This window comes from Chelatococcus sp. XZ-Ab1 (assembly GCF_029309855.1).
In the GTDB taxonomy this organism is placed as follows: Bacteria; Pseudomonadota; Alphaproteobacteria; order Rhizobiales; family Beijerinckiaceae; genus Chelatococcus_A; species Chelatococcus_A sambhunathii.
The window spans coordinates 1-52485 of sequence record NZ_JARKII010000013.1 but is presented as its reverse complement, the minus strand read 5'-3'; the positions used below and the strand labels follow the sequence as shown (position 1 = coordinate 52485).

Genomic DNA, 52485 nt, shown 5'->3' with positions numbered 1-52485 from the left:
GCAACGAGATTGGCGCGCAACTCGGCCGGGCCGATGCCGTCATAGGCGGAGAGCAGCTTGCGCATGCCCGCGCGGTCGTGAGTAAAATCCGAGCCCGGCAGGCCGGCGATGATGTTGCGCTCGAGCGCGTCCTTGTCGGCCTCGCTCATGGCGGCGACGCGGGCGCGGGCCGCCGAGAGGATGGCCTCGGGATAGCTCGCCTCGGCGCCCTGACGCTCCAGGATGAAGACGTCGTAAGCGGCGAAATCCACCATGTCGAAGCGCAGGGCAAAGCTGCCGTCGGCGACCTGCCACATCAGGTTGGTGCGCGTCCAGTCCACCACTGGCATGAAGTTGTAGCAGATGGTGGTGACGCCGCCGGCGGCGCAAGCGCGCAGCGAGGCGATCCAGTTGTCGATGTAGCGCCGGAAGTTGCCCGAGCGGGTCTTGATGTCGTCGTGGACCGGGATGCTCTCGACGACGGACCAGGTGAGTCCCGCCTGCTCGATCAAGGCGCGCCGCTCCGCGACGGCCTCGACGGTCCAGGACTCGCCGCTGGTGATCTGGTGCAACGCGCTGACGATCCCGGTGGCACCGGTCTGGCGCACATCGGCCAAGGTTACCGGATCCTGTGGGCCGAACCACCGCCAAGTCTGTTCCATCACAGCCCCTCGCTCATCGGGCGCAGCGCGCCCATCGCATTCTCACTGCGGCGTCTTATATCGATTTAGCTGGCTGCGCGAAGCCCCCTACAGCCACTGTCCACTTTGCGGCCCGCGATGCCGCGCGCTATAGCGAAGCCGAAATGGCAGGAGAAGGGTTGCACGGACGGTGAAGGAGCGCTCCCAGGCACCGCTGACATTGCTGGCGCTGCTCGCAGGCATCCTCTTCCTTGCCTTGCAGGGCGGGCGGCCGCTTGTGCCGCCGTCTCCCGACATCGTCGTCACGGCACAGGCCGTCGCCACCGGCGGCAATCTCTCGCCGGCCGCCCTCCACGATGTTCTTACCCCGCGCGGCGGAAGCAGCCAGCCGTTCGCCGGTCCCTCCGACCCGCCGGCACCGCTGACGCTCCATGCGACTGCCGCGGCCGCGCCCGAAGCCGCTCCGCGATGCACATTCGGCCAGCCGGCAGCCTGGCCGGCGCGCTCCCATGCTCCCTGCGCCCGTCCGCAGACGGGCCCGCCCGCGGCGTGAACCGGCGGCGCGGTTCGCCGCGCCGGTTTCACGCAGTCGGCCATGCCGGCTGGAGCTTGCCTCGCCGCCTGTCGGGCGGCTGACGAGGTCACATCCATGTATTCTTCGACCCATTCTGCGGCCGCTGCCGGCTGCTTGCGCGCGGCTGCGTGCGTGCCCCACCCCGCCACCGTTCTGCCATTGCCGCGGAGGTGAGCGATGTCCGTCCAGTTTGCCAGGAAGGGCCTCGCCCGCGCGACCGCCGTGAGCGCGGTCATTCTCGTCGGCACCGAGATCCTCGGTGTCGCGGTCGCCACCGGCTGGGCCATCGGTGGCCTCATGGAACTTGGCGACGTCGCAACCCTGATGCTGACGTTCCTGCTCGCCGCCGGCGGGGTTGCCGTCCTCGCGAAGTTCACCCGCCGGGTGATCGACGTCGAGCTGAAAGGCCATTCCGTCGAGATCCTCGACCGGCAACCGGCCGAGGACCGGAGCCCCTGAGGCTCGGGACGCTCACCGCGCCGGCGCGTCCTCGACGAGCCGGCGGCCGGCGCTGAACAGCACCGCGAGCGTCATCACCGCCTCGAGCATGAACCACGGTCCCGCCAGCCTGTCGAAGCCGACGGAGGCGACCTCGCTGGTGCGCAGCCACCACAGCTGCGCGCCGCAGGGGCAGACACCCTGGAAGGTGGCGAGCACTGTCATGCGCGCCGCCCAGATGACCTGCACCAGCATCAGCGCGCCGAGACCGAGGAGCAGCCGCCTGTGCCGGCGCTCGACCTCCGCCTGCGCCAGCGCGAACCAGCCGACCACGAAGAAAGGCATGGACACGAAGGCGCCGACGCTCAGCGCCTCTGTCCAGCATTGGCTGCAGGCCGTGATGATGGTCGAGAGGATGCCGCTCGCCGCACCCACAACGAAGGCTGCCGCGGCGACGAAAACGCCCCTGCGCCCGAGAATGAAGGAAATCGCGAAGGCAACCGCAAGGGCGGCAGCGATCAGCAACACGAGGCGCAACATGCTCTTCCCCCCAAAGGCCGTCGGGCGGACCGCCCGGCCCGCCCGATGGTTTTCATACGCTGTTGCACTGTCAATGAGGATGCAAGGCGACACGAGTGATGCCTGCGCCCGTCACGCCGGCTCGTTGCAGGGCATGCACGCCTCGAAACGCCTGCAAGGTCAAAGGCGTGGGCGGCCGGGACGGACCCGGCCATGACGCGGCAAACGTAGCGAGTCGCTCCGCAGGTCCCCGCACTCCGTCAGCCGGCAGCCCGGGAAGCGGCCCGGCCGGCAGGCTCTCAAGGGCCCGTCCTCAGTGCAGGATCTGGCTGAGGAAGAGCTTGGTGCGCTCGTGCTGCGGATTCTTGAAGAACTCGTTGGGCGTGTTCATCTCGACGATCTGTCCCGCATCCATGAAGATGACGCGGTTCGCCACCTGCCGCGCAAAGCCCATCTCGTGGGTGACGACGAGCATGGTCATGCCCTCTTCCGCGAGCGTGACCATGGTATCGAGCACCTCCTTGACCATCTCCGGGTCGAGCGCCGAGGTCGGCTCGTCGAACAGCATGATCTTCGGGCTCATGCACAGCGAGCGCGCGATGGCGACGCGCTGCTGCTGCCCGCCCGAGAGCTGGCCCGGATATTTGTTGGCCTGCTCGGGGATCTTGACGCGGGTGAGATAGTGCATCGCGATCTCTTCCGCGTCCTTCTTCGGCATCTTGCGCACCCAGATCGGCGCCAGCGTGCAATTCTCGAGGATGGTGAGGTGCGGGAACAGGTTGAAGTGCTGGAACACCATGCCGACGTCGCGCCGGATCTCGTCGATCCGCTTCAGGTCGTTGGTCAGTTCCACGCCATCGACGATGATCTTGCCCTGCTGGTGCTCCTCAAGCCGATTGATGCAGCGGATCATGGTCGACTTGCCCGAACCCGATGGACCGCACACGACGATGCGCTCGCCGCGCGTCACCTTGAGATTGATGTCGCGCAGCACATGGAACTCGCCGTACCACTTGTGCACGCCAATCATCTCGACCGCGGTCTCGGTCTTCAGCGAAACGGGCTTGAGCTGGGCCGGACGGTCCGTTGCGGTTGCCATTGCCATCGTTTCTTACCTCTTTTGTCCAGCCGCGAGCCGGCGTTCCACCGCCAGCGAATAGCGCGACATGCCGTAGCAGCAGATGAAATAGAAAAGCCCCGCGAAGGCGTAACCGGTGAGCCGTGTCACGGGCGTCGCCCAGGTCGGGTCGACGAGCGTCACCTCGACGGTCTTGATGAGGTCGAAGATGCCGACGATGGACACCAGCGTCGTATCCTTGAACAGGCCGATGAAGGTGTTGACGATGCCGGGGATGACGATGCGCAGCGCCTGCGGCAGGATGATGAGGCGCATCATCCGCCAGTAGCCGAGCCCGAGCGACATCGCCCCCTCGTACTGGCCCTTGGGGATCGCCTGCAGCCCGCCGCGCACCACCTCGGCCATGTAGGCGGAGGCGAAGAGCGCGACGCCCACCAGCGGCCGCAGCAGCCTGTCGGGCGACATGTTGCCCGGCAGGAAGAGCGGCAGCATCGTGTTGGCCATGAACAGCACGGTGATCAGCGGTACGCCGCGCACGACCTCGATGAAGATGACGCTGGCGAGCCTGACGAGCGGCAGGCGCGAGCGCCGGCCGAGAGCGAGCAGCACGCCGAGCGGCAGCGACACGACGATGCCGACGATGGAGACGACGAGCGTCACGAGGATGCCGCCCCACAGCGAGGTATCGACCCGCTCGAGGCCGACGGCCGTCGAGCCGCGCAGCAGGATGAAGGCGACCACAGGGAAGATGACGAAGAAGTAGAGAGCCCCGAGGTTGCGCTTCGGCGCATCGAGCCACAGCAACCAAGCGATGCCGATGGCGCCGAGCACGAAGACGATGTCGACGCGCCAGCGCTCGTCCCACGGATAGGATCCGTAGACGAAATAGCTGAACTTGGCGTCCACATAGGCCCAGCAGGCCCCCACCTCTCGGCCGACGCTGGCCGCGAGGCACGCCTCGCGGTCGCTGCCCGTCCATACCGCATCGAGGAAGAAGAAGCGGATCGCCGGGGGCACGACGAGATAGATGATGTAAAGCGCGATCAGCGTCAGGATGGTGTTGCCGACGGACGAGAACAGGTTCTCGCGCACCCAGGCGACCCAGCCACGCGCCATCAGCGGCGGCGGCTGTTCAGCGATGGGAGTGCCACGGACGTAGGCGACGGGTTCGGTCGTGATGGCCATCGTCACCTCCTCATCGTTCGACGATCGCCGCACGGCGGTTGTAGATGTTCATCACCAGCGAGGTGATGAGGCTGATGGCGAGATAGACCGCCATGGTGATCGCGATCACCTCGACCGCCTGCCCCGTCTGGTTGAGCACGGTGCCCATGAAGACCTGCGCGAGGTCCGGATAGCCGATGGCCACTGCCAGGGACGAGTTCTTGGTGAGGTTGAGATACTGGCTGGTCAGCGGCGGCACGATGACGCGCATCGCCTGCGGGATGACGACGAGCCTGAGCGTCGGCCCCTCGCGCAGGCCGAGCGCGTGCGCCGCCTCGGTCTGCCCGCGCGATACGGCAAGGATGCCAGCACGCACGATCTCGGCGATGAACGCAGCCGTATAGGTCGACAAGCCGACGAGCAGCGCCACGAACTCGGGAAAGATCTGCACCCCGCCCGCAAAATTGAAGCCGCGCAGTTCGGGATAGCTGAGGGCGATAGGCCGCCCGGCGAGCAGGAACACGAGGAGCGGCAGGCCCACGATGAGCGCCAGCGCCACGGTGCCGACGGGCGCCTGCTGTCCCGTCATCTCTTGGCGTCGCCTTGCCCAGCGCCGAAAGATGAAGGCGCCGACGATGCCCGCGACGGCTGCGCCGATGACGAGGCCGGCCCCGGGCTCGAGCAGCGGCTGCGGCGCGAAGAGGCCGCGGTTGTTGAGGAAAATGCCGCTCCCCACCTCGTAAGACTGGCGCGGATTGGGCAGCGCCTTCAGCACCGCGTTGTACCAGATGAACAGCTGCAGCAGCAGCGGCACGTTGCGGATCGCCTCGACATAGACCTTGGCGAGTTTCGCGACGATCCAGTTGGACGACAGGCGCGCGACGCCCACGATGAAGCCAAGGATCGTGGCCAGCACGATGCCGATGGCGGCGACCAGCAGCGTGTTGAGCAGGCCGACGATGAAGGCGTCGCCATAGGTCGAACCGCCCGAGCTGCTGAAGGGAATGAGCGTCTGATTGACGTCGAAACCCGCCGTCGTCGACAGGAAGTCGAACCCCGAGGCGATCCTCGCCCTGCGCAGGTTCTCGATGGCATTGGTCGTCGCCTCGTAGATAAGCAGGGCGAGAATGGCGACGAGGATCACTTGATAGGCAATGCCGCGCACCCTGGGGTCGTTGATCAGACTCGTGCGCGGACTTGTGCTTTGGGTAACGTCGGTCACTGACATGCCTCCCGACACGGGAACGTGCGGAACGCTCCCGTCTTGGCAACTACATTGCGGCCGACATGAAAGATGTCGGCCGGCGTTCGCTTGTCGGTCAGGCTAACAGCCGAAGCACCCCACTCCCGTCATCTTGCGTTCTTTTTTCATTTTCATTCCCCTTGTAACGGCAGGCGTCTGGCGGCCCACCTTGGACGTTTGTTATTATAGCACCCGCCCGCCGGTCTGCTTAACCTGTTTACAGGCAGTTGCTTGCTTGTGACCGTCACCGGTGCCCCGGGCCGTCCTCCCCGGCCCGGGGCACCGCTCTTCTCAGCGGATCGGCGGCGCGTACTGCAGACCGCCCTTGGTCCACAGCGCGTTGAGGCCACGCTTGATCTTCAGGAGCGATCCCTCGCCCACGTTCTTCTCGAAGATTTCGCCGTAGTTCCCCACGTGCTTGATGACCCGGTAGGCCCAATCATTGGTGAGGCCGATGGCCTCTCCGAACTTGCCTTCGGCGCCGAGCAGGCGCTTGATCTCGGGATTGTCAGACTTCAGCTGCTCGTCGACATTGGCCTTGGTGACGCCGAGCTCCTCGGCATTGAGCATGGCGTAATGCACCCATTTCACCACATCGAACCACTGGTCGTCGCCATGGCGGACGGACGGGCCGAGCGGCTCCTTGGAGATGATCTCCGGCAGGACGATGTGATCATCTGGGTTCGTCAGCTTCAGGCGCTCGGCATAAAGGCCCGAAGCGTCGGTGGTGAAGGCGTCGCAGCGGCCCGAATCATAGGCCTTGACGGTTTCGTCCGACGTCGCGAAGGCCACCACCTCGTACTTCATGTTGTTGGCGCGGAAATAGTCCGCGAGGTTGAGCTCCGTCGTCGTGCCCTGCTGAGTGCACACCGAGGCGCCGTCGAGCTCGAGCGCCGAGGAGATGCCGAGGCTCTTGCGGACCATGAAGCCCTGGCCGTCGTAGTAGTTGACGCCCGTGAAGTTGAGGCCGAGCGAGGTATCACGCGACATCGTCCAGGTGGTGTTGCGGATGAGGACGTCCGCCTCGCCCGACTGAAGGGCCGTAAAGCGGTCCTTCGCCGACAGCGGGATGAACTTGACCTTGTTCGGATCGTCGAAGACGGCCGCGGCCAGCGCACGGCACAGGTCGACGTCGAGGCCGGTCCAGTTGCCCTTGTCGTCCGGCACGCCGAAACCGGCAAGGCCGGTGTTGGCGCCGCACTGGATGAAGCCTTTCTGCTTGATCTGGTCGAGCGTCGCAGCCGAAACGGCCGTTGCCGCGAAGCCGGCCGCCAGCCCGACTACGACCGAAGCGATCATACGTTTCATTGATTGAATCTCCCACTCTGAAGGTCCGTCGGAACCGGAAAAGGCCTGTTCATCGGACCTCCCCTCGCTCCGGGCAGGCCCATCGCGACCGGCCACCATACCCGACCAGGCGGGGGACGGCATCTCCGGCGCAGGCTCCATGCATCACGGACTGTTATGCATCACATTCGACTTTGTTGAGCCGGTCAAGCACAACCGTGACAAACTCATGGCACAAAAGGGGCAGAACGACGGTCAGTCGCCGTCCTCCCCAGGGAACATCCGGGTTCCCCCTTGGCCGCACGGCTTGACGACGACGCGACGGCCAGTCCAAACATCCGGACATTGACGCTCACGACCCCAGGTTTTCCACAGGCATGTCTTCCAGCACCGACAGACCGCGCGGCATCCGCACCCGCCTCGTCACCGCCGGGCGCAACCCCGACGAGCAATTCGGCTTCATCAACACCCCGGTCTACCGCGGTTCGACGGTGCTCTATCCGACGATGGACGCGCTGGTCCATCGCAAGGCGCGCTATACCTATGGCACCAAGGGCACGCCGACGATCTCGGCCCTCGAGAGCGCCTGGACGGACCTGACCGGCGCCGCCGGCACCATCGTCGTCCCCTCCGGCCTCGCGGCCGTCACGATCGCGCTACTCGCCTCGGTCAAGGCGGGCGACCACGTGCTCGTGACCGACAGCGTCTACCAGCCGACGCGCCATTTCTGCGACACCGTGCTGAAGCGCATGGGCGTCGCGGTCGACTATTTCGACCCGCTCGTCGGCGCCGGCATCGCCGCCCTGATGAGGGACAACACGTCGGTCGTCTTCACCGAGACGCCGGGCTCACAGACCTTCGAGGTGCAGGACGTGCCGGCCATCGCCGAGGTAGCCCATCAGCGCGGCGCCCTCGTGCTGCTCGACAACACTTGGGCGACCCCCCTGTTCTATCCGCCGCACGAGCGCGGCGCCGACATCGCCATCGAGGCCGGCACCAAGTATCTCGGCGGCCACTCCGACCTGCTCATCGGCCTCGTCTCCGCCACAGACCGCTGCTGGCCTGCCCTGCGCGCCACCTTCGATGCCTTCGGCGCCTGCGCCGGCCCGGAAGACACGTTCCTCGCCCTGCGCGGCATGCGCACGATGCAGCTGCGCCTCAAGGAGGCCGAGAAGCAGGCGCTCGACCTCGCGGCCTGGCTCGAGGCGCGCCCGGAGGTGAAGCAGGTGCTGCACCCGGCGCTCACCTCCTGCCCCGGCCACGAGACATGGAAGCGCGACTTCCTCGGCTCGACCGGCGTCTTCTCCATCGTTCTTCATCCGGCATCGCAGAAGGCCGTCGCCGCCCTCCTCGACGGGCTCGAACTCTTCGGCATGGGCTTTTCGTGGGGCGGCTTCGAGAGCCTGATCATCCCCTTCGACTGCCGCAGCTATCGCACGGCAAGCGCCTGGAACCCGGGCGGCCCGTGCCTGCGCCTGCAGGTCGGTCTCGAGGATCTCGACGACCTGAAGGCCGATCTCGATGCCGGTTTCGCGCGGCTGAAGGCTGCCGGCTAAGCGGATTCACTTTCCGAGCAACGGGGCATAACGCATTGCTCCCGCTTGCGTTTCCCGCCCGACAACCAGCGCGGCGCCTTCAGCCCTTGGCGGCCGAGCGCGCGGCGCGCCGCTCGCGGGTGATGAAGACGAGGTTGCGCAGGTAGATGAAGATGCTGAATGCTTGGCCCAGGATGATCACCGGCTCGCGCTTGTAGAGCCCGTAGACGAGCGTGATGAGCCCGCCGCCGATGGAGAAGAACCAGAAGGCGACCGGGATGACGCTGCGCTGCTCGCGCTCGCTCGCCACCCACTGCACGACGAAGCGCATGGCGAAGAGCAGCTGGCCGATGAGGCCAAGCGCCAGCCAGAAGTCGAAGTTGGCGATGAAGACCTCGTAGAGGTAGCCGCCGATTTCGCGCGACAACGAGATGACGAGCATTACTTCAACTCCTCGGCGGGCGCCGCCCGCCGGCAGCGGCGGATGAGCCACCAAACGCCGCAGAGATCGAGGATCCCGACCCACAGACGGTCGAACAGCCCGTAGTTGGACTGCCCGGTCAGGCGCGGCCGGTCGACCACGTCGACGAGCACCACGTCGTAGCCCTCGCGCTTGACGAGGGCCGGCATGAAGCGATGGATGGCGTCGAAGTAGGGCAGGCTCAGGAAGATGTCCCGTCGCACCGCCTTGAGGCCGCATCCCGTATCGCGGGTGCCGTCGCCGAGGATGGCGCGGCGGACCTTGTTGGCGATGCGTGACTGCATGCGCTTGAAGCCCGTGTCCTTGCGTCCGAGACGCTGGCCGGCCGCAAGCCCGACGCCCGGCCCGCCCGCTTCGAGCGCGGCGACGAGCTTGGGGATGAAGGCGGGGTCGTTCTGGCCGTCGCCGTCGATGGTCACGATGATCGGCGCCCGCGCCACGCGCGCGCCCGCCCGGACGGCGGCGCTCTGCCCGGCCGAGCGCTCGCGCCGCAACCGCCTCAGCCACGGCCGCTCGGCCGCCAGCCGCGCCAGCTCCATGCCGGTGCCGTCGCTCGACCCGTCATCGACGTAGATCACCTCGAAGGGGGCAAGGCCGGCGCAGGCGCGCTCGATCTCGGCCACCAGCGGCGCGATGTTGCCAGCCTCGTTCTTCACCGGCACGACGATGCTCACGCGCGGTGCCGGGGCATCGATCTGCGATTGATCGTTCATCTCAAACCTTGCAGGCAACCGGACAGCCGGCGGGGCTCACAAGCAATGGTCCTCATTCGCCCGTGACGTAAACGCCGACATCGAGCTTGCGCCCTCCGTTGATATTGAATCCCGGCACCCGTGTGACGAGACGTGGTGTTTTTCCCATCTCGCCGAGCGACGCAAGGAATTCCTGTTCCGCCCGCGCCTCAACGAGCGCGATGCGGCACCCGGGGCCGTCGAGGAAGGCGGCCGCCGCCTGCCCGTCCGAGGCCATCGCCAGATCGGTGCCGACGAGGAAGACCAGGCTCGGCTCGCGATAGCCGACCGTCACGACCTGCGGCGACGGACAGCCGATCGATGTGACCGCCTCCGCGAGCCGCGGCGACAGCTTCAGCGCGCGCAGCAGCGGCTGCGTGAGCCCCCACACGGAGGCCGACAGCACAAGCGATGCGGCGATGGCGAGCACAGCCGTCTTGATGACCGCCCCGCGCCGGAAGGCAAGCCAGGCCCAGACGGCGACGAGGGCGGCGACGAGCATCCCCGGCATGCCCGCATAGGGCGGCACCCCGTCGAGCTGATGGCCGGCGATGCCGAGGCCAATCAGCAAGCCGAGCGGAATGAAGGGAATGAGCAGCGCCGCCGGTACGGCCGCGGGGCGATGCGGCCCGACCTCGCCGAGCTCCATGACCTTGACCGTGAAGATGGCAAGGGCCGGATAGAGGGGCAGCACGTAATGCGGCAGCTTGGTCGGCACGGCCTCGAAGATGATCCAGGACGGCAGCACCCAGGCGAGGCACACCGCGACCCAGGGCTCCGCCCGCCATCGCCAGGCGAGCGGCAGGGCGATGGCCGTGAGCACGGCCGCCGGCCAGAACGTGCCGAAGAAGGCGAGGAGATAGAAGCCGGGCGGAGCCCAGTGCTTCTCCTGGCCCGAGCCGACCTTGGCCAGCATGTCCTTGCCGACCGATTCATCGAAGAAGGCGCCGCCTGTCTTCATGGCGATAGCGATGAACCACGGCGCGACGATGAGCGCCGTCAGCAGCAGTCCCCAGCCGGGCCTGAGGCCCTTCAGCCAGCCGACCGCGCGGGCGCGGACCGACAGGGCCGCCGCGGCGAGGCCGACCACCATGGGGCCGATGGGTCCCTTGACAAGGATGGAGAGGGCGAAGGCAGCCCAGAAGGCGGCTATGGTGCCAGCCGGAATGATCCTGTCGCGCCAGAGATAGAGCCGCGCCAGGGAGCCGAACATCACCACGGTCGTGGCTGTCAGCACCGCATCCGTCTTGGCGAGCCGCGCCTCGACGCCGAGGAGGATGGAAGCGGCCATGAAGGCGCCGGCAAGCAGCGCCCCACCCGGCGACACGAAGGCGAGCGCCGCCCAGTAGGTGACGAGCACCGTCGCCACCGCGCCGAGGAAGGAGGGGATGCGATAATAGGCGATGGTGGCGCGCGCGTTGTCGACGCCGAGCGCCTCCGCCCCGGCGACGACCGCGCTCTGCAGCCAGTAGATGCCGACGGGCTTCTTGTGACGCGCCTCGTCCTGGAAGCGGATGTCGACGAAATCGCCGGTCTCGAGCATCTGCTTGCTCGCCTGGGCGAAGCGGGGCTCGTCCCGGTCCATCGGCTGGAGGGAAGCGAAACCCGGCGCGAAGACCGCGCAGGACAGGAGGAAGAGGACGACGAGCGCCCTCGCATGGCTCGCACTCAGGGCCGCGACGAGCCGCTGCGCCCAGTCGCCGCCCTGCACCGCGCCCTTTTTGCGCACACCGGCTGGCGCCGTGCTTTCACCGATCAAGGCCATTCTCTCGCCCGTTCCGGAAATCCCGCCCGGCGCCGCCATCGGCGCCCGTGCTTCCGCGCTCGCCCCGGCGCTCTCGCATGTCGAACGAGCGCCGTTTTAGCGGCGGCTTGCGCAGCCGGCAATGGCTCGCCCCGACGCTCTCCGCCCCTTGGGGCATCCCTGCCGACGCGTCCGGCCAACCGCCTTGCATCGACCACAATTGGGCCCTATCGTCACCTTATCGGGATTTGGCCGGAATATTGGTCTGTCACGCCTCGCAGTCAGGCGCACCTACCTACTTCTTCCCCAAAATCTGCGACGACAATGGCGCTCGCCCGCTTGGCGTGCGCGCGCCCGCGTGCAACCTGAAGACGAAGGATACGACAAATGAGCACCGGCACCGTGAAGTGGTTCAACGAGCAGAAGGGTTATGGCTTCATTCAGCCGGATGACGGCGGCAAGGACGTGTTCGTCCACATCAGCGCCGTCGAGCGCGCCGGTCTGCGCAGCCTGAACGAAGGCCAGAAGATCTCCTACGAGCTCGAGACGGACCGCCGCACCGGCAAGACCTCAGCCGGCAACCTCCAGGCCGCCTGAGGCCTTCTCCGGCGGGAGGGCGCATGCGCCCTCCCGCAAGTGTCGTGCGGTTTCCGGGTCTTTTCTTCGATCCTTTGCCGCTTGCGCCGATCCCGGCCCTTGCGCCGGCAGCGTCATCGCGACCGCGCCCTTCCCGTCGGCCGCATCGCCGCATGATTAAGACATGGCCGCAGGTCTGGCCGCCGCAGATGTCCTGCCCGCCGGCCATGCGAAGCTGCCCCGCGCAGCCGCGAACGCGATGCCACCCGCCAGCCGTCTCGGCGCCAAGCTGTGCGCCGCTGTGCATCTCGGCTCCCTTTCGCTCCGATTGTGCACGCGATGCCCTTGCCTTCGCCCGCCGAAAACACTAGGAAAACCTTGGACATGAACGGTACGGGGCATAGCGCAGTCTGGTAGCGCATCTGCTTTGGGAGCAGAGGGTCGCAGGTTCAAATCCTGCTGCCCCGACCATCATGTCTGAGGCTGCTCCGGCAGGTGCCTTCCGGCGTCTGTCAGGTGTGGCTGAAGCCCGTTTCCACAGGAAGCCGCGACCGAGCAATGATCGCACGCATCTACAAGCCGACGAAGACGGCCATGCAATCCGGCACCGCCAAGACGAAGCGCTGGCTGCTCGAATACGAGGCGGAGAAGCCGCGCGAGGTCGAGCCGTTGATGGGCTGGACGAGTTCGTCGGACATGCGCCAGCAACTCAGGCTCTCCTTCGACAGCCAGGAAGAGGCCGAAGCCTATGCGCGCCGCAACGGCATCGCCTATCGCGTCGAGCAGCCGCTTGCCCCGAAGCGCCGCATCATCTCCTATTCGGACAATTTCAAGTTCAACCGCGTGACACCCTGGACGCACTGACGCGGCCGGCGAACCACGCGACGGCCCCTTAGCTCAGCTGGATAGAGCAAGTGCCTTCTAAGCACTAGGTCGCAGGTTCGAGCCCTGCAGGGGTCGCCACGTCAAACATCCGGATCGGCTTTCGCGGCGGCCGCGGCATCGCTCAGGTGCGCAAAGGCCATTTGCTTTCCGGCTCCGGCCACGTATGAGGAAGGATGCCGGGCGTGGTGCGCCCGGATTCGCTTGTTCCTTTCGAGGGGCCCGTTCATGAAAAAGATCGTTCTTCTGGGCGCACTGGCCTTCGGTCTCGCCGCCTGCAACACCAGCAACCCGGGCGACCGCGCGGTCGGCGGCGCCCTCATCGGCGGCGGCGCCGGCGCCCTCGTGGGCGGCCTCGCCACCGGTACGGCGGGCGGCGCGCTGGTCGGTGGCGCCATCGGCGCGGCCGGTGGTGCCATGATCGGTGCGGCGACGGCGCCCCAGTGCCAGACCTACTACTACCGTGGCCGTCGCTATCGCGACTGCTGAGGCCGCTGCGCGCGATGCCGAAGGCCGGCGGATCTCCGCCGGCCTTTTTTGGCTGGATGTTCCGGCGTGACCCTTCCGCCTCAGGCGAAGGTGTCCAGCTTTCCGAAATGTTCGGCCAACAGGTAATAGAAGGTCAGACGCGACTTCGTGCGGTCGTCCTTCATCGTCTGACAGACCGCCTTGATGGCGCCGTCGAGATCGCCGCTCGTCAGTCCCAGCTTTTTCTTCAGGAAGTTCTCGCGGATGCGGGCGCATTCGTCCGGATCGGAGCAGGCGACATAACGGCTGTCGGCCCTGCCGAGCACCAGCTGGTACGTCTTGGCGAGACCTGCCAACGCGGCTTCGTTGACAGGTTTCTTCGCATATTTCTGAACATCGGCGAGTTGTTCCGACATCGTCCCTCTCCGGGCTTGGGTTGCTGGATGGAATTACGCAACACGAGCTGTAAAGATCAGGATGAGAAGCGCCGGCCTGTTGCCTCCTCGAATCGCCGGGCATCAGAGGCGGCGGAAGCGCCCCGGCGCCATTCAAAGCTTTGCTGCCCGGTTTGGCAATCACCGGACCGCTGGTCCCGCGCTGCCCCGCCACGCATCCGACACAGAAACCCGCTGAGATGGCGCTGGTGCCGCCGGCCCGGACGCGCTACAGCCCCAACCGGAACGGCGCAGAGGCTTTCGCGCCGCTTCCCGAGATGAAGGACCTCACATGTATACACTGGAAATCGGCCGCAAGGCTGTCGCCGTGATCGACGCCGACGAGGAACAGGCCCGCGCCGTCTTCGATCAGGAGGCCTTCAGGAACGACCTCAGACAGATGACGAGCGATGGCGAGCCTCTGTGGGACGGCATCATGCCGCTCAGCCTGCGCCCGGCAAGCGAGGAGGAAGCCGAGACCTTCGACCTCATGATGGAGGAGGACGCGGAGGCATTCGACGAGGACGAACCCCTCGACGGCGAGGAGGAGGGCCTTGATGTGCTCTTCCTCGTGCCGATTGACGACGGGGAAGACGGCGTCTGACGCCACAACAGAGCGAATTGACCACGGGAGCAACATCATCGGGGGCGAGAGCGCCCCGAACGCTTCGCACGGCACAGGCGGCCCGCATCCGCCGAGAGCCCGCCGCAACACCGCTGCGCCGAGCCCGATGATCGTGTTCGACCTCGACTGCAGCCGGTTTCAATCCGCGCCCCCGCGTAGGGAGCGACGCGACGGGTCCACCCAGGTGATGTGCAGCCCGGCGTTTCAATCCGCGCCCCCGCGTAGGGAGCGACCATGGCCAGACGCGGCTTCCGCATCGAGGCGGCGAAGTTTCAATCCGCGCCCCCGCGTAGGGAGCGACCGTCAAGGGCCGCCTCGACGTTCCCGGCGCTCGGGTTTCAATCCGCGCCCCCGCGTAGGGAGCGACCCTCGCCTTGACGCCCCACATGAGAACGATACAAGTTTCAATCCGCGCCCCCGCGTAGGGAGCGACCGGCGTCCACCGGCCATCGACGTAGCTGCCGGGCATGTTTCAATCCGCGCCCCCGCGTAGGGAGCGACCCGCGGCAGAGGCCGTGTTGATCGTGTCTGTCTCGTTTCAATCCGCGCCCCCGCGTAGGGAGCGACCCAGCTCGACGGCCATGCGCTCAAGTGCCGGTATGTTTCAATCCGCGCCCCCGCGTAGGGAGCGACGCTCTTCTTCAAGCGCCACGCCATTCCCAAGGCCGTTTCAATCCGCGCCCCCGCGTAGGGAGCGACTCGCGCTCGTGCGGCGCGCCAACCTCCGACGCCGTGTTTCAATCCGCGCCCCCGCGTAGGGAGCGACCTCGCCCCGCGGGCGCCGCCGACGATGCGCCTTGGTTTCAATCCGCGCCCCCGCGTAGGGAGCGACTCCCTCATTGTTATCCAATTGCGATAGCACGCGAAAGCGAACGTTGATCGCGTATCCCATTCCGGTCCGGGCAGATCGACCCGCAACCTTTCTTCCGCCGGAACAGAAGATCAACGATGTCAGAGAATTGACGCCTGCGCGAACGGGACGGGTTTTGCCGGCACGCTTGCGGTTCGCACCGCACAGGCGGCGCCGCTGCACGCGGCTGCGAATAAGCCCGCTCGGCTAGACGATCAGGGGCCCATCGAGGTCGGGGGTCGGCTTCGCCCCCACATGCTCGACACGTCGGCGCCAATGGGCTCCGAGATAGTAAAAGCGCAGGCTGTCGCGTTCGGGCTCGATGAGTTTCTCAAGGCGCGCCTTCAGCAACGTCCACTGCGCCGGGTCGACCTGGATCTCGAAGACGGAATATTGGACCCGCTGGCCGAAATCCCGACAAGCGCGTGCCACGCGCCGGAGCCGCCCTGCCCCGCCCGCTTCGGAGGTGTTTACGTCATAGGTCACCAGCACCATCATCGACCTGCCTCATTTCCATAGCCACGGCGGATAGGCGTCAAGGTCACCGCGCAGGTGCCGGGCCAGAAGCTGGGCCTGCAGATAGGGCACCAGGCCGAGCGGTGCCATCTCCTCCAGAAAAGGATGGCGCCGCTCCTCCTTCTTGCGCTCCTGCCAGGCAGTGAGGACGGTTCTGCGCCCCTCTTCCGTCAGCCAAACTCCTCCGCCGTCGCGTATCTCGAAATCCCGCGCGCGCAGCTGGCGACGGTTGACGAGCGACAACGCCAGACGGTCGGCCAAGACCGGACGCAATTCCTCCATGAGGTCCAGGGCGAGGCTCGGTCGTCCGGGGCGGTCGCGGTGCAGAAAACCCACGGCCGGATCGAGGCCCACCGATTCCGCAGCGCTGCGGCAGTCGTGGGTCAGCAAGGTGTAGAGAAAGGACAGCAGGGCATTGACGGGGTCGAGCGGCGGCCGGCGCGAACGGCCATGAAAGCGCATCTGCGCGTCCGGCGAGCGGATGAGGACATCGAAGACACCGAAGTAAAGGCTCGCGGCTTCCCCCTCCGCCCCGCGCAGCGTCTCGACATCGCATTCCGACTGGCTCATCCTGCGCAGGATGGACGCAAGGCGATCCGTCGCCGCGGCCATGCGCTGCTTTTGCTCGGGCGCAAGTTCCTCGCCATAGTCACGCACGGCCCGCATCAGGACGGATCTCTGGTTCGCAGTCTTGCCGAGCACCAGGCTGCGAACGATGTCGAGCGGCGTATCGCAGACGCGATACTGCGCCCGCCGCAGCAGCACATTGCCGGCGACAGGCCCTTCGACGCAGGCCTGGAAACGCCCGCTACGATTCCGCTGCCGCGCAAGCTCCGATCAGCGCCGGCGAGATGTAGACGGCGCCGAAGGTCACAACCGAAGCCAGCATATGCAGTGGCACGCGTGCACGCTCGGTGCCCTCGATCTCCGCCACGAGATTCTCGCCGTCCTTCCTAAGGCTCGCGCCCTCCGTCGTGACGTAGAACGTGTTCAGGAGCTTCTTCAACCGGCACCCCCTTGTCCGTCGAGAAGCGACGCCACCATGCCTTCTCGCCAAGTGCGAGCCGAGCGGCTGCCGGCCTTGGGCCGGCACAGTTCGATGAGCGAGCAGGCGCGACAACGTTCCGCCCGCCAGACCGCTTTCGGTGTCGCAAGGCTGCGGAAGATCCGGCGCAGGTCGGCGATCGTCTCCTCGGTCAGGCGGCGCAGGTCAGCGTCGAAGGGCACCGCGATGCGCCGCTTCGTCTCTCCGTAGAAGAGGGCCCCTTCGGGCACCGGCCGTCCGGTCATCTCCTCGAGGCACAGGCCCTGCGCGCAGAGCTGCACCTCGTCGGCGCGATGCAACTTCGGCCTGCCGCGCTCGAACTCGACCGGATAAGGAATCTCCCCGTCGGGGCCGCGATGGAACTCGACGAGATCAGCAACTCCCGCGATGCCGAGCCGGCGCGAGGCGATGGCGAGCGCCGTCTCGCGACGCACACCCCGCGCCCTGCGGCTGTCCGGTCGGCCAGAAGCGACGTGCATTACATGCCCCTCCGCCGTAAAGCGGTTCTCTGCCCACAGACGTTCGAGATGGATGAGCGCTGCCTGCCGCAGGCAATAGACGGCATGCTGGAGCGCCGAGAGCGGAATGGGCTCGGCGTCCCGTTCGTCGGGCTGCAGCAGGCCGTCATCAGCCATGAGGCATCACAGCCATTCGATGACCTCGACGCCCTCCGGCAGGTTGGCGCGGTTGATTGTCACGACATAGTCCGAAAAGGCCCGAGCCGGCGGATAGTTGTCGATCTGCCGGTCGATTTTGCGGAGCTCGCCGGCGATGTTGCGGCCAATCTCGACGCGATCGAACAAGGCATGGGCCGGCGCATTGCCAAGGGCACTGGCGTGCTTGAAGGCGATGACCTTGCGCGACGCCATCTCCCCGCGAGCGGCCGAGCGGTCATGCTCGAACATCGAGACGAGGGCCTCGCGCAGGAGGTCGAGATCGGCTTCGCCGAAGCCGGTGCGCTCGGCGAGCTTGGCGGAAATGAAGCCATGGGCGCGATAGAGGCCGTAGGGCACGATATGCTTGCGGCCCATCGTGCGGTTGTCGGTGCGCCCGTTGTCCTCTTCGCTGCCTTCCGCCCGCTGCTTCTTCTCTGCCTCGTTGGTCGCGGCCATGCGCGTGATGGAGATTTCCTGCGGCACGATGGGTTCGATGGATTGGGCGAAGGTCATCTGCACGGGGCCACGCACCTGGCCGCAGTTGATGCCCGTGGACATGACGGCGCCGAAGGTGCGCACGTCGAAGAAGTTCCGGCACATGAAATCGCGCAGCCGCTGCGCTTCCTCGTCATTCTTCGGGTTGAGCTTGCCCTCCTTCTTCGCCTTCTCGTCGTCCGGGCGCAGCGCCACATAGGCCTTGCGATGCTGCTCATTGAGGATGGCGCCTTCCTGCACATAGATATGGCAACCGGGCGCGCCATCACGTGCGAGCTCGACATAGTTGCGGATCTTGCGCTTCAGGCTCACGTCCGAGACGAGCCCATGGTTCGTCTCGGGATCGAGGCGCGGCAGGTTGCCGGCGTCGGGATCACCGTTGGGATTGCCCTTGGAGACATCGAACAGGAGAACGAAATCGTAGCGATTGGCGAGCGCGGTCATTGGGCGGCCTCCTCGGTGACGGTATCGGTCTTGCGGAAGAATTCGTTGCGCTGGTGGTAGTAGCCGAGGCCGAACAGGGCCTGCTCGGCGGCCGAAAGCGACGGCGGGAACGGGTCATTGGATGGATCCATCACCTCGAGGATGTCGCCAATGATGCGCTCCAGATAGATGCGCTGGCCCGGCCGCTGCTTGCCGAGCTTGGACAGATGATTGGCCGATCCCTTTTCCAAGAGCGCAAAGACCTTCCGCGGCTGTGCGGAGGCCGCGCCGTAAAACTTGTCCTTGATCGTGGCGTTGACGTTGCGGCCGAGTGCGGCCATCTGCGCATGCTCGTAGGCGGCGAAGAGCCGCCCGAGCAGATAGCCCTTGTTCCTGTTGTGCGGGTCGAGCGCCACGGGTGCCTCCTTCGTCTTGTCCGATGCCCCGGTCCGTGCGGGATCCATGTCGAAATTGCGCACGAGGAGCGCGCGCAGCATGCCGGCCCTCAGCGCATTGATCTCCCCGTCCGCGCGGATGCGCATCAGCACGGTCGCGAGCAGCGTCAGCGGATAGGGCGTGCCGGTGAGGATGGCGCGCATCCACTCGCCGGCAAGATTGGGCGGCACGTTCTCGCGCTTGCCGAGCACCGCCGTCTCGGCGAGATAGCGCCAGAGCGGGGGATAGCCGTCGCGCGGCGGCGGCTCGATCGCCATGTCCGAGACGAAGCGCGCGTAATTGCCGGCGAGCCGGCCGAAATCGTCCTCCAGCCAGAAGCGGATGGACAGGCGCGCCGCATTGGGGGCAAGACCGAGCACATAGAAACGGACGCCTTCGGCGAGCTTGGGCTCGATGTCCTTCAACGGGATGCCACGGCGCATGCGCCCGAGAGCATCGCCGACCTTTCCGGCCTCGATCCCCTCGTCCGGCTGCGATGCGAACCAGGCGCTGAAGAAGCTTTCGGCCGCCTCCGCCACCTGCGCATCCGAAGCATCCGCCCAGAATACCGTGGACGCATCGCCGATCTGGATGCGATGCCTGTCGTCGGCGAGGAAGGTGTTGAGCGCCGTCGCATATTTGAAAGCGGCCGCCTCGGACACGGGCGCGTTCTCCCCCTGCTCGTGGCCGTAGGAGGTGAAGGCATCGAGGTTGAAGGAAACGATGGAGGCGCCGGACGATTGCGCGCCCCACACCCCCTTGATCGCCGGGTGCAGCCGCGCAATCGGGCCCATCGTGCCCGTGACGAGGCACACCGCCTCGGTGTCGCCGTTTCGCGCACCGACGTCCACCCACAGCGCCCGGGCGGCGGGCCGGTCGTGCAGGTAGATATTCTGCAGCCGCTCACTCTCGAGCGCGAAGATGACATTCTGATCCTTCATCTCCTCCGGCCACAGCGGCTGAGTGAACCGCTCGGGCGACCACTGGTCGAGAAAGCGGAGAAGAGCCAGGAGACCGGGATCGGCGGTGCCGGCCAGGGCGCCGCGATGCATCTCGCAAAAAGCCCTGTGCTCGTCCGCCGTCCGCTTGCCTTCGCCAGCCGTGACGCCGAGCAGGTAGGAGGTCTTGTCCCACAGGAAATTCGGCGCGATGGCGACGGTGCGCTTCACCGGTTGCGGCACCTGCATCAGCCGCGGCACCTTCTTCTTCCCCGTCCCGTCGCGCAGATCGCTGACGGAAGCGACGCTGCCGTCCTCGTTCAGCGAGATGACGAAGCCGATCTTCTCGGTCGAGAAACCGAAGGGCGGCACGTTCGGAAGCCGGTCGTAGGCTTTGGCGAGGGATGCCAGAATGCTCATGGGGACCTTCGCAATCCTTGCGCCCACGCCCTGTCACGGGCGGCGGGCCACGAAAGGTTCAGCGCAGAATGTCCGGCGAGCCGGGACGGGGCACGCGCATCACGCCGTTGTCGAGCCGGGCGCGGAAGAACAGCGACGGCCGCCCCGCCGCCTGATGGTCGATGTCCCACAGCATCAGGCCGAGATCGCGCGGCCGGCCGAAACCCAGGTCGTCTGTCCGGTGTTCCGGCTCGGGCGCCGGCATCGGCGCATCCGGCGCGATGAGGGAGAAGGCGGCGGCGAACTCGCGCGTGCCGAGGCAAGGCTGGTGGAAGCACTGGCCACGCTCGGCCCGGCGGTTGAAGATGTCGAGATGCTTGCCCTCGCTCTCGTCGCCGTCGGCCTTGTCCGTCAGCACGAAATGAGCCTCGATGACATAGGCGACGTCGACGAGGACGGTGGCGGCACGCTGCTGGCGGCTGTCCTCCACCTTGAGGGCAAGGCCCGCCAGGCTGCCCCGGTTCATGGCCGCCCTCACCGTGCCGGCAGGGATCTTGCTGCCCACCTCGTTGCGACGGATGGACCGGAACCGGACCGGCTTCAGCACATGGATCGCGTCGATGACCCAGCGGATCGCCGGCTTCCAGTGGATCGATTCCAGAATGCCGCGCGCCGCCGACGGGGTCATCACGTCATAGGAAACGCGCTCAACCTTGGTCTCCGGCCTAGTGAAACAGGCGTAATTGCCCGAGACGTGCAGACGAATTCCATAAGCCACGATTGCCCCCCAACCCACTATAGACTTACGTGAACTGAACACCCCCGCAGATTACGCATGGACGGACGAATTTTGACTCAGTACTGACTTCCTTTAAAACTTTTTTATTTTATCATATATCTCTATTCAGGCATTTCATTCCAATAAATACCTTGAATCGCCCCATATCAATAGAACCGCGAAACGATGAAGAAAGAAAGCGCTTGCTGCACAAAGTAAACCGCGCCGTGGCGGCCCATGCAAGCATTTCCGATATCCTAGCGGCGTCGGCTCGAGTTCCCTGATGGGCGTTTGTCCGATGCTGAAGGGATTGGCAGCTCTCTCTAACCGGAATGCGGACTGTCGCACATGGAGCGCACCTGTCCTCATACCATCCACTGCTCCGGCCGGAGATAGTCCGCATCGTCCCACAAAAGGCCGACATCGGGCCGATACAGGCTGTCCGCTACCAGCACGGCGAATTGGTCGGCGCGAAGCTTCTCGGCGTGGAAGGCAACGTGACCGGCTGCCATCAGCGCGATCCGCGCCTGAGGCGGCACCTGCACGACATAGGGCTGCACCTGTCGCGCCAATGTCCCGGACGGAATGGTCTCGACGCCGAGCCTGTCCACGATCGACCACGCCTCCGGCGTATTCGCCACAATCACCGGCTTCATGCCGCTTTCGATCATGCGGAATTTCTCGGCCACCGTGCGATAGGCAAAGTCCGTCTCGATGCCGCCACGGCCCGGGCCCATGCGGAAGCGCGACAGGATCTTCTCCTTGTCGAGCCCCTCCGGGCCGACGCGCCAGTAGACCTCGCCGAAGAAATCCTCCATGGCCTGTGGCGACAGGAGATCCTCGTGCTTGTCCGCCATGCGCCCGAGATCGCCGCTCAGACTCTTGATCTCGGACGGCGGAGGATGGTCGGGCGCGGTGAAGATCGTGACGATGCTCTCCTCCAGAGGCCGCCGCCCTTCCCGGTTGCAGCGGCCGGCCGCCTGCGCCACCTGATCCAGCCCTGCCTCGGCCCGCCAGACCTTCGGGAAATCGAGGTCGACACCCGCTTCCACCAACGAGGTGGCGATGACACGGCAAGGACGCCCCTCCATCAGCATCCGCCGGATTTCAGCGAGAATGGCGCGCCTGTCGACGGCGTGCTGCCGGGTCGAAAGATGCACAGCTCCGTCGAGCCCCGCGGCCTGCGCAGACCGATAGAGTGCAAGGGCATGCTTGCGACTATTGACGACGACGAGGCCCTGGCTCTGGTCCATGAGGGCGGCGACGAGCGCCGCATCGTCCATCTCGCCGGCGAAGCGAAGCGTCACGCGCCGAAGCTTGCGGGCCAGGTCCTGCGGCTCGGGCGCCAGTTCCCGGCCGGCGAGCGGCAGGCCGACGGGATGGCCGGCCGGGAACCTGTCGGCATCGAGCGCCGGCTGCGTCGCCGTGCACAGCACGATGCTGCAGCGGTAATTGGCGGCGAGCTCCCGAAGCGCGGCCACGGCCGGCGCCAGCAACGGACGCGGCAAGGTCTGCGCCTCGTCGAGGATGATGATGCTGCCGGCGACGTTGTGCAGCTTGCGGCAGCGCGACGGCCGGGCGGCAAACAGGCTCTCGAACAGCTGCACATTCGTGGTGACGACGACGGGTGCGGCCCAGTCCTCCATCGCCAGCTTCAGCTTGTCCCGGCTCGCGGCATCACTGTCCGCCATGCGCGCCTCTTCGCGCCGCAGCCGACCGGAGTCGATGGCCGAATGATGCTCGAGCACCACCGCCGCGCCCAGGATATCCCGGAAAATTTCCGCCGTCTGGTCGATGATGGAGGTGAAGGGAATGGCGTAGATGATGCGGCGATGCCCGTGGATCCGGGCGTGATCGAGCGCGAAGCCGAGCGAAGCGAGTGTCTTGCCGCCCCCGGTCGGCACGGTGAGCGTGAACAGGCCGGGCGCCTCGCCGGCACGGCTGCGCACGTGGTCGAGCACCGCGCTGCGGACGCTGTTCACTTCCGAATTGCTGTTGCGCAGGTCCCCCATCCGTCGCTCGTAGGCGGCCAGCAGGCCCGGAAGGACCGTCTGCAACGCTGGCCATTCACGCTCGAGTTGTCGCCCCTCGACGCGACCGTAGAAGGCCTCGGTGTCCTTGAAGTCGGCATCGACGAGACAGGAGAAGAGCATGCGGCCGAGAAAGGCGAACTGGAAGGCGAGGCGCGCTCGGGAAGCCTCCACTTCGCGATGTGTCGCCTCGCGCGCCGGTGGCGGCTCCCAAGAGAAGGCCGGCAGGAGGCCGCTCGCGTCGGGCGCCAGTTCCTCGCGCCAGACAGGGTCGAGCCTGGCGTGCGAAAAACCCGTCAGCCGGTCACTCAAGGCAGCGAGACTTTCCCCCCGCTTGTCGGGCAGGCCGGCATGATGACCGGCGATGGCGTATGAGATGATCTCCGCAATGAGACGGTCGTTGCCCGTGGCGAGTTCCAGGACGAGGGCAGCCCCCGCCGTCGAGTGGTCCACCCTCGTCTTGCCGCCCTCGAGCCGGGCCGCAAAGTCAGGCGAATACTTGCCGACATCATGCAGGAGCGCGGCGAGCCCTGCCGCCTTGCCTGCTCCGAAGGCTGCGCCATGGGCCGCTGCACGGGCCGCCGTTTCTGTGAAGTGCAAGAACAGGTGCTAGCCGGGAGTATCCGGAATTAGGCGGGATCGAACGGGCGCAACCGCAATTGGCCCTTGGTGTTTTGAGCCTTAGCGGAGGCGCCAGCCGACAGGATGAATGTGCAAGAACGGATGCGACCCGAATTGCTGGCGGAGTGGTCGCGCAACATCACACGCGAGTCGACGCGACGCGCCTCACTCCTCCAAAGTCACATAAAGTCGAACGTGGCGACCGTCGTTGCCAAGCAAGGCGTAACTCACCGCATCGAACTTGACCGTACCGCGGCGATCTGGGCCAGCAGCTCCATCCGCGAGACTGGCAAGCGCCTTGCCCATCGCGGACTGATCCAGTTGAGGCGAGAACGCCCGCAGAAACATAGCCACAACATTCGCAACATCGGCTGGAAGTTGCTTCGTTGTCGGCAGATACACCGCAATGCTTTGGAGTTGGCGCGTCCCCTCATCGCCTAGGGCTGAGATCATGCCCGGCCTGCTCCAAGTATACAGGCATTCAAATTGGCCTTCGACTCTCGCGCACCGCAATGGCAATAAGCGGTCGCCCAAGCCGAGGTCAGCAGCCACCTTATTTACCGGAATATATATTTGATCGACGCGGTTGGTCTCGTCGGCATTGGCCGGCAATGTCTTTGGAATTGCTGCGGCGGCCAGCAGGGCCAGCCAGCGAGCTGCCTTTGGAATGACATCTGACCGTTTCATGATCCATTCTCGATAATGTCGTTGCCGACCAAAATAAACACTGAGCTGCTGTGAATTCCGCCTGAAACATTAAGTGTAATTGGGCGGGGGGATTTCTTACGTTTCGCCCTCCCAGAGCTAGCTACTCGGTCGCTCTGACCAAGTAAGTCGCCCCGCAGTTGCCTTATAACTTCCCTTTCGTCATCAGAAACACGTGCGCTCATGATTGCCCCGAAACGATCGCCTCAGGCGACGAGGCGCAATATCTGATGCGCTCGGCGCCTATCAATTGGCGTATGCCCCTCGGAAATGTCCTCCATGATAAGTTGATAAATCTTTGCGGCGGCATCCGCTTTTTTCTCCGGCGTCATGACGCGGTTGTTCTCTTCAAGCCATTCTTCGACAAGCGAAATCGCGCTCGCCAGCACCGAAAGCCGCGGTGCACTGCCCAGGATGGGCGGCTCAACCGTAAGCCGCATTGGCCCTCTGCCAGCGGCGAGCCAGTCGAGAGAGACTCCGGCAGCCCGCGCAATCGCAATGAGTGTCGGTCTCGTGGGCTCCGATACGCCGTTGACGATCTTGTTAAAGGTCGTCGTCGGGACGCCGGCGAGCTGGGCGAACGCTCGCGCGGAGCGCCCGTCCAGCAAAGTGCGCAGCCTCTCAGTGAACGCTTTATGGTTCAGCTCCTGATCCGTAAAGCGTTCGTCGCCGTCGGCGCCTGACTTTACAGACATCTCAAACCCCAATTCCGCCAACCGATACCGTGCTGGTCGTCCTCGGATCGGGAACGATGAACCGTAAAGTGGTCGATCAAGTTGACGATGATCCTTAAAGGGTTCATATTCTGATTCGCTGTGAACACGAACGGGAGCACGAACGTGCACCCGAAAGACCGAAAAAACCGGCCCCTGCCAGGGCCGGACGATCCGGAGAATGAGATGGCCCGCAAACGCTGGGACAGGTTCACCATCAAGGCCGAGGTGCACCGGCGCAAGAGCACGCTGACGAAGATCGCGACCGATGCAAAGCTCGATCCTTCCGCGTGTCGCTCGGCCCTCATCCGCCGGCATTTCGCCGGTGAGAAGGCACTCGCCGCCTTTCTCGGCCTCGAACCGGCGGACCTTTGGCCCGATCGCTACGAGACACCATCATCCGGCACGCAGGATAGCGCGTGCCGCACAGGCGCCACCAGCCAAAACGTGCATGGGCGTCCTGACATGGGAGCGGCAGCATGACGCGTTCCCCGTCTGAAAATCGCCATCGGCCAGACAGGCATTTTCTGCCCACCACCCGTGCCTTTGCCCGCGACGCCTTCGAGCTGGTGTGCCTCGCGCTGTTCGTTGGCGCCGTGTGGGTTTGGGCCAACGAGGCCGAGAGGCTCGTGCGGCTGGTGCGAGGGGCGCTGTGATGCGCGGTCGCGACCGATTCCTGGCATTCCGAAAGGCGGCACAGAGCCTTGCGATGGCCGATGCCTTTGGCGGCATTCGTGCTACGGCCGACGAAGTCATTCGGATCCGCGCCGAGGACGCCCTCGTGGCTTCAGGGTCGCTATCAGCGCCTCTACACGAATTAGTGTTCGGAGTTCCTGGAGTACCCGACCGGGTTCCAGATCCGCCCCCGACACCAACTCTTCCACCTGCTGGAGAACGAGCACGGCGTCTTCGCCGCGTCCTGGCTCTGCCCAAGCGGCGGCGAGATCACGGAGAGCCTCGATGAATTCGAGCAGTCTCGCCTTCTCGATCATGCCTTCGTCGATCAAGGCAAACGCCACCGCCAGGGCAGGCCAGAAGCCGTTGAACGCCGCATCCTGCACAGCAAGGAGTTCGGTATCCAATTCGTCCAAGCGAGCCTCCACGCGACTTCGCCAGTCTTCACTCATCCCCATTTCTCCCGACTCGTTTGGTGACGCGTCGAGTGTAGGGGGAGCGCGCGACCTGCGTCAGTGGTCGGTGGCGGGGCTAACCCGTGCCCTCTATGGGCGTTTCCTCCCTAGCCTTGGCCGGGCGGGTTCCGCCCGCCCGGCCCCTTTTGGGCGAGGGTGACCATGGCCCGGCAGCGCGACACCAACACCCTCGACCTCTTCCGCGATTTCCAGCCGGCGCCCGTCGTGGCCCGGTTCGGCGAGGAGGTCGTGCGGGCCGGCACGCTTGCCGCCCGCCTGTCGCGCGCCGTGTCGCAGTGCCTGCGCGACTGCGGCCTCTCCCGAGAGGTCGTTGCGCGGCGCATGTCGGAATTTCTCGGTGAGGATGTCCCGGTGTCGATGCTGGAAGCCTATGCCAGCCAAGCCAAGGCCGGCACGCATCAGATCTCGGCCACGCGCCTCATTGCTCTCGTGTCCGTCACCGGCGACGAGCGGCCTCTTAATGCCCTGCTCGATGCAGCTGCTCTCATTGCTGTGCCCAGCCGCTACGAGGCTCTGCTCAAACGGGAGCGCGCTAAGGAGCTGAAGGACGAACTCGAGCGCCAAATCGCTGCCGCCGATGCGGAGTGGAGGGCCCGCCGGTGAACGCTCCTATCTCCCCGGTGAAACAATGGCTGACGGCGCGCGAAATCGCGGAGGCCGGCCTTCCTGGCCTTCCCTTTACCAAGGCGGGATTGATCCTGCGCGCTAAGCAGGAAAAATGGCCCTTCCGCGACCGCATCGGCCGCGGCGGCGGGCGTGAGTACCCGCTCGAAGCACTCCCGGCCGAGGCCCGCGCCGCCTATCTCGGCCGCCACCTTCAGGCCGTCGAGGTGCCTGTTGTCCTGCAGGCCTCGCAGTCACCGGCAGAGTCCGAGACTTCGGACCTGTGCGGCCGGGCAGCGGAGGCACGGGACGCGCGCCTAGCGCTTCTGCAGATCCTCGATCGCTACATTGCCGAGTCGGGCGTCACCAAGCGCCTCGCGGATCAGCACTTCTGCGACCTCTACAATTCCGACCGCATCGAAGTCGCCGACTGGATCCGGCGCCATGTCCGCTCGATCACGCCCTCGACGCTGTTTCGGTGGCGGGCAGCCCGCCGCGACGGGCGCACCAAGCGCCTCGGCGTCGACAAGGCAGCAGCGCGGAAGGGCTGCGGCGTCCTCGATCAGGCCAACGGCGGCGAGGTGAAGACCTTCCTGCTGGCGCTCCTGGTCAAGCAGCCGCACCTCACCGCGAAGCACCTCCGGCGCGCGCTTGAAGCGCAGTTTGAAGGCGGGCTGGACCTCGTTTCACGGCACGGCGAGATCCGCCGCGTTCCCGTGCCGCCTCTGCGCACTATCCAGTGGGCGATCGGCCGATGGAAGGAAGAGCTGAAGGTCGAGCTGACAGCCCTCACCAACCCGGACGCCTTCAAGTCGAAGTATCGCGCATCGGGCCGCAACTCCTACCGGCACGTCACGCGCCTCAACCAGCTCTGGATGATCGACGCCTCGCCGGCCGACGTGCTGTGCTCGGACGGGCGGCACTCGATCTATGCCGCGATCGACGTCTATTCGCGTCGCCTGCTGATCTCGGTCAGCCGGACGCCACGCGCCGCCGCCGTCTGTGCCCTGATGCGGCGCACCGTCCTCGCCTGGGGCGCGCCTGATCGGGTGAAGACCGACAACGGCAGCGATTTCACGGCCCGGCAGACGACGATGCTGATGGCGAACCTCGGCATCGACGTGTCCTATTCCCAGCCGTTCACGCCCGAGGAAAAGGCCTTCGTCGAGCGCGCCATCGGCACCCTGCAGCGCGGCCTCATGCCGCTGCTGGAAGGCTTCATCGGCCATGACGTGGCCGACCGGAAGCAGATCGAGCAGCGCAAGGCCTTCGCGGCCCGCCTGGGCGAGGATCCGGCCGAGACGTTCTGCGTAGCGCTGACCGGCGCCGACCTGCAGCGCGAATGCGACCGCTGGGTCGAGGCCATGTACATGCACGAGCCGCACGCCGGCCTCGGCAAGCGCACGCCCTTCGAGCTGGTCAGCGCGTCGCGCGAGGCCATCCGCACCGTCGACGAGCGCGCCCTCGACATCCTGCTCATGCCGATCGCCGGCCGCGACGGCATCCGCACCGTCAGCAAGTCGGGCATCCGCATCGATCACAACTGGTATCTCGTGCCGCATCTCATGCCCGAGACCCGCGTGCTCGTGCGCATGGATCCCGCCGACCTCGGCCGCGCCTATCTGTTCACGCCCGAGGGCGACGAATTCCTCGGCGAGGCGACCTGTCCCGTCCTCGCCGGCATCGATCCGGCGGCCGCCGTCCGCGCGGTTAAGGCCGAGCAGAAGCGCATCATCGACGAGCGCATGGCGCCCGTGAAGGCCGAGGTGAAGAAGCTCGCCAAGGGGCCGCGCCTTGCCGATCTCGTCATGCGGCAGGCCGCCCGCGATGCCGGCAAGCTGGTCGAGCTGCCGAAGCCGCGCGTCGAGCACACCACGCCGCAGATCGAGGCTGCGATCGAGGCGATGACGCCGCGTCACGCGCGCCCGGTCGAGCTGCGGCCGGACGATGCCGCCATCCATGCCGAACTGGTTGCCGCAGCCGAGGCCGACGCTCCGGTGCCGGCCCCTGAGAGCACCGTGAAAGCCTTCCCCGAGCAGCCGAAGCACCGCTTCCGCCGCGCGGTGGAACTGGAGCGCCGGATTGCCGCCGGCCAGGGCGTCTCGACCGACGAGGCGCTGTGGCTCGGCCGCTACCAGACGAGTGCCGAGTACCTCGCCCACCAGGATCTCCACCGGGACTTCGGGGACGAGTGGTTGTTTGCGTGAGCCCAAGAAGAAGGCCCGGCGCGAAGGCCGGGCCGAAAGTCGAACCGAGGAAAGCATGACAGTCGACGCACAAACGGTCAAGAAGCCGGCTCCCCTCAAGAACGTCGCCGCGTTCAACGGCCTGATCAAGCGCGTGATCAACCGCGCGCCGGACCTGCCGGGCATGGCCTGCTTCTTCGGGCGCTCCGGCCTCGGCAAGACCAAGGCGGCCACCTACGGGGCCAACGTCACCCGCGCCACCTATGTCGAGGTGGGGCAGTTCACGACCGCCAAGAGCCTCCTGCGCTCCATCCTGGTCGAGCTGGGGCAGCGCCCGCGCGGCGCCATCGCCGACATGGTCGAGCAGGCCATCATGGTGCTCGCGGCCGATCCGATGCGCCCGCTCATCGTCGACGAGGCGCACTTCATCGCGCAGAAGCGCTTCGTCGACCTGCTGCGCGAGCTGCACGACAAGAGCCTCGCCCCGGTCATCCTGATCGGCGAGGAGACGCTGCCGGGCCAGCTGGAGGCCTTCGAGCGGGTCCACAACCGCATGCTCGAGTTCGTCCAGGCCGTGCCCTGCGACGTCGAGGACGCCCGCCTGCTCGCCCGCAGCTACTGCCCCGAGCTGGACATCGACGACGCCCGCCTCGCGCAGATCGTCGATGCCGAGCGCGGCAACACGCGGCGCATTGTCGTGCGCTTCGCCCGCGAGCTGGAGGAGAGCCGCCGCCTGGGGAGGGCCGCATAATGCGCCGTCCTCTCGTCGAACACGTCGCCATGCACCTTCGCGTGCCGCGCGGCCATGCGGGCTTCTGGCAGCTCATCCAGCGCGCCGCCGAGCAAGGCACCTTCACCCTGGCCGACATCGTCGGTGCGACCAACGTCCATGAGGCGACCGTCGCCGACTATGTGAAGCGCCTGGCCAAAGCCGGCTATCTCGCGGTCGACCATGTTGAGGCGGTGCGCGGCATCCGCCACGGCCGCTACCACTACCGGCTCGCCCGCACCTCGCGCGATGCGCCCCGGCTCGCCCGCGACGGCAGCGCCTTTCCCGAGACGGCCACCGAGACGCTCTGGCGCACCATGAAGATGCTCAAGCGCTTCACGGTGTCGGCGTTGCAGGAAGCCGCCAGCACCGAGCTACGGGCCATCCCGCGGCCGACCGTTCAGCGGTACGTCCGCCACCTTGCCGAGGTGGGCGTGCTCGCGCGCCTCAAGGCGGGCGGCGGCCGCGGGCATGAGGCCGAGTTCCACTTCGTGCGCAATCTCGGCGCCGAGCCGCCGCGCATCCTGCGCACGCACCTCGTCTTCGATCCGAACAGCAACACCGTGCTCGGCCAGCCCGAGGCGAAGGAGGTGACGCCGTGAACCGCGGACCTCTGCCCGGCATGGCCGCGGGCATCGACTACGTCGCCAAGGCGCGCGCCACCTGGGGCGAAGAACTGCCGGATTGGGTGCTCGTGCTCGCCCAGGAGATGACGCGCACATCGGGCGCCGTGACGGCCAAGCGCATCAACTACAGCCCGGCCGTCCTCAGCAACATCATCTCCGGCACCTATCGCGGCAACGTCGCCCGTGTCGAGGAGGTGGTCCGCGGCGCGCTCATGGGCGCGACCGTCGTGTGCCCCGTGCTCGGCGATATCGGCCGTGACCGCTGTCTCGACGAGCAGAAGCAGCCCTTCCGCGCAACGTCGTCACTGCGCGCGCGCCTCTTTCACGCCTGCCGGAAATGCCCTCACGCGTCGGCCGACAACGCCCGCGCCCTTCCCAACGGAGATCACAATGTCTGAGCCTGCGGTCCTTGAGCCCGGCACCGTCGAGGTGCACGGCAAGATCTACATGCCCGACGCCAAGGGCAATCTCGTGCCGGTCGACACCATAAAGCCGGCCGACAAGCTGGAGGACGAGACCGTCCGCAAGGTGATGGGCTATGCCAAGGCCCTGTCGGCGCAGATCAGCCGCTTCAAGCAGCACACCTTCGACGATCTCGGCGCCTTCGAAGCCATCCTCGCGCAGGAGTACGGCACCAGCAAAGGTGGCGCGAAGGGCAACAAAACCTTCACCACCTTCGACGGCCTGATGAAGGTGCAGGTCCAGGTTCAGGACAACATCGACTTCGGGCCGCAGCTCCAGCACGCCAAGGAGCTGATCGACGAGTGCCTGATGGAGTGGTCGGCCGACAGCCGCCCCGAGATCCGCGCCATCGTCACCCGCGCCTTCAACACGGACAAGGCGGGCCAGATCAACCGCGCCGAGATCTTCATGCTCCTGCGCCTCGACATCGAGGACGAGCGTTGGCAGCGGGCCATGGAGGCGATCCGCGACGCCATGCGGGTCATCGGCTCCAAGACCTATGTGCGCTGCTACGAGCGCGACCGGCACGACGCGGAATGGCGGCCGGTGACCATCGACCTCGCGAGAGCATGACGGAGGCTGCGATGCAGAAGGTCTTCGTCATCCAGGCCATGGGCATCCGGCAGGCCGGGCTCATGGCGCGCCTCGACTATCGCGGCGGCACGCGCTGCAAGGTGCGCATCCAGGGTGCCCGCATGCCGCGCCTCGTCGATCCCGCGCTCGTCTTCGACGACGCCGAGGCGGCGCGCGAGGCGTGGCGCGATGCCCGGCGCCATCGCCAGTCGCTGGAGAAAGCCGGCCGGCACCTGACCGTGACGGAAGCCGCGCTCGATCTCGCCCGCCAGCTTGCCGCGTGAAGGAGGCTTCAATGTCGATTTTCAGCGACATCTCAGACGCCGATTTCGTCGACGTCTTGCCGGCGCGGCCTGCAGGGCCGGCGCCGCTCGTCATCTCCGTCAAGCTGTTCGGCCGCAAGAACCGCCAGTCGCCACGCCTGCAGCTCAACATGTCGTCGGATCTGGAGAGCGAGATCGGCGGTGGCCGCTTCGCGATCCAGTTCGCGGCAGCGAAGGGACTGCTACGGGTCAAGGCGGACGATCGCGGGGCATATGAGGCGGTCCCGTCCGGCAGGGGCGACAGGCGCCTAATTCGCTGCCCGTTGCCACCGGGGGTGTTTGCCGGCAGCGAGCCTGCGGAGCCGGAGTTCTACGTCGATGCGATAGGCAGGCAGATCCTCGTGGAGATGCCGCAAGCGTTCCTGCGGTCCGCCCCTGTCCCGGCGACGCCGAAGCCGCTGGCGCCGGCGGAACTGCCGCGTCTGCCCCGGCCCCCGGTGCGGCGCCCGGCCGAGACGGTGACGGCCGAGCTGATGGGCGATCCGCCGCCGGAGCGCTCCGCCCTCGCCGGCCGGGGCGAAGAGGACACGCACATGCGCGCCCTTCTCGGGCTGACCCCGACCTTTCCGCGACGGATCGGGGGCCAGTCGTTCGCCCCGGCCGAGGCCGCCATCTTGGAGGTGCTGCTCCGGCGCGAACAGGTCAATCGCTACGGCCTCCTCGTCGCCACGCATGACCCTGCCAAGGGCGAGGACGAGCGGGACGAGAAGATCATCGACGTCTTCATCTCAAGGATGCGGGCGCGCGTGCAGGCACTCGGCTTCGACATCCTCAACCGGCGCGGCGGCGAGTTCTACCTGTCCGGCGATGCCAAAGCCCGGCTCAAGCAACTCATCAGCGAACAGGAGGCACCGGAGTGACCAGCGACGTTGCAGACAGCGGCGTGGCCGCTGAGGAGCTGAAGCAGTTGATCGAGCGCATCGAGCGGTTGGAGGAAGAGCGGGCCGCCATCGCCGGCGACATCAAGGAGATCTACGGCGAGGCCAAGGGCCGCGGCTTCGATGCTGCCGCCATCCGAAAGCTGATCGCCATGCGCAAGCGCTCGCCCGAGGAACGGCAGGAAGAGGAAGCCATCCTCGAACTCTACATGCAGGCATTGGGGATGTGAGTCATGAAGGAACGTCTCGACAAGCGCCGCTGTCTCTATGGCGAGCCGCGCCTCTCCGATGCTCAGGTCATTGCGCTGCGCGCGCTTGCCAGACGCAGGCTCCTTCGCAACCGCATCGGCTATGAGGCCGATGGCGCGGTGATCCGCAACAGGACGATCGAGGCGCTGGAGAACCAGTGGCTCGCGAAGAGGGACGATGGCGGATGCTGCGGCGCCGCTTCCATCACCGAAAGAGGGCTCAAAGCCGTCCGGCTGATCGATGAAGCCGCCGGAGGTGGGGCATGAAAGCCGATCTCGTGAAAATCCGCGCCCGCCTTCAGGCCTTGCGCAATATGACCACCGCGAATGGGTGCACTGAAGCCGAGGCGCTCGCCGCGGCCGAGAAAGCGGCTGAGCTGCTCGCCGCCAATAATCTCGCCGAGGTCGATCTGGATGCGCCGACCTTTGAGGAACTGTCAGTGGCGTTGGGAGCGCGCCGTACGCCTCTCGACAAGGTGTGGCAAGCGGTGGCGCTATTCGCGGATTGCAAGGGCTACCTGAAGCGGAGCGGAAACCGTTGGCAGTTTTGCTACTTCGGCCGCTCATCCGACGTCTTAGTCGCCGAATACGTGCATGAGGTGATCCGCCGCGCCTGCGAGACAGCGATTGCCGAGTTCCGGCGTTCCGAAGCGTATCGCAAGCGCCGGAAGCCGAAGACTCGCGCTGACGCGGTGCGCGCCTTCAGCGAAGGCTTGGGGGAAGCCATCACGAGAAAGGTGGTTGAGGGGCTCTGGCGCCGGATCACCCCCTCGGGCGAAGCGCGAAGCTGGGCATTGGTCGAAGCGCGCCGCGCGCCCCTCGACGAGGCCCTGCGGGCGCAGGGCGCGCGACTGCGTGACGTGAAGCCAATCGGTAAGGCACGGGGTCGCAGTCGGCACGAGGCGATAGCCGCGGGCTATCGGGCGGGCCGCACGGTCGATGTTGCCGCCGGGCTCGACGGCACTGCTCGATCCGATATTGCGGGGCTGCTGACATGATCATGTCGACCGTCACCCTCGCCGACCTCGACCAGGAGGAGCGAAGCATCCTTTTCGACATGCTGGTCGAGGCCAACCCTTGGCTCGTGAGGGAGGCCGATCTCTGGTGGGCACGATCTCAGGCATTCCGCCGGCGAGCGAGTAAGGAGTTCGACCGCTATGTAGAGGCCGGCAACCGGCGGAACGCTGCGCATGACAAGCGTTCAACGGCCCGATCTGCCCGCACGCGCCTTGCCGCCGACTCCGCTTACGTGAAAGCCAACGAGGCGATGGCCCGGCATTGGCGCGCCTACGAGCGATGCGAGCAACGAGCCGACGAGGCCTGGAACCGGGCGTATCCGCCCCAGGAGCCGGCCTGATGCCCCGCGCTGCCGCTCGCCCCTCCGCACCGCCGCCGTTGCTCGTGTGGGATGAGCTGCGGCAGATCGAACAGATGCGCTTCGAGCGCGAGCAGCTGCGGCAGCGCGTTGCCCGCCTCCCTCTCCATTGCCACCGCCGGATCGTCCTGCAGGCGCGACTCGAGCAGCTGACCCTCCAGCTCGTCGCAGCCGAGGTCGCCCTCAATGCGAGGCCATTGCCATGACGAAAGTCGCCCCTTCGAACGAACGCGTGACGCCCGCGCAGATCTGCGCGCTCCAAGCGGCCCGCCGCAAGGCCGGCATGACAGATGAGGACTATCGCGCGTGGCTCGATTCGCGCGCCGGCGTCTTCTCCACCACCGAGTTGAGCCGCACGGCCGCGGCCCGTCTGATCGACGAGCTGAATGCCCGCGCCCCGCGCCGCTCCCCAGCCGCGACGGTCTCCGGCATCTACGCTGGCAAGCTGCGGGCGCTGTGGATCTCCGGCTGGCAACTCGGCGTCGTTGCCGAGCGGGATGACCGGGCGCTGCTCGCCTTCGTCCAGCGGCAGACGGGGGTGACGCACACCCGCTTTCTCACGGATCCGAAGGAGGCTTCAAAGGCCATTGAAGCCCTCAAGGCGTGGCTCGCCCGCGAGGCCCGCGTTGCTTGGCCGGGGGATCGCTCGGACGTGATCGGTGCCAAGCGCGCCGTGCTGCGCGCCCAGGCGCGCCTCCTCGCCGGCTGTGCCGATCTCGAATTGCCTGTCGTCAATGTCGCCGCCGAGCAACTGGACGCCACCATCGCGGAATACGGTCGTCTGATCCGCCGGCGCAGGGGGCGCAAATGAGCTGGCCGTTTGGAGAGCTTCGTCCCCTGTCCATGGATGTGATCGTCGCCGATCCGCCCTGGGACTTCGAGAACTGGTCACAGGCCGGCACGAAGAAGGGTGCGGATCCGCATTATTGCGTCATGTCGCTCGACGAGATCGAGCGCCTGCCGGTCGGTCAACTCGCCCGCGGCGACTGCCTGCTGCTCTTGTGGGCGACAGGATGCATGTTACCGCAGGCGCTCAGCGTCATGCAGGCGTGGGGTTTTCGGTTCGTATCCGAGATCGTCTGGCACAAGGTCACGCGCAACGGCAAGACACGCATGGGCACCGGCTACCGGGTGCGCACCATGCACGAGCCGGTCCTCCTCGGCGTCATGGGCTCGCCGGCCCACCGGCCGTTTCCGAGCTATTTCGCAGGCGTTGCCCGCCAGCACTCCCGCAAGCCCGAGGAGTTCTACCGCCTCGTCGACGCGCATGTGCCGGCCATCGGAAAGCTCGACCTGTTCTCGCGTCAGAGCCGGCCGGGCTGGTCGGCGTGGGGCAACGAGGCGGGCAAGTTCGACCAGGAGGCGGCATGACACGTCCCGGCTGGCCGGACCTGCCTCAGCTGTTGTCGGAGATTGCGGAGGTCGCCGGCATCAGCGCCGCCCTCGCGATTGCCGAGGTGAAGGGCGGCCAGGAGGTGTTCATCGTGGCGCGGCTCAAGCCCGACAACTGGCTCGTCCAGGCAGTCGGCATGGAGAAGGCGCGCCTCATCAGCGATCATTTCTGCAGCGGGCGGGCGCGGCTGAAGGTGACGGTCCCACTCGGCCCCACTGGCTCCTACCTCGCCGAGCGTCGACGTCGGGCACGAGCGATGGCAGAGGCCATGGCGACCGGCGCGTCAGCAAACGAGATCGCCCGCGCGGCCGGGGTCACAAACCGCTCGGCGCGGCGTTTCCGATCCCGCGCCCGCGAGGCCGACAGCGAGCAGGGCTCGTTGTTTTGATTTTTGAGCGAGCACTAGACGCGCTAACTCTCAGGCCTAAATCTTGTTTGGGCCGCTTCATAGTTTCTCTTAAGTCTATCGATGACGAAGCCGCGCACCTTGAAGCTGGGGAGTTTATATTTTTTTCGTGCGAGCATGGCTATTCTTAGCGCTTTATACCCCATCGAGCCGAGCGCATTTGCCATAATACCATCACGGCCGTATATATCGCCTTCGACCATGACGTTTTGAGCAAAGGAGACACCTCGATTGATTGACCTAAGCTCGCTGAACAATGTCAAATACTCACTCACAATGCCGGCATCCAGAGCTTTCCAGTCGGCATGAGGAAGAACTGGAAGCTCTGGCAGGTCGTCTATCAGGCTGCCGGCCGCTCCTCTGGACGATTCCCACATCTCCAGCTCAGCGATCGAATACTCACAATCGAAGGCATAGGCCTCTAATGCCGTTGCCAAATGTGCGGCTTGATGTCGAGCTGCGCCCAAATTGCTCGCCCGGTCGCGCCGCGCATCGCGGAGCCAGCCGAGCCCCTGGTTGATAACCGCAGTCACAACGCTGGTTGAGAGCAGCAGTCCGATTACGCTGCCAAGTGAAAATGTCGTCGTAACTTGATCCATCGTCGCCCCGCAGTCGGCCGGTCAGGAAAACGCCACTGGCCAATCATGTATACGGCACGGCGATAGCCCACCACCATAGCGTGTCCGGACACGCGTCCGGGGCCGCTTCCAGCACCGTTTTCGGGATCGTCTCCATCATCCCGAGGCCGGACGCTCTGTCAATCAGGCCTCGTCGAGACATCCGAACTCAAGCCGGGGGCGACGTGATTCACGAGAGCCAGATCAGGGCCATTGCGCCGAACGCCCGCGACGACGTCGTCGCCGTCGTGGTGCGCGACGGCGCCCATGTGCTGACCAGCACGCGCATCGACACCCCGCTGCGGCTGGCGCACTTCCTGCCGCAGACGGCACACGAGAGCCGCGGCCTCACGCGGCTGGAGGAAGACCTCAGCTACAGCGCACCGCGCCTCATGGAAGTGTGGCCCAAGCGCTTTCCGACCCTCGCGTCGGCCACGCCCTTCGCCCGCAATCCGCGGGCGCTTGCGAACCGCGTCTACGGCGGCCGGATGGGCAATGTGGATCCCGACGACGGCTGGGCGTTCCGCGGGCGCGGGCTCATCGGCCTCACCGGCCGGGCCAACTACCGCCACTACGGCCGCAGGATCGGTGTGGACCTCGAAGAGGACCCGGACCTCGCGGCCGAGCCCGGCATCGCGTTCCGGCTGGCGGCGGCGTTCTTCGCGGAGGCCGGCTGTCGCGAGGCCGCGGATGCCGACGACGTCCTCGCGGTCACGCGCCGCATCAACGGTGGCACCAATGGGCTCGACGATCGCCGCCAGCTCACTGCCATTGCCCGTGCCATCTTCCTGCCCGGCGAGCTGCCCGTGCGCACCTTGCGATCGGGCTGTGTCGGTGTCGACGTCCGCCTGCTCCAGGCCGAGATGGTCGAGCTCGGCATCGAGATCGGTATCGACGGACAGTTCGGCCCGCGCACCGCGTCCGTCGTGGCGGCTTTCCAGCGAAGGGCGAACCTCTCCGCCACCGGCATCGTCGATGCGGTGACCCGCCGCGCGATCGCGGATGCGCTCTTCCTGCAGCGTCACGGTGGCGACGCATGAGCGAAGGGCTCATCAAGCCGAAGCGCCATTTCACGCGCGGGCTGACGATCGGCACGCTCGTGCCGGCGTGGACGTGCATCGCCTGGGCGATGTGGCTCGGCGATCGCATGGCCGAGGCCGTGGTGCCGCCCATGATGATGCTGATCGCCGCGACCCTCGGCGTCTACCAGGGCGTCGGCCATCTCGACCTGCGCGGCCAGCTGGGCGCCGGCCGGCGCGGCCGGCCGCCCTACGACCGCGACGACAGGATCGACTTCGGCCGCCACGACCGGGAGCAACAGCCATGATCGCCGCCATCGGCACCTATTTCGCGCAGCGCCTCGGCCGGGCGGGCGCCATCGCCCTCGCGGTTGCGGCGCTCCTCGCTGTCGCCGGCCTCGGCGCGTGGCGGGCGACGGCCGCGATCGAGCGCCTGGTCAACGACGCGGCGACGCAGGCGCGCGCGGCGCGGGATGCGCATTGGCGGGCCGAGATCGAAGCGTCCAACGCAAAGGTCGCGGCCATGCGCCTGCAGCAGGTCGAGGCAGCCATGCAGGCCGAGAAGTCTCTGCGCGACGCGAAACAGCAGTTCGAAGCGGATTTGAAGGAGCTGGAGGAGGCAAATGCGGCCCTTGCTGGTGGCGATGATGGCGGCCTGGGGCGCGATCGCGTCCGGCTGCTCAACGGCGCCCGGTGATCCCGTGATCCGGACGGAGCTGGTGCGGCCAAGCCTGCCGCCCGCCGTGCGCGAGCCGTGCCCGGCGCCGGTGCCGCTGCCCGACCGCGGCATCACCTCGGCCGAGGTGACGCGCTGGTGGGGCCGCGACCGTGCCGAGCTGCGCGCTTGCGAGCAACGGCGCGCCGCGGCCGTCGCCGCTGTCGACGGGAGCGCCTCCCCGTGAGCGAGCTGATGACGTTCATCCAGGCCTACGGCGGGGCGCTGGCGCTCCTCGGCTCGATCGCGGTGATCCTGCTCTCGTCGAAGTTCGTGACGCGCGACCAGCTGGCCGCGAGCAACAAGCGCATCGACGACATCGAGGACCGGCTCATCACCCTGGAAGGTGAGATGCGCCACCTGCCCGACAAGGACGTCTCCCACCGCATGGAGCTGGCCATCAAGGAGATGCAGGGCGACATCAGCGTGCTGGCCGAGCGCCTCAAGCCCGTCGCCGAAATCAGCCGGCGGCTGCAGGAACTCTTCCTCGAACAGGCGAAGGGCAGATCATGAACCTGATGGACCGGCTCATCCGTGAGGAGGCGCGCCTCATCATCCTGCGCGCGCTCGACGAGCAGGCGGACCGGCGCCTCAACAGCGAGCTGCTGCGCCTCGCCCTCGAGTCGTTCGGCATCACCAAGACCCGCGAGTGGGTGCACGAGGAGCTGCGCTGGCTCGCCGATCTCGGCGCGGTGGCCGTCGTCGAGGCCGGCACCGTGCGGGTGGCGAGCCTCACCTCCAAGGGCGCCGACCATGTCGCCCGGCGCATCGTGATCGAGGGCGTCAAGCGCCCCTCGCCGGAGGCCTGATCATGGCGCGCGGACGCGGCCGCCTTTCGTCGATCGACCTTCTTCCGCCCGAAGCCGAAGAGGATGTTGCCTGGGCGTTCGCGCAGCTGCGCGAGCGCAAGATGACCCAGGAGGAGATCCGCGAGCAGCTCAACCTGCGGCTGAAGCTCAAGGGCATCGACCCGATCAGCTCCTCGGCCTTCAACCGGGCGGCCGTACGCACCGCGCGCATGGCGCACCGCCTGGGCGAGGTGCGTGAGATCGCCAGCGCCCTTGCCACGAAGTTCGAGGATGGCGGCGACGAGAAACTGACGCTGCTCGTCAGCGAGACAATCAAGAGCCTCGTGTTCGAGCTGCTCGAAAACGCCGGCAACCTGAAGGCGACGCCGCTCACGGCCGAGATGGTGGCGAACCTCGCCACCGCCGTCGCCTCGGCCGAGCGCGCGAAGAAGATCTCGGCCGACACCCGCAAGATCATCGAGAAGGACTTCCGCAAGAAGGTCGACGATGCCGTCGACAAGGTCGGCGCCTTCAAGGGGCTCAGCCCGGAAGCGAAGGAGGACTTCAAGCGCGAGTTGTTCGGGGTCCGCGATGGCTGACGGGGACATCCTCAAGGCCGCCGGCAAGGCGATCCGCAAAGGCCTGCGCGACGGGATCGCGACGGCCGCTGCCGCTTCGATCGCCATCACCGCCGCGACTGCCGACATCACGGCGCGGCCGACACGCGACGAGTGGGTATTCATCCGCACCCAGCAGGGCCGCGCCACCGCGGCCGACTGGCGCGAGACCACGGTCCTGCTCGGCTATCAGGCCCGCATCGTCCTGGCGTGCGAGCAGTACGACGTCGTGTTCGTCGAGAAGAGCCGCCGCACGGGCGCCACCTGGGGCGCGGCAGCCGACGCCGTCCTGCGCTCGGCGAGCCCGCGCAATAACGGCGGCATGGACACCCTGTACATGGGAACGTCCCATGACATGGCGAAGGAGTTCATCGACGCCGCCGCCATGTGGGCGCGCCTGTTCGAAAAGGTCTGCGCCGGCATCTCGGAGACGATCTTCGACGACGGGTCCGAGAAGGGCATCCAGGCGCTCAAGATCGATTTCGCGTCGGGCTTCTCCATCGTCGCCCTGTCGTCGAAGCCGCGTTCCCTGCGCGGCCGGCAGGGCTTCGCCATCCTCGACGAGGCCGCCTTCGTCGACAACCTCGCCGAGTTGCTGAAGGCCGCGATGGCTTTCCTCATGTGGGGCGGCAAGGTGCTGGTCATCAGCACCCACAACGGCGCCGACAATCCGTTCAACCAGGTCATCACCGATATCCGCGCCGGCCGCGTCAATTACGGCCTGGTGCGCTTCGACCTCGACGATGCGCTTCGCGACGGGCTGTTCGAGCGCATGTGCCTTGTCAATTCGCACAAGCACGGCGAGTGGACCCCGGAGAAGGAGGCGGACTGGCGCGAGAAGCTCGTCAGCGACTATCGCGATGGGGCCGACGAGGAGCTGTACTGCATCCCGAGCCAGGGCTCGGGCGCGTGGCTGCCGTCGCCCCTGATCGAGGCGCGCATGGTGGATGCGCCGATCCTGCGGCTGTCGTTCCCCGAGTCGTTTGCCCTGGAACCGGAGCACATCCGCAAGGCGACGGTGCAGCGCTGGATCGAGGAGGAGCTGCTGCCCGTCATGCGGGCGACGCTCGATCCGACGCTGATGACCGGGTTCGGCATGGACGTCGGCCGCCACCGCGACCTCACGGTGATGTGCCCGATGCAGATCAGCCGGCTGATGCGCCGCGTGGTGCCGTTCATGGTCGAGCTGCAGCGCGTGCCCTTCCAGCAGCAGGAGCAGATCCGCGACGCCCTCGTCGCTGGCCTGCCGCGCTTCATCGGCGGCCGGACGGACGCCACCGGCATCGGCGCCAGCCTCGCCGAGAGCGGCATGCAGAAATTCGGGCAGCGCATGGTCGAGGTGAAGTTCTCGACCGAATGGTACCGGGTCGAGATGCCGCCGGTTAAAGCGGCCTTTGAAGACGACATGATCGCCGTTCCGAAGGATGCCGAGGTGTCGGCGGACCTGCGCGCCTTCAAGGTCATCAAAGGCATCGCGACCTTGCCCGCCCTGCGTACCACCACGGCCACGGGCGGCACGCGGCACGGCGACGCCGGCATCGCCATCGTGCTCGCCTATTCGGCGACGCGCCAGCCGTTCGAGGCCTACGGCTACGAGAGCGCCCAGCCTGGCGCAGACGCGGAGTACGAGCGGCGCCGGCGGCTGCGCCCGGTCGATTCCTATCGCGACAACATGATGCCGGGCCGCAATGACGGCCTTTGGTGAGGTGCGGTGATGGCTGACAAACCCGGGCTGGTCGACTGGACCGGCGTCCCTATCCGCAGTCGGCGCGAACTCGAGCGCGAGGAGGCCGTGCCGAGCGTCACCGGCATCCAGCACAGGTTCGACGAGACCGTCGCCTCCGGCCTGACGCCCGCCCGGCTGGCGTCGTCCCTGCGCGATGCCGCCGCCGGCGACATGTACGACTTCCTGACCCTCGCCGAGGAGATGGAGGAGCGCGAGCTGCACTATCGCTACGTGCTGGAGACCCGGAAGAACGGCGTCACATCGCTCAACGTCCAGGTCGACCCGGCAAGCGAGAACGCCCGCGACGTCGAGATCGCCGACTTCCTGCGCAACGAGTTGGTCGAGACGCCGACCTTCCAGCAACTGCCCGACATGCTCGTCGACGGTCTCGCCAAGGGCTATTCCGTCGTCGAGATGGTCTGGCGGACGGGCAACCGCTGGGTGCCGGAGCGGTTCATCTGGCGCGACCCGCGCCTGTTCCACTTCGACCGCGAGACCCGGCGCGCGTTTCGCCTGCGCATCCAGGCCGAACCGGACGGCCGGCCGCTCACGCCGCTGAAGTACCTCACGCACGTTCCGCTCCTGAAGATGGGCCTGCCGGCGCGCAACGGGCTCGCGCGCATCGCGGCCTGGGCGTTCATGTTCAAGAGCTTCAGCATGCGGGACTGGGCGCAGTTCCTCGAAGTCTACGGCATGCCGCTGCGCCTCGGGAAATACGGGCCGGGCTCGTCGAAGGACGACCGCGCCGTCCTGCTCGCCGCAGTGCGACGCCTCGGCCGCGATGCCGCCGCCATCGTTCCCGAGGGCATGAACATCGAGTTCGTGGAGCCGAAGGGTTTTTCCGACCGGCCGTTCGAGGGTCACGCGCGTTTCATCGACGAGCAAATGTCGAAGCTGATCATCGGCAAGCCCGGCGACGGCACCGCCTCGTCCCGTGCCGGCGAGGAGACGCTCGACAAGGTCCGCATCGACATCAAGCGCTCCGACACGCGGGATCTGCAGCTGACGCTCATGCAGCAGCTCATCATCCCCGTGGTGCAGCTCAACTTCGGGCCGCAGGTAGCCTATCCCAAGGTGCACTTCCCGATCCCCGAGCGGAAGGATTTGCAGGTCTGGTCGAATGCGGTGACCTCGCTCGTCGATCGGGGGCTCGAAGTCGAGCAGTCTCAGGTCTACGACGTGCTCGGCCTCAAGGAGCCGGCCAAGGGCGCCAAGCTGCTCACGGCCGGACAGGCTCGCGCTGCCCCGCAGGTGCCGGTTGAGAAGGCCAGCGCCATAGGGGGCGCGGGAGCGCGCCCGTCTGTGGATGGGGACGCCCCGCCCGGGCGCGGGGCTATGCCGTCCCGCTACCGTCTCGATCCGCGCGTGTGCCCGGCCTGTGGCCCGGCGCGGCTGCAGGCGGACGGCGGTGAGGACCAGGACGAGATCGACGCGCTCGTCGCGGCCGAGCTGGACGGTTGGCGCCCGGTCATGGATCCGATCCTGCAGGCTGTCCGCGCGGCGGCCGAGGACGCGCGCGACTATGACGAGTTCCTCGCCTCCCTCGACCGGCTTGACGGGCAGCTGCCGGTAGACGGGCTCGCCCGCCGGATCGCGGTCCTGAACATGATCGGCAGGGGGCGCGGCGATGCGGGAGAGGAGTGAGGGGCGCAGCGCCGCCGTTAAAGGGGTTTTGAAGCCCTTGGGGGCGCCTCTTCGGGCCGGCGCGCCCATCGGGCCGTCCCGGAAGGCCTCGCGCGCCGGTGGGCGCCTGTCCGGCGGGGCCGCTCATGTCGCTTGACGACCTGTTCAACCAGGCGCCGAAGGAGGTCGTCAAGTATTTCGACCGGCGACCTTCGCGGCCGTCGTTTCGGTGGTCCGAGTGGTCGCCGCGCGAGCACGCCCTCGGCTATACCGTTGCCCGCACGGCCGGCTTCGACGTCCTGGACGATATCAGGGCGGCCACGCGGCAGGCTGTGGTCGACCGCATCCCCTTCGAGCAGTTCCGTGCGCAGCTCGAGCCGACGTTGCGCGCCAAGGGCTGGTGGGGCGAAAGGCGCGTGCGCGATCCACGCACCGGGCAACTGGTGAAGGCGCAGCTCGGTTCGGTGCGGCGCCTGTCCCTCATCTACGACGCCAACATCCGCTCGGCCGAGGCGGCGGGCGACTGGATCCGCATCCAGCGCACCAAGGACGTGCTGCCGTATCTCGAATACATGACCTCGTTGTCGGAGCGGAAGCGACCGCTGCACCTCTCGTGGGTCGGCACCACGCTGCCGGTCGATGACAGCTGGTGGGCCACGCACTACCCGCCCAACGGCTGGCGCTGCAAATGCCGGGTCCGAAGCCGGGCCGCGCCGCGCGAAGGCGCCTCGACCGAGCGCCCGCCCATCAATCTCCAGCCTTGGACCAATCCCGCCACCGGAGAGTCGCGCCTTGTCCCGGCCGGTATCGATCCCGGCTGGGAGAGCAACCCCGGCCGGACGCGCGAGCGCATGGCGAGCCGCCGCCTTGTCGACCGGCTCGACCGTATGGGCGACGAGGCCCGGCGCGAGACGATCCGGCACCTGCGGGCGGATCCGGTTTTTCGCTATGTCACGGAGAACGGTGCAGGGTTTGACCATGGACGCCGGTTCGAGCCTGATCAGGCGCCGGCCGGGCGGCTGCGCTGGCCGGTGGCCGCGCTCGGCGACGAGCTGGCGGCGATGCTCGGCACGAAGAGCCGCACCCTCACGTTGAGCGTCGCCGACGCGGCGAAGATCCGTGAGAAGCATCCCGAGACGACAGCCTTCTGGCCGATCGTGCAGGAGGCCATCGACAATCCGGACGTTGTGGTGACCGGCCCGAAGCTGGTGCTGTGGCGTCGCGTTGCCGGCATCCCGTGGAAGATCGCCTTGAAGGCGAGCGCTCCGGGCGAGCTCTTCCTCAACAGCGTTTACCGCGGTCGCGAAGATGCCTTTCAGAAGGCTCTGAAAGCGGCGGGGAAAGAGGGATAAGCGGTCGGTAGGTCGGCACCCCTACACGTCACCTGGACGGCACTCCATGGCTCGACCGCTTCGGAAAGGTAACATCGGGCGAACCGGATAGCAAACGCCCCGGACGTGCGTCCGGGGCCTTGTGTTCCGCCAGCTTCGCCATGGTGCCCTCATGCCGAAGCGAACTGCAACCCCCCGTGACGAAATTCTCCCGGCCGACCTGATCGCCGGCGGTGTGGCCTTCGAGGTGGTCACCGCCGCCGCGGACGGCGAGGTCACGCTGCCGGAGTGGATCCAGCTCACGCCGCGCGGTCGCGTCACGGCGCGGGACGGACGGGTCTTTGCGTTCGATCCCGAGCGGCTGGCCGCCGGCTTCACGGCGGGCGGGCTGAAGCTGCCGATCGACTTCGACCACGAGACCGAGTTCACGATGATGCTCGGCGCGAAGCCGGCGCGTGGCTGGATCGTCGCCGTCGAGGCACGCCCCGAGGGGCTGTTCGGCCGTGTCGAATGGCTGCCGGATGCCGTCGAGGCGCTCCAGGCACGCCGTTATCGCTACATCTCACCCACCTTCTGGCGCGAGGAGGACGGCATGACGGCCCGTCTTCTCAAGGGCGCCGCCCTCGTCACCTCGCCGGCGCTCGGCATGCCGGCCGTCGCATCCGCTCATCTGGAGGACCCAATGCTGAAAGAGCTGCTGGCGGCGCTCGGCCTCGCCGACACCGCGACCCTCGACGATGCCAAGGGCGCCATCGCGCGCCTGTCGGCCATCGATCCCGACAAGTACGTGCCCAAGGAACAGCACGAGGCGACGGCGGCGGCGCTGGCCCAGGCGCAGGCAACCATCGCGGCCGCCAGGGATGCCGCCGAGGCGGCCCGCTGCTCGTCCCTGGTCGACGAGGCCGTCACGGCCGGCAAGATCGCCCCCGCCGCCCGCGACCACTATGTCGCCCTCGCCAGGGCGAACTACGACGCCACGAAGGCGGCCATCGACGCGATGCCCGTGGTCGTTCCGCCCGGCGTGGATCCCGCGACCGCGACGGCCGATCCCAGCACCGGCGCCGCGGGCCAGCTCAGCGACGCCGAGAAGGAGATCGCCGCCAAGCTCGGCATCGAGCCTGCCGCGTTCCTCGCTGCCCGCCGCGTCTGACGCCGCGACCATCCGCAACCGGAGCCTGCCCCGATGCCCCTCGCCAAACCCCGCAACACCATCACGCGTGCGCCTGATCTTCTGGTCATCCCTGTCGCCGCAGCCACGGTCATCCAGCAAGGCGCCCTCGTGTGCGTCGACGGCGGCCATGCGGTCCCCGGCGCCACCGCCGCGGAGCTGACGGCGGCCGGCAGGGCCGAGGAAACCGTCGACAACAGCGACGGTGCCGCGGGCGCCAAGGCGATCACCATTCGCCGCGGCGTCTTCAAATGGAAGAACGCCGCCGCGGATCCCATCGGCCAAGCCGACCTGCTGGCCGACTGCTACGTCGTCGACGACGAGACGGTCGCCAAGACGGACGGGGCGGGCACGCGGTCCAGGGCCGGCAAGGTGCTCGACATCGAGCCCACCGGCGTCTGGGTCGAGACCCTCTGAGCTTCGGCGGGATAGCGCAGCGGTAGCGCGCCGGGCTCATACCCCGGAGGTCGGTGGTTCAAATCCACCTCCCGCAACCACCCTTCATCGTGAGGACGGACCATGGACATCAATTCGGCCAACCTGCGGGCGCTCACGACGGGCTACCGCGCCAACTTTCAGGCGGGCCTCGGCGCAGTGCAGCCCATGTGGGGCCGCTTCGCGACCGAGGTGCCGTCCACCACGTCGGAGGAGCTGTACCCGTGGCTCAACCAGATCCCCGGCATGCGCAAATGGATCGGCGAGCGCCAAATCAAGAACGTTGCCGACTCGAGCTACCGCCTCGTCAACGAGGACTGGGAGGACACGGTCTCGGTCGGGCGCAACTCGATCCTCGACGATCGATATGGCCTCTATCGCCCTCTAATGGGCATGCTCGGCGACGCCGCAGGCCGCCAGCCGGACGAACTGATCTTCAGCCTGTTCAAGCAAGGGTTCACCACCAACTGCTTCGACGGCCAGTTCTTCTTCGACACGGACCATCCGGTTCTCGACGCCAACGGCTCATTCGTTTCCGTCTCGAACGTCCAGGCCGGCACCGCCGAGCCGTGGTTCCTGCTCGACACCCGGAAGGCGCTGAAGCCGCTGATCTTCCAGAACCGGCAGGCGCCGGTGTTCGCAGCGCTCGACAACCCGGATGATCCGAACGTCTTCATGAAGAAGGAGTTCATCTACGGGGCGGACAGCCGCAACACGGGCGGCTTCGGCTTCTGGCAGACGGCTTTCGGCTCGAAGGCCGATCTCACGCCGGCGAACTTCGCCGCCGCCTTCACGGCGATGACGCTCCTCAAGGCGGACTACGGCGCGCCGCTCAGCATCACGCCCGACGTCCTGCTCGTCGGCCCGAGCAACCGCTCGAAGGCGGAGGCCATCGTCAAGAAACAGAACCTCGCGGGCGGCGAGTCGAACCTCGATTACGGCCGCGTCGAGCTGGTCGTGGCGCCCTGGCTCGGCTGATCGCCGGGCCAGCTCTCCCCCCGATAGTCCGTGAGGCAACCCGATGAGCGCAAAACCCAACAGCAAGCAGGCTCCGGCGGCCGGCGCCGAGAAGGCGCAAAAGCCCGCCGAGGCCATCGGCCCGACCAAGCCCGAGGGCCTCCATGTGATCGTGTCGGCGGTGGCCAAGGAGGGCCGGCGCCGTGCCGGCATCGACTTCGCCCATGCCGGCACCCCGCTCGCCCTGGACGATCTCACCGAGGCGCAGTGGGAAGCGATCCTGGCCGACCCCCAGCTCACTGTGCGGCCGGCGAAGAACCCCGAACCCGAGGAAGACTGAGATCCCGAGCGAAAGGAACCGCGGGCAACGCAGCGGACAAACCGGAGCGTGAAGGCCGGGCCGCTGGGCGGGAGTTCCGAGTAGGCGCGGCCTCGACGCGGATCGAGCGGACCAAGCCGGGAGAGGAGCGGCCGAGCCGGTGGAAAGCCGGCACCCACCAATGCGGAGGTATTGCGGTGTACGCGAGCCGGCAGGACATCGAGGCGATCTACGGCGCGCGCCACCTTGAGACGCTCGTGCCGGCCGACGTCGACATCGACGTCGCGGTCAGCCGCGCCATCACGGCCGCTGCCGCCATGATCGACCCGTACCTGCGCAAGCGGTACCGGCTGCCGCTTCCGGTCATCCCGGCCATCATCCAGCAGTGCGCCATCGACCTCGCCTGCTGGCAGCTGGCGCCGGCCGCCGACCGCATGTCCGAGGAGATCGAGAAGCGCGCCAAGATCCGCATCGCCTTTTTGACGGCCCTGGCGGACGGCAAGGTCGATATCGCCGAACTCGAGGCGGCGCAGATCTCGATCGGCGGCGGCCCGAACTCGGCCGAGACGGATAGCGGCGCGGCGTTCTTCACGGACGAACGGCGCTGGCCGACCGGCGGGGGGCTGCTGTGAGCGCGCTGATCGTCCGCCTCGACCTCTCCGGCTTCGGCACGATCGAGGCGATTCTCGCGCGTTTGAACCCGCTTCAAAGCGAGACGCTGCTCGAAGCGCTCGCCCGGCTCATCCGCGAACAAACGGTCGACCGGCTGATCTCGGGCGGGCCGGCACCGGACGGCTCGGCCTGGAAACCGAACGCCGAGCGGCGCACGCCGATCCTCCACCGCACCGGCGCGCTCGCCCGCTCCATCGACTACGCCGTCTCGGGCAACGCGGCCATCGTCGGCTCGGGCCTGGTCTATGCGGCCATCCACCAGCACGGCGGCGCCATCAAGCCGCGCTCGGCCGGAGCGCTCGCCTTCCGCATCGGCAACCAGTTCATCATGACCCGCAAGGTCACCATGCCGGCCCGACCCTACATCGGCCTGTCGGTCGAGGATCGCGCCGAGCTGGTCGCCGCGGCCGTCGGCTATCTGCGGAGGCTCTTCCAATGAGCCGCGTGGCCGCACTGCTCACCGCCGTCGCAGGCAAGCTGCGTGCTGCGCGAGACGAGGCGAACAGGCCCGTCTTCACCGAGGTGCGCGTCGAGCTCGACCGCTACGACCTCGCCGACCTGGTCAACGATTCGACACGCGCTCCGACCGCGCGGGTGTGCTTCATGCGCAGCAAACCGGTGAAGCGGGAAGACGGCGGCCTGGACCTCGACGTCTCCGTCGCCATCGTCGTCGTCGCCGGCCGGCAGGGGCGCGCCAACCCCGAGCTGTCGTCGGCTGACCTCGCGGCGCTCGGCCTCCTCGATCGCTGCACGGTCGAGTTGATGTTCGATCCCTATGTCGGGCTCGGCCAGCTGCAAGCCGCCGACATCGGCGACCAGCTCGTCGCCGTCTCCGAGCAGAGCAACAAGCACGGCGTGGCGATCGCGCTGCTGGAAGCGAAGTGGCGCCTGCTCGACGTCCATATCGCGCGGCCGGCCATCCAGGCGGCGATCGAGACCGGTCGCAATCCGTGGACGCCGGACGGCATCGCCATCGGCGACGGGGAGCCGGAGCCGCCCCGCACGGCGGGAGACGGAACATGAGCGGCGGCGAGCGGGATCTGCGCAAGCGCGTCGCGGCGCTGGAGCGCCGGCTCGGGGCGCTCCTCCTGGTCGGCACGGTCGAGGAGACCAGGGGCGCCCAGGTGAAGGTGCGTTTTGACGACGAAGGCGCCGCCGGCGGGCCGTTCGTCTCGCCGTTCCTCGCCCAGGCGGCCTCGGCCGGCAAGAACGGCCAGGGCGTCTCGCGTTACACCCGCATGGGCAAGGGCGAGCCGGCCATCGTCATGTCGCCCGGCGGGGAGATCGGTGCGCACTCTCGTGTCCTGCCCGGCGGCCACGTCGAGGATTTTCCCTCACCCGGCTCGGCCGAGGAGCACGGCGAGATCATCACCATCGGCAACGCCACCATCGCCATCAAGGATGGCGAGATCCAGCTGCAGGTCGCCGACACGGTGTTCGTCGTCACGACCGAGCGGATCGAGCTGAAGCGGGGCGCCTCCTCCTTCGTGCTCACCGATGCCGCCGTCACGCTCACGGCGCGGCAGTTCCGCGGGGTGAAGGCCTGATGCCGGGGATCGCGGTCAAAGCCCTTGACGTCGCCGGCGGCGCCCAGCTCGCCGGCGGGCAGGACTGGTTCTCGGTCGAGGGCCAGCTCGTCGTGCTGCGCGGCGACCCCGTCACGCCGCACCTGCCGCTCGTACCGCTGCACACCGCTCCGATCATGGCGCAGGGATCGCCCTGGATGAGCATCGACGGCGTGCCGGTCTGCCGGGCCGGCCATCTCGCCAACTGCGGCCACGCCACCACCGGGCGGGGCTGGTTCCTGATCGACGAGTGAGGAGAGACGCATGTCCGAGACGAAGCTGTTCCGCACCACGGACAAGGCAGGCTGGTGGGTCGCCGGCCGGAAGATCCCGGCCGAGAAGATCGACGGTGCCGTCCGCCCGAAGGTCGGCCATGAGCTGCGCCTCACCGAGGCGGAGGCGAAATACGAGCTGCTGTCCGGCGTGATCGAGCGGCCGGCGGCGACGCCGACCACGAAGCGCAAGGATTGATCCCGTGCGGGTGGGCATGGATGCGCAGACGGGGAAGCTGCTGACCGGCTGGGATCATTGCGTCCAGTCGATCGGCAAGATCCTCACGACGCGCGTGGGCCAGCGGGTGATGCGCCGCGCCTTCGGCTCGGCCGCGCTCGACCTGCAGGACCGCAATGCCACGCCCATGAACATCATGCGCGTCTACACTGCCATCGCGGCCGCGCTGCGCCAGTGGGAGCCGGGGTTTCGCCTCAGGACGATCCGCCTGATCCGCGCCGGCGCTGATGGCGTCTTCGCCTTCGAGATCACCGGCGTCTTCTATCCGAACGGCCATCTCGGCGATTACAGCACGAGCGAGGAGCGCGAGGTGGCGCTTGCCGCCGATACGGGCCTGCGCCTCGTGAGGGAGGCGGCCTGATGGGCATCACCGCCATCGACCTTGCCGCCCTCCCGCCGCCCCAGGCGATCGATGAGCTCGAGTTCGAGATGCTCCTCGACGAGGCGACGCAGGAGTTCACGCGCCGCTGGGAGGAACTGCGGCTCGCCAAGCCCGAGCTGCCCTCGGTCAACACGGTCCTGCTCGAGTCGGAGCCGGTCACGATCGCGCTCCAGACCGGCGCCTATCGCGAGCTGCTCGTGCGCCAGCGCATCAACGAGGCGGTGCGGGCGAGCCTGCTCGCTTTTGCGAAGGGCTCCGATCTCGACCATCTCGCCGCTTTCTATGACGTCGTTCGGCTTCCGGGCGAGCTGGACGATCGCCTTCGCCTGCGCGTCATTCTCGCCATCCAGGGCCGCTCGACCGGTGGCACCGCGCCTCGCTATCGGGGCGTCGCCCTGGCCGCGTCCCTGCGCGTGGCGGATGCCCGCGTCTATCGGGTCGGCCGGGATCCGACCATCTTCGTCGCCGTCTACGCTGCCGACAACAGCGGCGTCGCCGATGCCGCGCTTCTTGCGCAGGTCTCGGCCGCGTTGAACGACGACGAGGTGAGGCTGATCAACGACACGATCGTCGTGCGCTCCGCCATCTTCAACGTCGTCGACATCGTGGCCGACGTCTGGTTGCTGCCTGATACGCCCGACACGGTGCTCGGCACCCTGTCGGCATCCCTGCGCGAAGCATGGATGACGGAGACCGGGCTCGGCTTCGACCTGACGCTCGCCTGGGCGACAGCACGTCTCATGCGCACCGGTGTCTACAAGGTGCAGCTCCTGCAGCCCGGCGCCGACGTGCGGGCCGAGCCGCACGAGGCGCTCGCCATCGGGCAGATCCAGCTCAACAACCGGGGGCGCGACTACTGATGGAGCTGCCCCACCTTCAGCCGGACAGCTCGACCCCGCTGGAGCGTACGCTCTCGGCATCGACGGACGTTTATGAGCGGGTCGGGGCCAATGTAACAGCCATGCGGCGGCTGAAGCTCGGCAACCCGCCACCGAGCTGGCTGCCGTTCCTCGTCTACGAATACGGGCTCGGCGAGCTGCAGCCCTATGTTCCGAACCTGTACGAGCTGATCGACGAAGGCATCGACTGGCAGCGGGTCCGCGGCACGCCGGCCTCCGTATTCCGGGCGCTCGGCTGGCTCGGATACAGCGCGGCTCTCGACGAGGCGCCGCCGCGCCGGCGCTTCTGGAACGTGCTGCAGATCGCGCTCGAGCGGGTGCGGGACAACGAAGCGGACCTTATCCGTATCGACGGCGTCACCACGCTCTCCCTGCCGAAGCGCTCCACGTTCTGGCGCGGCTATCACGGCTACGACGTCCGGGCGCTGGAATGGGGCCGCACGCGCTGGGGGCAGACGCTCTGGAGCGCCTATTCGGGTGCTCGCATCCCGCAGTCGGACGTCAAATGGTCGTTCGGCCGGCCCTACGACATCGACCACGCCATGACCCAGGCCGAGCTGCAGGCGCTCGGCGTCTGGATCGAGCCGACGGGCGAGATCGAGCTGGGCTGGGACGATATCCCATGGCCCGATGCGCCCTGGACCTCGGACGCCGAACACGCACGCTCCGTCGCCATGCTGGCGGCCGTACCGGCCGGCACCGCCTGGGCCGTATTCCGCGACGCGGACGGCGCCGTCATCGGCTATCGCCGGGCGCGCGCTCGCTGGCCCGTGCGGCCGGCACCCGGCGGCATCTATGCCATCGGCAGCAACCGATATGCGGTCGAGCTTTCCGGTGCCACGCGCCTCTATGTCGAGGCCATGACCGATTTCGGCGACGGCTTTGGCTCGACGGCATTCAGCGTCGGCTTCGTTCTCTCGGCTGTCCCCGCGGCCGGCTTTGCGCCCGGCGCCCGGTGGCTGCCGGCAGGCGGCATCGTCCCGGCCGGGCCGGTGGTCGCCGAAACCCCTGTCTCCATCGAATTCGGCCGCACCGTGCGCGAGCGCGTGCAGGCCGTCCTGCGCTTCTGAGGAGCGACCATGTCCCACGAGCATCCTTCCGGTGTCCCCGGCGCCTACGACAGGTCGGCGGACCATCCCGATTGGG

General features: G+C 67.1%; 70 protein-coding genes, 3 tRNA genes and 1 CRISPR repeat array (1 of these 74 only partly in view). Of the genes, 51 read left to right on the top strand and 22 right to left on the bottom strand.

What is annotated here, in order from left to right; genetic code table 11:
• A protein-coding gene (uxuA, locus tag P2T65_RS17815; RefSeq protein WP_276200404.1) for a mannonate dehydratase crosses the window boundary here: on the bottom strand, positions 1–641 show its 5' portion. Its footprint begins 544 nt before the window's first position; the window shows 641 of its 1185 coding nt (coding positions 1–641); its start codon is at positions 639–641; the stop codon falls past the left edge of the window.
• A 169-nt stretch (positions 642–810) separates the two neighbouring features.
• Here uxuA and P2T65_RS17810 point away from each other — a divergent pair, with 169 nt between their 5' ends.
• Positions 811–1173 carry a hypothetical protein gene (locus P2T65_RS17810; RefSeq protein WP_276200403.1) on the top strand — a complete coding sequence of 121 codons (363 nt, stop codon included), beginning with the start codon at positions 811–813 and terminating at the stop codon, positions 1171–1173.
• Between the two features lie 198 nt (positions 1174–1371).
• The gene (locus P2T65_RS17805) at positions 1372–1653 is read left to right on the top strand and encodes a hypothetical protein (protein WP_063185249.1); all 282 of its coding nucleotides are present in this window, start codon (positions 1372–1374) and stop codon (positions 1651–1653) included.
• A gap of 12 nt (positions 1654–1665) precedes the next feature.
• On the opposite strand, the gene P2T65_RS17800 is transcribed toward P2T65_RS17805, so the two are convergent.
• The 5 genes from P2T65_RS17800 to P2T65_RS17780 all read right to left on the bottom strand — a co-directional run bounded on the left by P2T65_RS17800 (position 1666) and on the right by P2T65_RS17780 (position 6944).
• Positions 1666–2172, bottom strand: coding sequence for a hypothetical protein (locus P2T65_RS17800; RefSeq protein ID WP_063185252.1), 507 nt, complete (start codon positions 2170–2172; stop codon positions 1666–1668).
• Positions 2173–2464: 292 nt separating this feature from the next.
• Positions 2465–3250, bottom strand: coding sequence for an amino acid ABC transporter ATP-binding protein (locus P2T65_RS17795; RefSeq protein WP_186437980.1), 786 nt, complete (start codon positions 3248–3250; stop codon positions 2465–2467).
• A gap of 12 nt (positions 3251–3262) precedes the next feature.
• The gene (locus tag P2T65_RS17790; RefSeq protein WP_055458012.1) at positions 3263–4414 is read right to left on the bottom strand and encodes an amino acid ABC transporter permease; all 1152 of its coding nucleotides are present in this window, start codon (positions 4412–4414) and stop codon (positions 3263–3265) included.
• Between the two features lie 10 nt (positions 4415–4424).
• Positions 4425–5621 carry an amino acid ABC transporter permease gene (locus tag P2T65_RS17785; protein ID WP_055458011.1) on the bottom strand — a complete coding sequence of 399 codons (1197 nt, stop codon included), beginning with the start codon at positions 5619–5621 and terminating at the stop codon, positions 4425–4427.
• A 306-nt stretch (positions 5622–5927) separates the two neighbouring features.
• Positions 5928–6944, bottom strand: coding sequence for an amino acid ABC transporter substrate-binding protein (locus P2T65_RS17780; protein WP_055458010.1), 1017 nt, complete (start codon positions 6942–6944; stop codon positions 5928–5930).
• Between the two features lie 356 nt (positions 6945–7300).
• On the opposite strand from P2T65_RS17780, the gene metC reads away from it, so the two are divergent.
• A complete protein-coding gene (metC, locus tag P2T65_RS17775; RefSeq protein ID WP_276200402.1) occupies positions 7301–8479 on the top strand; it encodes a cystathionine beta-lyase in 1179 nt (392 codons plus the stop codon).
• Between the two features lie 79 nt (positions 8480–8558).
• On the opposite strand, the gene P2T65_RS17770 is transcribed toward metC, so the two are convergent.
• The 3 genes from P2T65_RS17770 to P2T65_RS17760 are packed head-to-tail and all read right to left on the bottom strand — an operon-like array spanning position 8559 to position 11435.
• On the bottom strand, positions 8559–8900 hold the full coding sequence (locus P2T65_RS17770) for a lipid-A-disaccharide synthase N-terminal domain-containing protein (protein ID WP_055458008.1): 342 nt from the start codon (positions 8898–8900) through the stop codon (positions 8559–8561).
• Positions 8900–9652, bottom strand: a complete 753-nt coding sequence (locus tag P2T65_RS17765) for a glycosyltransferase family 2 protein (RefSeq protein WP_071923930.1) — start codon at positions 9650–9652, stop codon at positions 8900–8902. Before P2T65_RS17765 ends, P2T65_RS17770 begins: the two co-directional genes overlap by 1 nt.
• Positions 9653–9704: 52 nt before the next feature.
• Positions 9705–11435, bottom strand: a complete 1731-nt coding sequence (locus P2T65_RS17760; RefSeq protein WP_276200401.1) for a glycosyltransferase family 39 protein — start codon at positions 11433–11435, stop codon at positions 9705–9707.
• A gap of 366 nt (positions 11436–11801) precedes the next feature.
• On the opposite strand from P2T65_RS17760, the gene P2T65_RS17755 reads away from it, so the two are divergent.
• The 5 genes from P2T65_RS17755 to P2T65_RS17735 all read left to right on the top strand — a co-directional run bounded on the left by P2T65_RS17755 (position 11802) and on the right by P2T65_RS17735 (position 13361).
• Positions 11802–12011, top strand: a complete 210-nt coding sequence (locus P2T65_RS17755) for a cold-shock protein (RefSeq protein WP_019402418.1) — start codon at positions 11802–11804, stop codon at positions 12009–12011.
• A gap of 373 nt (positions 12012–12384) precedes the next feature.
• Positions 12385–12461, top strand: a tRNA-Pro gene (locus tag P2T65_RS17750).
• A gap of 87 nt (positions 12462–12548) precedes the next feature.
• Complete coding sequence (locus tag P2T65_RS17745) at positions 12549–12854, top strand: ETC complex I subunit (RefSeq protein WP_055458005.1); 306 nt, start codon at positions 12549–12551, stop codon at positions 12852–12854.
• Between the two features lie 22 nt (positions 12855–12876).
• Positions 12877–12953 (top strand) — tRNA-Arg (locus P2T65_RS17740).
• 147 nt (positions 12954–13100) lie between these two features.
• Entirely contained in the window at positions 13101–13361 is a 261-nt protein-coding gene (locus P2T65_RS17735; RefSeq protein WP_055458004.1) for a hypothetical protein, read from the top strand.
• Positions 13362–13441: 80 nt separating this feature from the next.
• Here the strand turns inward: P2T65_RS17735 and P2T65_RS17730 are convergent, their stop codons facing one another.
• Complete coding sequence (locus P2T65_RS17730) at positions 13442–13756, bottom strand: DUF2853 family protein (protein ID WP_055458003.1); 315 nt, start codon at positions 13754–13756, stop codon at positions 13442–13444.
• Positions 13757–14066: 310 nt separating this feature from the next.
• On the opposite strand from P2T65_RS17730, the gene P2T65_RS17725 reads away from it, so the two are divergent.
• Entirely contained in the window at positions 14067–14378 is a 312-nt protein-coding gene (locus P2T65_RS17725) for a hypothetical protein (protein WP_055458002.1), read from the top strand.
• Positions 14379–14534: 156 nt separating this feature from the next.
• Positions 14535–15231: direct repeats of the CRISPR family, unit length 32 nt; unit sequence GTTTCAATCCGCGCCCCCGCGTAGGGAGCGAC.
• Positions 15232–15456: 225 nt separating this feature from the next.
• Here the strand turns inward: P2T65_RS17725 and cas2 are convergent.
• From cas2 to P2T65_RS17675, 10 genes are all read right to left on the bottom strand, one after another.
• A complete protein-coding gene (gene cas2 / locus P2T65_RS17720; RefSeq protein WP_055458001.1) occupies positions 15457–15747 on the bottom strand; it encodes a CRISPR-associated endonuclease Cas2 in 291 nt (96 codons plus the stop codon).
• Positions 15748–15756: 9 nt separating this feature from the next.
• Positions 15757–16530, bottom strand: a complete 774-nt coding sequence (gene cas1, locus P2T65_RS17715; RefSeq protein ID WP_276200400.1) for a CRISPR-associated endonuclease Cas1 — start codon at positions 16528–16530, stop codon at positions 15757–15759.
• A 43-nt stretch (positions 16531–16573) separates the two neighbouring features.
• Positions 16574–16771, bottom strand: coding sequence for a CRISPR-associated endonuclease Cas1 (locus tag P2T65_RS17710; RefSeq protein WP_276200399.1), 198 nt, complete (start codon positions 16769–16771; stop codon positions 16574–16576).
• Entirely contained in the window at positions 16768–17445 is a 678-nt protein-coding gene (gene cas4, locus P2T65_RS17705; protein ID WP_276200398.1) for a CRISPR-associated protein Cas4, read from the bottom strand. The genes P2T65_RS17710 and cas4 overlap by 4 nt, the downstream gene beginning before the upstream one ends.
• A 6-nt stretch (positions 17446–17451) precedes the next feature.
• Positions 17452–18405 carry a type I-C CRISPR-associated protein Cas7/Csd2 gene (gene cas7c / locus P2T65_RS17700; RefSeq protein WP_055457999.1) on the bottom strand — a complete coding sequence of 318 codons (954 nt, stop codon included), beginning with the start codon at positions 18403–18405 and terminating at the stop codon, positions 17452–17454.
• Positions 18402–20177: a type I-C CRISPR-associated protein Cas8c/Csd1 gene (cas8c, locus tag P2T65_RS17695; protein ID WP_276200397.1), complete on the bottom strand. Its 1776-nt coding sequence runs from the start codon at positions 20175–20177 to the stop codon at positions 18402–18404. The genes cas7c and cas8c overlap by 4 nt, the downstream gene beginning before the upstream one ends.
• A 58-nt stretch (positions 20178–20235) precedes the next feature.
• Entirely contained in the window at positions 20236–20934 is a 699-nt protein-coding gene (gene cas5c / locus P2T65_RS17690) for a type I-C CRISPR-associated protein Cas5c (RefSeq protein WP_055457998.1), read from the bottom strand.
• A 365-nt stretch (positions 20935–21299) separates the two neighbouring features.
• Positions 21300–23564 carry a CRISPR-associated endonuclease Cas3'' gene (locus P2T65_RS17685; protein ID WP_276200396.1) on the bottom strand — a complete coding sequence of 755 codons (2265 nt, stop codon included), beginning with the start codon at positions 23562–23564 and terminating at the stop codon, positions 21300–21302.
• Between the two features lie 186 nt (positions 23565–23750).
• Positions 23751–24272: a hypothetical protein gene (locus P2T65_RS17680; protein WP_276200395.1), complete on the bottom strand. Its 522-nt coding sequence runs from the start codon at positions 24270–24272 to the stop codon at positions 23751–23753.
• Between the two features lie 224 nt (positions 24273–24496).
• Positions 24497–24985, bottom strand: coding sequence for a helix-turn-helix transcriptional regulator (locus tag P2T65_RS17675; RefSeq protein ID WP_276200394.1), 489 nt, complete (start codon positions 24983–24985; stop codon positions 24497–24499).
• Between the two features lie 204 nt (positions 24986–25189).
• Here P2T65_RS17675 and P2T65_RS17670 point away from each other — a divergent pair, with 204 nt between their 5' ends.
• Together P2T65_RS17670 and P2T65_RS17665 are read left to right on the top strand one after the other, a co-directional pair.
• Positions 25190–25486: a helix-turn-helix domain-containing protein gene (locus P2T65_RS17670; protein ID WP_183316241.1), complete on the top strand. Its 297-nt coding sequence runs from the start codon at positions 25190–25192 to the stop codon at positions 25484–25486.
• Positions 25483–25659 carry a hypothetical protein gene (locus tag P2T65_RS17665; RefSeq protein ID WP_276200393.1) on the top strand — a complete coding sequence of 59 codons (177 nt, stop codon included), beginning with the start codon at positions 25483–25485 and terminating at the stop codon, positions 25657–25659. The genes P2T65_RS17670 and P2T65_RS17665 overlap by 4 nt, the downstream gene beginning before the upstream one ends.
• A 96-nt stretch (positions 25660–25755) precedes the next feature.
• Here the strand turns inward: P2T65_RS17665 and P2T65_RS17660 are convergent, their stop codons facing one another.
• The gene (locus P2T65_RS17660) at positions 25756–26094 is read right to left on the bottom strand and encodes a hypothetical protein (protein ID WP_276200392.1); all 339 of its coding nucleotides are present in this window, start codon (positions 26092–26094) and stop codon (positions 25756–25758) included.
• A gap of 201 nt (positions 26095–26295) precedes the next feature.
• Between P2T65_RS17660 and P2T65_RS17655 the strand changes: the two genes are divergently transcribed.
• The 16 genes from P2T65_RS17655 to P2T65_RS17580 are packed head-to-tail and all read left to right on the top strand — an operon-like array spanning position 26296 to position 35978.
• Positions 26296–26757 (top strand): hypothetical protein, encoded by a 462-nt coding sequence (locus P2T65_RS17655; protein WP_183316244.1) that lies wholly within the window; start codon positions 26296–26298, stop codon positions 26755–26757.
• Complete coding sequence (locus P2T65_RS17650) at positions 26754–28964, top strand: DDE-type integrase/transposase/recombinase (protein WP_276200391.1); 2211 nt, start codon at positions 26754–26756, stop codon at positions 28962–28964. The genes P2T65_RS17655 and P2T65_RS17650 overlap by 4 nt, the downstream gene beginning before the upstream one ends.
• Positions 28965–29019: 55 nt before the next feature.
• Positions 29020–29694: an ATP-binding protein gene (locus tag P2T65_RS17645; protein ID WP_183316246.1), complete on the top strand. Its 675-nt coding sequence runs from the start codon at positions 29020–29022 to the stop codon at positions 29692–29694.
• A complete protein-coding gene (locus P2T65_RS17640; RefSeq protein ID WP_276200390.1) occupies positions 29694–30314 on the top strand; it encodes a hypothetical protein in 621 nt (206 codons plus the stop codon). Before P2T65_RS17645 ends, P2T65_RS17640 begins: the two co-directional genes overlap by 1 nt.
• Positions 30311–30736 carry a transcriptional regulator gene (locus P2T65_RS17635; protein ID WP_276200389.1) on the top strand — a complete coding sequence of 142 codons (426 nt, stop codon included), beginning with the start codon at positions 30311–30313 and terminating at the stop codon, positions 30734–30736. The genes P2T65_RS17640 and P2T65_RS17635 overlap by 4 nt, the downstream gene beginning before the upstream one ends.
• Positions 30729–31373 (top strand): DUF3164 family protein, encoded by a 645-nt coding sequence (locus P2T65_RS17630; protein ID WP_276200388.1) that lies wholly within the window; start codon positions 30729–30731, stop codon positions 31371–31373. Before P2T65_RS17635 ends, P2T65_RS17630 begins: the two co-directional genes overlap by 8 nt.
• A gap of 11 nt (positions 31374–31384) precedes the next feature.
• Positions 31385–31657 (top strand): hypothetical protein, encoded by a 273-nt coding sequence (locus tag P2T65_RS17625; RefSeq protein WP_276200387.1) that lies wholly within the window; start codon positions 31385–31387, stop codon positions 31655–31657.
• An 11-nt stretch (positions 31658–31668) separates the two neighbouring features.
• Positions 31669–32556, top strand: coding sequence for a hypothetical protein (locus P2T65_RS17620; RefSeq protein WP_276200386.1), 888 nt, complete (start codon positions 31669–31671; stop codon positions 32554–32556).
• Positions 32553–32804 (top strand): GapR family DNA-binding domain-containing protein, encoded by a 252-nt coding sequence (locus P2T65_RS17615; RefSeq protein WP_276200385.1) that lies wholly within the window; start codon positions 32553–32555, stop codon positions 32802–32804. Before P2T65_RS17620 ends, P2T65_RS17615 begins: the two co-directional genes overlap by 4 nt.
• A 3-nt stretch (positions 32805–32807) precedes the next feature.
• A complete protein-coding gene (locus P2T65_RS17610) occupies positions 32808–33089 on the top strand; it encodes a hypothetical protein (RefSeq protein ID WP_276200384.1) in 282 nt (93 codons plus the stop codon).
• Complete coding sequence (locus P2T65_RS17605) at positions 33086–33820, top strand: DUF2786 domain-containing protein (RefSeq protein ID WP_276200383.1); 735 nt, start codon at positions 33086–33088, stop codon at positions 33818–33820. The genes P2T65_RS17610 and P2T65_RS17605 overlap by 4 nt, the downstream gene beginning before the upstream one ends.
• Positions 33817–34179 carry a hypothetical protein gene (locus tag P2T65_RS17600; RefSeq protein ID WP_276200382.1) on the top strand — a complete coding sequence of 121 codons (363 nt, stop codon included), beginning with the start codon at positions 33817–33819 and terminating at the stop codon, positions 34177–34179. Before P2T65_RS17605 ends, P2T65_RS17600 begins: the two co-directional genes overlap by 4 nt.
• Positions 34179–34403, top strand: coding sequence for a hypothetical protein (locus P2T65_RS17595; RefSeq protein ID WP_276200381.1), 225 nt, complete (start codon positions 34179–34181; stop codon positions 34401–34403). The genes P2T65_RS17600 and P2T65_RS17595 overlap by 1 nt, the downstream gene beginning before the upstream one ends.
• Complete coding sequence (locus P2T65_RS17590) at positions 34400–35008, top strand: regulatory protein GemA (protein WP_276200380.1); 609 nt, start codon at positions 34400–34402, stop codon at positions 35006–35008. The genes P2T65_RS17595 and P2T65_RS17590 overlap by 4 nt, the downstream gene beginning before the upstream one ends.
• Positions 35005–35568, top strand: coding sequence for an MT-A70 family methyltransferase (locus P2T65_RS17585; protein WP_276200379.1), 564 nt, complete (start codon positions 35005–35007; stop codon positions 35566–35568). Before P2T65_RS17590 ends, P2T65_RS17585 begins: the two co-directional genes overlap by 4 nt.
• Complete coding sequence (locus tag P2T65_RS17580) at positions 35565–35978, top strand: helix-turn-helix domain-containing protein (RefSeq protein ID WP_276200378.1); 414 nt, start codon at positions 35565–35567, stop codon at positions 35976–35978. Before P2T65_RS17585 ends, P2T65_RS17580 begins: the two co-directional genes overlap by 4 nt.
• A gap of 23 nt (positions 35979–36001) precedes the next feature.
• On the opposite strand, the gene P2T65_RS17575 is transcribed toward P2T65_RS17580, so the two are convergent.
• On the bottom strand, positions 36002–36595 hold the full coding sequence (locus tag P2T65_RS17575) for a hypothetical protein (protein ID WP_276200377.1): 594 nt from the start codon (positions 36593–36595) through the stop codon (positions 36002–36004).
• A gap of 203 nt (positions 36596–36798) precedes the next feature.
• Here P2T65_RS17575 and P2T65_RS17570 point away from each other — a divergent pair, with 203 nt between their 5' ends.
• From P2T65_RS17570 to P2T65_RS17455, 24 genes are all read left to right on the top strand, one after another.
• Positions 36799–37653 carry a peptidoglycan-binding protein gene (locus tag P2T65_RS17570; RefSeq protein WP_276200376.1) on the top strand — a complete coding sequence of 285 codons (855 nt, stop codon included), beginning with the start codon at positions 36799–36801 and terminating at the stop codon, positions 37651–37653.
• Positions 37650–37940: a hypothetical protein gene (locus P2T65_RS17565; protein ID WP_276200375.1), complete on the top strand. Its 291-nt coding sequence runs from the start codon at positions 37650–37652 to the stop codon at positions 37938–37940. Before P2T65_RS17570 ends, P2T65_RS17565 begins: the two co-directional genes overlap by 4 nt.
• The gene (locus tag P2T65_RS17560; RefSeq protein ID WP_276200374.1) at positions 37937–38329 is read left to right on the top strand and encodes a hypothetical protein; all 393 of its coding nucleotides are present in this window, start codon (positions 37937–37939) and stop codon (positions 38327–38329) included. The genes P2T65_RS17565 and P2T65_RS17560 overlap by 4 nt, the downstream gene beginning before the upstream one ends.
• Before the next feature lie 4 nt (positions 38330–38333).
• The gene (locus P2T65_RS17555; protein ID WP_276200373.1) at positions 38334–38534 is read left to right on the top strand and encodes a hypothetical protein; all 201 of its coding nucleotides are present in this window, start codon (positions 38334–38336) and stop codon (positions 38532–38534) included.
• Positions 38531–38860, top strand: coding sequence for a DUF2730 family protein (locus P2T65_RS17550; RefSeq protein WP_276200372.1), 330 nt, complete (start codon positions 38531–38533; stop codon positions 38858–38860). The genes P2T65_RS17555 and P2T65_RS17550 overlap by 4 nt, the downstream gene beginning before the upstream one ends.
• Positions 38857–39156, top strand: a complete 300-nt coding sequence (locus P2T65_RS17545; protein WP_183316260.1) for a hypothetical protein — start codon at positions 38857–38859, stop codon at positions 39154–39156. Before P2T65_RS17550 ends, P2T65_RS17545 begins: the two co-directional genes overlap by 4 nt.
• Before the next feature lie 2 nt (positions 39157–39158).
• Positions 39159–39734, top strand: coding sequence for a DUF3486 family protein (locus P2T65_RS17540; protein ID WP_276200371.1), 576 nt, complete (start codon positions 39159–39161; stop codon positions 39732–39734).
• Entirely contained in the window at positions 39727–41457 is a 1731-nt protein-coding gene (locus P2T65_RS17535; RefSeq protein WP_276200370.1) for a terminase family protein, read from the top strand. Before P2T65_RS17540 ends, P2T65_RS17535 begins: the two co-directional genes overlap by 8 nt.
• A 9-nt stretch (positions 41458–41466) precedes the next feature.
• On the top strand, positions 41467–43122 hold the full coding sequence (locus tag P2T65_RS17530) for a DUF935 domain-containing protein (RefSeq protein ID WP_276200369.1): 1656 nt from the start codon (positions 41467–41469) through the stop codon (positions 43120–43122).
• Positions 43123–43247: 125 nt separating this feature from the next.
• Complete coding sequence (locus P2T65_RS17525; RefSeq protein ID WP_276200368.1) at positions 43248–44453, top strand: phage minor head protein; 1206 nt, start codon at positions 43248–43250, stop codon at positions 44451–44453.
• A gap of 151 nt (positions 44454–44604) precedes the next feature.
• Positions 44605–45582: a phage protease gene (locus P2T65_RS17520; RefSeq protein ID WP_183316265.1), complete on the top strand. Its 978-nt coding sequence runs from the start codon at positions 44605–44607 to the stop codon at positions 45580–45582.
• A 33-nt stretch (positions 45583–45615) separates the two neighbouring features.
• Positions 45616–46017, top strand: coding sequence for a hypothetical protein (locus P2T65_RS17515; protein WP_183316266.1), 402 nt, complete (start codon positions 45616–45618; stop codon positions 46015–46017).
• Positions 46018–46022: 5 nt separating this feature from the next.
• Positions 46023–46097 (top strand) — tRNA-Met (locus P2T65_RS17510).
• A gap of 22 nt (positions 46098–46119) precedes the next feature.
• Positions 46120–47013: a Mu-like prophage major head subunit gpT family protein gene (locus P2T65_RS17505; protein WP_183316267.1), complete on the top strand. Its 894-nt coding sequence runs from the start codon at positions 46120–46122 to the stop codon at positions 47011–47013.
• A 43-nt stretch (positions 47014–47056) separates the two neighbouring features.
• Positions 47057–47332, top strand: a complete 276-nt coding sequence (locus P2T65_RS17500) for an HI1506-related protein (protein WP_276200367.1) — start codon at positions 47057–47059, stop codon at positions 47330–47332.
• Positions 47333–47508: 176 nt separating this feature from the next.
• Positions 47509–47943, top strand: a complete 435-nt coding sequence (locus tag P2T65_RS17495) for a DUF1320 domain-containing protein (RefSeq protein ID WP_183316269.1) — start codon at positions 47509–47511, stop codon at positions 47941–47943.
• On the top strand, positions 47940–48422 hold the full coding sequence (locus tag P2T65_RS17490) for a phage virion morphogenesis protein (protein WP_276200366.1): 483 nt from the start codon (positions 47940–47942) through the stop codon (positions 48420–48422). Before P2T65_RS17495 ends, P2T65_RS17490 begins: the two co-directional genes overlap by 4 nt.
• Positions 48419–49006: a hypothetical protein gene (locus P2T65_RS17485; protein ID WP_276200364.1), complete on the top strand. Its 588-nt coding sequence runs from the start codon at positions 48419–48421 to the stop codon at positions 49004–49006. Before P2T65_RS17490 ends, P2T65_RS17485 begins: the two co-directional genes overlap by 4 nt.
• A complete protein-coding gene (locus tag P2T65_RS17480) occupies positions 49003–49530 on the top strand; it encodes a hypothetical protein (RefSeq protein ID WP_276200363.1) in 528 nt (175 codons plus the stop codon). The genes P2T65_RS17485 and P2T65_RS17480 overlap by 4 nt, the downstream gene beginning before the upstream one ends.
• On the top strand, positions 49530–49802 hold the full coding sequence (locus P2T65_RS17475) for a PAAR domain-containing protein (protein WP_183316273.1): 273 nt from the start codon (positions 49530–49532) through the stop codon (positions 49800–49802). The genes P2T65_RS17480 and P2T65_RS17475 overlap by 1 nt, the downstream gene beginning before the upstream one ends.
• Positions 49803–49812: 10 nt before the next feature.
• Positions 49813–50019 carry a hypothetical protein gene (locus P2T65_RS17470; protein ID WP_183316274.1) on the top strand — a complete coding sequence of 69 codons (207 nt, stop codon included), beginning with the start codon at positions 49813–49815 and terminating at the stop codon, positions 50017–50019.
• A gap of 4 nt (positions 50020–50023) precedes the next feature.
• Positions 50024–50419, top strand: coding sequence for a GPW/gp25 family protein (locus P2T65_RS17465; protein WP_276200362.1), 396 nt, complete (start codon positions 50024–50026; stop codon positions 50417–50419).
• A complete protein-coding gene (locus P2T65_RS17460) occupies positions 50419–51300 on the top strand; it encodes a baseplate J/gp47 family protein (protein WP_276200361.1) in 882 nt (293 codons plus the stop codon). The genes P2T65_RS17465 and P2T65_RS17460 overlap by 1 nt, the downstream gene beginning before the upstream one ends.
• The gene (locus tag P2T65_RS17455) at positions 51300–52409 is read left to right on the top strand and encodes a phage tail protein (RefSeq protein WP_276200360.1); all 1110 of its coding nucleotides are present in this window, start codon (positions 51300–51302) and stop codon (positions 52407–52409) included. Before P2T65_RS17460 ends, P2T65_RS17455 begins: the two co-directional genes overlap by 1 nt.
• Positions 52410–52485: the final 76 nt, after the last annotated feature.

What these genes read in the sequence shown, in the direction of transcription:
- P2T65_RS17805 (WP_063185249.1), top strand. Translation starts at nt 1,372, where the DNA reads ATGTCCGTCCAGTTTGCCAGGAAGGGCCTCGCCCGCGCGACCGCCGTG.
- P2T65_RS17800 (WP_063185252.1), bottom strand. Translation starts at nt 2,172, where the DNA reads ATGTTGCGCCTCGTGTTGCTGATCGCTGCCGCCCTTGCGGTTGCCTTC.
- P2T65_RS17795 (WP_186437980.1), bottom strand. Translation starts at nt 3,250, where the DNA reads ATGGCAACCGCAACGGACCGTCCGGCCCAGCTCAAGCCCGTTTCGCTG.
- P2T65_RS17790 (WP_055458012.1), bottom strand. Translation starts at nt 4,414, where the DNA reads ATGGCCATCACGACCGAACCCGTCGCCTACGTCCGTGGCACTCCCATC.
- P2T65_RS17785 (WP_055458011.1), bottom strand. Translation starts at nt 5,621, where the DNA reads ATGTCAGTGACCGACGTTACCCAAAGCACAAGTCCGCGCACGAGTCTG.
- P2T65_RS17780 (WP_055458010.1), bottom strand. Translation starts at nt 6,944, where the DNA reads ATGAAACGTATGATCGCTTCGGTCGTAGTCGGGCTGGCGGCCGGCTTC.
- metC (WP_276200402.1), top strand. Translation starts at nt 7,301, where the DNA reads ATGTCTTCCAGCACCGACAGACCGCGCGGCATCCGCACCCGCCTCGTC.
- P2T65_RS17770 (WP_055458008.1), bottom strand. Translation starts at nt 8,900, where the DNA reads ATGCTCGTCATCTCGTTGTCGCGCGAAATCGGCGGCTACCTCTACGAG.
- P2T65_RS17765 (WP_071923930.1), bottom strand. Translation starts at nt 9,652, where the DNA reads ATGAACGATCAATCGCAGATCGATGCCCCGGCACCGCGCGTGAGCATC.
- P2T65_RS17760 (WP_276200401.1), bottom strand. Translation starts at nt 11,435, where the DNA reads ATGGCCTTGATCGGTGAAAGCACGGCGCCAGCCGGTGTGCGCAAAAAG.
- P2T65_RS17755 (WP_019402418.1), top strand. Translation starts at nt 11,802, where the DNA reads ATGAGCACCGGCACCGTGAAGTGGTTCAACGAGCAGAAGGGTTATGGC.
- P2T65_RS17745 (WP_055458005.1), top strand. Translation starts at nt 12,549, where the DNA reads ATGATCGCACGCATCTACAAGCCGACGAAGACGGCCATGCAATCCGGC.
- P2T65_RS17735 (WP_055458004.1), top strand. Translation starts at nt 13,101, where the DNA reads ATGAAAAAGATCGTTCTTCTGGGCGCACTGGCCTTCGGTCTCGCCGCC.
- P2T65_RS17730 (WP_055458003.1), bottom strand. Translation starts at nt 13,756, where the DNA reads ATGTCGGAACAACTCGCCGATGTTCAGAAATATGCGAAGAAACCTGTC.
- P2T65_RS17725 (WP_055458002.1), top strand. Translation starts at nt 14,067, where the DNA reads ATGTATACACTGGAAATCGGCCGCAAGGCTGTCGCCGTGATCGACGCC.
- cas2 (WP_055458001.1), bottom strand. Translation starts at nt 15,747, where the DNA reads ATGATGGTGCTGGTGACCTATGACGTAAACACCTCCGAAGCGGGCGGG.
- cas4 (WP_276200398.1), bottom strand. Translation starts at nt 17,445, where the DNA reads ATGGCTGATGACGGCCTGCTGCAGCCCGACGAACGGGACGCCGAGCCC.
- cas7c (WP_055457999.1), bottom strand. Translation starts at nt 18,405, where the DNA reads ATGACCGCGCTCGCCAATCGCTACGATTTCGTTCTCCTGTTCGATGTC.
- cas8c (WP_276200397.1), bottom strand. Translation starts at nt 20,177, where the DNA reads ATGAGCATTCTGGCATCCCTCGCCAAAGCCTACGACCGGCTTCCGAAC.
- P2T65_RS17680 (WP_276200395.1), bottom strand. Translation starts at nt 24,272, where the DNA reads ATGAAACGGTCAGATGTCATTCCAAAGGCAGCTCGCTGGCTGGCCCTG.
- P2T65_RS17675 (WP_276200394.1), bottom strand. Translation starts at nt 24,985, where the DNA reads ATGTCTGTAAAGTCAGGCGCCGACGGCGACGAACGCTTTACGGATCAG.
- P2T65_RS17670 (WP_183316241.1), top strand. Translation starts at nt 25,190, where the DNA reads ATGGCCCGCAAACGCTGGGACAGGTTCACCATCAAGGCCGAGGTGCAC.
- P2T65_RS17665 (WP_276200393.1), top strand. Translation starts at nt 25,483, where the DNA reads ATGACGCGTTCCCCGTCTGAAAATCGCCATCGGCCAGACAGGCATTTT.
- P2T65_RS17655 (WP_183316244.1), top strand. Translation starts at nt 26,296, where the DNA reads ATGGCCCGGCAGCGCGACACCAACACCCTCGACCTCTTCCGCGATTTC.
- P2T65_RS17645 (WP_183316246.1), top strand. Translation starts at nt 29,020, where the DNA reads ATGACAGTCGACGCACAAACGGTCAAGAAGCCGGCTCCCCTCAAGAAC.
- P2T65_RS17640 (WP_276200390.1), top strand. Translation starts at nt 29,694, where the DNA reads ATGCGCCGTCCTCTCGTCGAACACGTCGCCATGCACCTTCGCGTGCCG.
- P2T65_RS17630 (WP_276200388.1), top strand. Translation starts at nt 30,729, where the DNA reads ATGTCTGAGCCTGCGGTCCTTGAGCCCGGCACCGTCGAGGTGCACGGC.
- P2T65_RS17625 (WP_276200387.1), top strand. Translation starts at nt 31,385, where the DNA reads ATGCAGAAGGTCTTCGTCATCCAGGCCATGGGCATCCGGCAGGCCGGG.
- P2T65_RS17620 (WP_276200386.1), top strand. Translation starts at nt 31,669, where the DNA reads ATGTCGATTTTCAGCGACATCTCAGACGCCGATTTCGTCGACGTCTTG.
- P2T65_RS17610 (WP_276200384.1), top strand. Translation starts at nt 32,808, where the DNA reads ATGAAGGAACGTCTCGACAAGCGCCGCTGTCTCTATGGCGAGCCGCGC.
- P2T65_RS17605 (WP_276200383.1), top strand. Translation starts at nt 33,086, where the DNA reads ATGAAAGCCGATCTCGTGAAAATCCGCGCCCGCCTTCAGGCCTTGCGC.
- P2T65_RS17600 (WP_276200382.1), top strand. Translation starts at nt 33,817, where the DNA reads ATGATCATGTCGACCGTCACCCTCGCCGACCTCGACCAGGAGGAGCGA.
- P2T65_RS17595 (WP_276200381.1), top strand. Translation starts at nt 34,179, where the DNA reads ATGCCCCGCGCTGCCGCTCGCCCCTCCGCACCGCCGCCGTTGCTCGTG.
- P2T65_RS17590 (WP_276200380.1), top strand. Translation starts at nt 34,400, where the DNA reads ATGACGAAAGTCGCCCCTTCGAACGAACGCGTGACGCCCGCGCAGATC.
- P2T65_RS17585 (WP_276200379.1), top strand. Translation starts at nt 35,005, where the DNA reads ATGAGCTGGCCGTTTGGAGAGCTTCGTCCCCTGTCCATGGATGTGATC.
- P2T65_RS17580 (WP_276200378.1), top strand. Translation starts at nt 35,565, where the DNA reads ATGACACGTCCCGGCTGGCCGGACCTGCCTCAGCTGTTGTCGGAGATT.
- P2T65_RS17575 (WP_276200377.1), bottom strand. Translation starts at nt 36,595, where the DNA reads ATGGATCAAGTTACGACGACATTTTCACTTGGCAGCGTAATCGGACTG.
- P2T65_RS17565 (WP_276200375.1), top strand. Translation starts at nt 37,650, where the DNA reads ATGAGCGAAGGGCTCATCAAGCCGAAGCGCCATTTCACGCGCGGGCTG.
- P2T65_RS17560 (WP_276200374.1), top strand. Translation starts at nt 37,937, where the DNA reads ATGATCGCCGCCATCGGCACCTATTTCGCGCAGCGCCTCGGCCGGGCG.
- P2T65_RS17545 (WP_183316260.1), top strand. Translation starts at nt 38,857, where the DNA reads ATGAACCTGATGGACCGGCTCATCCGTGAGGAGGCGCGCCTCATCATC.
- P2T65_RS17540 (WP_276200371.1), top strand. Translation starts at nt 39,159, where the DNA reads ATGGCGCGCGGACGCGGCCGCCTTTCGTCGATCGACCTTCTTCCGCCC.
- P2T65_RS17535 (WP_276200370.1), top strand. Translation starts at nt 39,727, where the DNA reads ATGGCTGACGGGGACATCCTCAAGGCCGCCGGCAAGGCGATCCGCAAA.
- P2T65_RS17530 (WP_276200369.1), top strand. Translation starts at nt 41,467, where the DNA reads ATGGCTGACAAACCCGGGCTGGTCGACTGGACCGGCGTCCCTATCCGC.
- P2T65_RS17525 (WP_276200368.1), top strand. Translation starts at nt 43,248, where the DNA reads ATGTCGCTTGACGACCTGTTCAACCAGGCGCCGAAGGAGGTCGTCAAG.
- P2T65_RS17520 (WP_183316265.1), top strand. Translation starts at nt 44,605, where the DNA reads ATGCCGAAGCGAACTGCAACCCCCCGTGACGAAATTCTCCCGGCCGAC.
- P2T65_RS17515 (WP_183316266.1), top strand. Translation starts at nt 45,616, where the DNA reads ATGCCCCTCGCCAAACCCCGCAACACCATCACGCGTGCGCCTGATCTT.
- P2T65_RS17505 (WP_183316267.1), top strand. Translation starts at nt 46,120, where the DNA reads ATGGACATCAATTCGGCCAACCTGCGGGCGCTCACGACGGGCTACCGC.
- P2T65_RS17500 (WP_276200367.1), top strand. Translation starts at nt 47,057, where the DNA reads ATGAGCGCAAAACCCAACAGCAAGCAGGCTCCGGCGGCCGGCGCCGAG.
- P2T65_RS17485 (WP_276200364.1), top strand. Translation starts at nt 48,419, where the DNA reads ATGAGCCGCGTGGCCGCACTGCTCACCGCCGTCGCAGGCAAGCTGCGT.
- P2T65_RS17480 (WP_276200363.1), top strand. Translation starts at nt 49,003, where the DNA reads ATGAGCGGCGGCGAGCGGGATCTGCGCAAGCGCGTCGCGGCGCTGGAG.
- P2T65_RS17475 (WP_183316273.1), top strand. Translation starts at nt 49,530, where the DNA reads ATGCCGGGGATCGCGGTCAAAGCCCTTGACGTCGCCGGCGGCGCCCAG.
- P2T65_RS17470 (WP_183316274.1), top strand. Translation starts at nt 49,813, where the DNA reads ATGTCCGAGACGAAGCTGTTCCGCACCACGGACAAGGCAGGCTGGTGG.
- P2T65_RS17460 (WP_276200361.1), top strand. Translation starts at nt 50,419, where the DNA reads ATGGGCATCACCGCCATCGACCTTGCCGCCCTCCCGCCGCCCCAGGCG.
- P2T65_RS17455 (WP_276200360.1), top strand. Translation starts at nt 51,300, where the DNA reads ATGGAGCTGCCCCACCTTCAGCCGGACAGCTCGACCCCGCTGGAGCGT.